This is a genomic window from Lutimaribacter saemankumensis, from assembly GCF_900100005.1.
Classification (GTDB): domain Bacteria; phylum Pseudomonadota; class Alphaproteobacteria; order Rhodobacterales; family Rhodobacteraceae; genus Lutimaribacter; species Lutimaribacter saemankumensis.
The window spans coordinates 1-53183 of record NZ_FNEB01000009.1; the positions used below are offsets into that span (position 1 = coordinate 1).

The following is a 53183-nucleotide window of genomic DNA, read 5'->3' on the forward strand; positions in this document are numbered from 1 at the left end:
TCGCTCCGATCGCCATGGAAGACGGTCTGCGCTTCGCCATCCGCGAAGGCGGCCGCACCGTCGGCGCCGGCGTCGTCTCGAAAATCATCGAGTAAGAAAAACCTCCGGGTTCGACGAGGGCCGGCGGATGAGCCGCCGGTCCTCCTATCAACTCCAATGCCGCGAAAGGCTAAAACATGCAAAGCCAGAACATTCGCATTCGGCTGAAGGCTTTTGACTACCGCGTTCTGGATGCCAGCACGCAGGAAATCGTCAACACGGCCAAACGGACCGGCGCGCAAGTGCGTGGGCCCATCCCCCTGCCGAACAAGATCGAGAAGTTCACGGTTCTCCGTGGTCCTCACGTCGACAAGAAATCCCGCGATCAGTTCGAGATCCGCACGCACAAGCGTCTGCTCGACATCGTTGATCCGACCCCGCAGACGGTGGACGCGCTGATGAAGCTCGACCTCGCCGCCGGCGTGGATGTCGAAATCAAGCTGCAGTCGTAAGGAGGGCAAGGAACATGTTGCGCTCTGGTGTTATCGCAAAGAAGATCGGCATGACCCGTATCTTCCAGGAAGACGGCAAGCAGGTGCCCGTGACCGTGCTGCAGCTGGACAAGCTGCAGGTGGTTGCACAGCGCACCGCCGAAAAGGACGGCTACAGCGCCGTTCAGCTGGGTGCCGGCACGGCCAAGGCAAAGCGGACCTCGCAGCCGATGCGCGGCCATTTCGCCGCCGCCAAGGTCGAGCCCAAGCGGAAGCTGGCCGAATTCCGGGTCGATCCCGAGAACCTGATCAATGTCGGTGAAGAAATCACCGCGGACCATTACTTCGAAGGTCAGTTCGTCGACGTGACGGGCACCTCGATCGGTAAGGGTTTCGCCGGTGCCATGAAACGGCACAACTTCGGCGGTCTGCGCGCGTCGCACGGCGTGTCGATCAGCCACCGTTCGCATGGTTCGACCGGTCAGTGTCAGGATCCCGGCAAGGTCTTCAAAGGCAAGAAGATGGCTGGCCACATGGGCGCTGCCCGCGTGACCACGCAGAACCTGCAGGTCGTGAAAACCGATTCCGGCCGTGGCCTGATCATGGTCAAAGGTGCCGTTCCCGGCGCCAAGGGCGGTTGGGTGACGATCAAGGATGCGGTCAAGAAGCCGTTCCCCGAGAACGCCATTCTGCCCGCCGCGCTGAAATCGGCCGCAGACGAGGCAGCCAAGGCTGCTGAAGAAGCTGCACGCCAGGCCGAGGAAGAGGCCAAGGCCGCAGAAGACGCACGTCTCGCCGAAGAGGCCGCACAGCAGGAAGCTGCTCTGAAAGAGGCCGAGTCGGAAATCGAGGCTGAGAAGAAGGAAGGCGAGGAATGAAACTCGACGTGATCAAACTGGACGGCGGCAAGGCCGGGTCCGTGGATCTGTCCGACGACCTGTTCGGACTCGAGCCGCGCGCCGATATCCTTCACCGTGTCGTCCGCTGGCAGCGCAACAAGGCGCAGGCTGGCACTCACAAGGTGAAAACGCGGTCGGAAACCAGCTACTCGACCAAGAAGATCTACCGCCAGAAGGGCACCGGTGGCGCACGCCACGGCGACCGCAACGCGCCGATCTTCCGCAAGGGTGGTATCTACAAGGGCCCGACGCCGCGCAGCCACGGCCACGACCTGCCCAAGAAGTTCCGCAAGCTGGGCCTGCGGCACGCGCTGTCGGCCAAGGCCAAGGCGGGTGAACTGGTCGTGATCGACGCAGCCGAGAGCGATGGCAAGACCGCCGCCCTGGCCAAGCAGGTCAAGAACCTGGGCTGGAAGCGTGCACTGATCATCGATGGTGCGCAGGTGAACGAGGGCTTTGCCCGCGCCGCCCGCAACATCGAAGGTCTGGACGTTCTGCCGTCGATGGGCGCAAACGTTTATGACATCCTCAAGCGTGACACCCTGGTGATCACCAAAGCGGGTGTCGAAGCACTGGAGGCTCGTCTGAAATGAGCGCGAAGGCAGAACATTACGACGTGATCCGCAAGCCGATCATCACCGAGAAGTCGACCATGGCCTCGGAAAACGGCGCGGTTGTGTTCGAAGTGGCGATCGACTCGTCCAAGCCGCAGATCAAGGAAGCCGTCGAGGCGCTCTTTGGTGTGAAGGTCAAGGCGGTCAACACCACGATCACCAAAGGCAAGGCCAAGCGCTTCCGTGGCATCATGGGCAAGCGCAAGGACGTGAAAAAGGCATATGTGACCCTCGAAGAGGGAAACACTATCGACGTGACCACCGGTCTCTGATAGGAAGCCGCGAATCTTCCATGGCCCCGGGGCTTACCGGGGCCATGGTCGTTTGAACCGGGCACCTACGGGGGCCTAAGAACCGGCCACCTTCGGGGGGCTATCAACATAGGCGGGGCAAGCCCTGCCGTTTGCTAACGGAAGACAGAAAGCATGGCACTCAAGTCGTACAAGCCGACGACGCCGGGCCAGCGTGGGCTGGTGCTGATCGACCGTTCGGAGCTGTGGAAAGGACGTCCCGTCAAATCCCTTACCGAGGGTCTGACGAAATCGGGCGGCCGCAACAACACCGGGCGGATTACCTCGCGTCGTCGTGGGGGCGGGGCGAAACGCCTCTACCGGATCGTCGATTTCAAGCGCAACAAATTCGACGTGGCGGCAACCGTCGAACGGATCGAATACGACCCGAACCGGACCGCCTTCATCGCGCTGATCAAGTATGAAGATGGCGAACAGGCCTACATCCTGGCACCGCAGCGTCTGGCTGTGGGTGACAAGGTCGTGGCCGGCGCCAAGGTGGACATCAAGCCGGGCAACGCAATGCCGTTCTCGGGCATGCCGATCGGTACGATTGTCCACAACATCGAGCTGAAACCCGGCAAGGGTGGCCAGATCGCACGCGCCGCGGGCACCTATGCCCAGTTCGTCGGCCGCGATGGCGGTTATGCGCAGATCCGCCTGTCCTCGGGCGAGCTGCGGATGGTGCGCCAGGAGTGCATCGCAACCGTCGGTGCCGTGTCGAACCCCGACAACAGCAACCAGAACTACGGCAAGGCCGGCCGCATGCGCCACAAGGGTATCCGCCCGAGCGTCCGCGGCGTGGTCATGAACCCCATCGACCACCCCCATGGCGGTGGTGAAGGCCGGACTTCGGGTGGTCGTCACCCGGTGACTCCGTGGGGCAAGCCGACCAAGGGTGCACGCACCCGCAACAAGAACAAAGCGTCCTCGAAGCTGATCATCCGCTCGCGGCACGCCAAGAAGAAGGGGCGCTAACATATGTCTCGCTCTGTTTGGAAGGGCCCGTTCGTTGATGCTTACGTCCTGAAAAAGGCCGAAGCAGCACGCGAAAGCGGCCGCAACGAAGTCATCAAGATCTGGTCGCGCCGCTCGACGATCCTGCCCCAGTTCGTGGGCCTGACGTTTGGCGTCTACAACGGCCAAAAGCACGTTCCCGTGAACGTAACCGAAGACATGATCGGCCAGAAGTTCGGTGAATACTCGCCGACGCGGACCTACTATGGTCACGCGGCCGACAAGAAAGCGAAGCGGAAGTAAGTCATGGGCAAGGCAAAAAATCCCCGCCGCGTGGCAGAAAACGAAGCGATGGCCAAAGTCCGCATGCTTCGCACCAGCCCGCAGAAACTGAATCTCGTTGCCGCGATGATCCGTGGCAAGAAGGTCGACAAGGCTCTGAACGACCTGACCTTCTCGAAAAAGCGGATCGCAGTGGACGTGAAGAAATGCCTTCAGTCCGCAATCGCCAACGCCGAGAACAACCACAATCTGGACGTCGATGAACTGATCGTCGCCGAGGCCTATGTGGGCAAGAACCTCGTGATGAAGCGTGGCCGTCCCCGGGCACGTGGCCGTTTCGGCCGCATCATGAAGCCGTTCTCGGAACTCACCATCACGGTGCGTCAAGTTGAGGAGCAAGCCTAATGGGTCATAAAGTTAATCCGATCGGCATGCGCCTTCAGGTCAACCGCACCTGGGACAGCCGCTGGTACGCCGATACCAAGGATTTTGGCGATCTTCTGCTGGAAGACGTGAAAATCCGCGAGTTCATCAAGGAAGAGTGCAAGCAGGCCGGCGTGGCCCGCGTGATCATCGAGCGTCCGCACAAGAAGTGCCGCGTGACGATCCACACTGCACGTCCTGGTGTCATCATCGGCAAGAAAGGCGCCGATATCGAGGTTCTGCGCAAGAAACTGTCGGCCATGACCGACAGCGAACTGCACTTGAACATCGTCGAAGTGCGCAAGCCCGAGCTTGACGCCCAGCTGGTGGCGGAATCGATCGCCCAGCAGCTGGAACGCCGGGTCAGCTTCCGCCGCGCGATGAAACGGTCTGTGCAGAACGCGATGCGCATGGGCGCCCTGGGCATCCGTGTGAACGTTGCCGGCCGTCTGGGCGGTGCAGAAATCGCACGGACCGAGTGGTATCGCGAAGGCCGTGTGCCCCTGCACACCCTGCGCGCCGATATCGACTATGCCCTGGCCGAGGCGTCCACGCCCTACGGCATCATCGGCATCAAGGTCTGGATCTTCAAAGGCGAGATCATGGAGCACGATCCCAGTGCCCGCGATCGCCGTCAGCAGGAGCTCCAGGATGGTCCCGCGCCCCGTGGCGCCGGCGGCCGCCGTTAAGGAGATTAGAAGATGCTTCAACCAAAGCGCACTAAATTCCGCAAGATGTTCAAGGGCCGGATCAAGGGCGAGGCCAAGGGCGGCTCTGATCTGAACTTTGGCACCTATGGCCTCAAGGCTGTCCAGCCCGAACGCATCACCGCGCGTCAGATCGAAGCGGCACGCCGCGCGATGACCCGCCACATGAAGCGCCAGGGCCGCGTCTGGATCCGTATCTTCCCCGATACGCCCGTGACGTCGAAACCCACCGAGGTGCGGATGGGTAAAGGTAAGGGCTCGGTCGATTACTGGGCCTGCAAGGTCAAGCCCGGCCGCGTTATGTTCGAGATCGACGGCGTGAACGAAGAAATCGCCCGCGAGGCCCTGCGCCTGGCCGCGATGAAGCTGCCGATCAAGAGCCGCATCGTGGTTCGCGAAGACTGGTAATCGTGCGGCGGGGTGAACCCCGCCCTACGAAAAGAAAAGCCCCCGTCGAGACATCGGCGGGGGTTTTGCTTTGCGGCGATGCGAATGTGGGGCAGGCGCGGGGCGCGAGCCCGTCACACCCACTTGTAATTGAAGCTTACCGAAATCCGTTCTTCCTCGGCCATGTTCATCGGCACCTCGTGTCGCAGCCAGCTTTCCCATAGAAGCACGTCGCCCACGGCGGGTTTCACGTAGATGAACGGCTGCAAGTCGCGCCTTGCGTCCTTGCGGCGGGTGGGGGCGGCCATCATCCGGGCCGAACGCGGATCTTCCAGCTTCAACGCCGACGCGCCTTCGGGCATCTGAACGTAGGTCGTGCCCGAAATAACCGAATGCGGGTGGATGTGGCTCGAATGTGTGCCGCCCTCGGGCAGGATGTTGATCCACAGGTCTTCGAGCACCAGCGTTCCATCACCCAGATCGAAAGCCAGATCATCGGCGAACGCCGCCACATGCGCATCGAGCGCGGCCACGATGTCCGCGAAGATCGGGAACCGCCAGGGCAGGTCGGTCAGCGATGCATAAGAGGTATAGCCGGGATAGCCGTTCTCTTCGCACCAGTCCTGCCCGGCCTCGTCGTCCTCGGCGATGGAATAGCATGACGCGGCCAGCTCGGCGGGATCGACGCCGGGGCCGTGCTCATTAAGCGGTGCCTGGTACAGGCGGGTGACGAAAAGGGATTCGATCTGTGCCATGCGCGCTTATTATCCTGTCCGGCGGGGCAGGGCGAGAGGGCTTGAAAACCGCGCGGTTCGGGGCCAGAACCGCGCGGACTGCGGATGCCGGCGTTATTTTACGGATAAGGGGTTGCCAGACCCCGGTCGCCCGTGTATTGCGCAGCCTTCACCAGAACTCCACCGGAATCAGGGTGACCATTCGGGCCCTCCGGTGATGTTGAGAAAGGAACAAGGCGATGAACGCCACCGAACTGCGTGACAAGACGCCCGATCAGCTCCGTGACGAGCTGACCAACCTTAAGAAAGAATCGTTCAACCTGCGTTTCCAGCAGGCCACCGGCGCGATGGAAAACACCGCCCGCATGCGTCAGGTTCGCCGCGACATCGCGCGCGTCAAGACCGTGCTGAACGAAAAAGCCCAAGCGGCAGCAGAGTAAGGAGCCTGACAGATGCCCAAACGTATTCTCCAAGGCACCGTGACCGCCAACCAGAACAACCAGACCGTGACCGTTCTGGTGGAACGCCGCTTTACCCACCCGGTTCTGAAAAAGACCATTCGTAAGTCCAAGAAGTACCGGGCTCATGACGAGAACAACCAGTTCAACGTCGGTGACATCGTCCGTATCCAGGAATGTGCACCGAAGTCGAAGACCAAACGCTGGGAGGTAGTCGCAGGCTGATCGCGGCGCCATCCGGCACCACGACCAATCCGGGACATACCTTCCGGTTTGAACGAAACCCTGGGGACATGGCAATGACGCCCCCCAAAGGTCGGGAGAAACCCTATGATCCAGATGCAGACCAATCTGGATGTTGCTGACAACTCCGGCGCACGCCGGGTGCAGTGCATCAAGGTTCTGGGCGGTTCGCACCGCCGCTATGCGTCGGTTGGCGACATCATCGTCGTTTCGGTGAAAGAAGCCATTCCGCGCGGCCGTGTGAAGAAAGGTGACGTGCGTAAGGCCGTCGTCGTTCGCACCGCCAAGGAAGTCCGTCGCGAAGACGGCACAGCAATCCGTTTTGACCGCAACGCCGCGGTGATCCTCAACAACAACGGTGAGCCCGTGGGCACCCGTATCTTCGGCCCGGTCGTTCGCGAACTGCGCGCCAAGAACTTCATGAAGATCATCTCGCTCGCCCCGGAGGTGCTGTAAGATGGCTGCGAAACTGAAATCCGGTGACAAGGTCGTCGTCCTGTCCGGCAAGGACAAGGGCAAGCAAGGCACCATCACGTCGGTCGACCCCAAGGCGGGCAAGGCCGTTGTCGATGGTATCAACATGGCCATCCGTCACACCCGCCAGAGCCAGACCAGCCAGGGCGGCCGCCTGCCCAAGGCGATGCCGATCGAGCTGTCGAACCTGGCAATCGTCGACAAGAACGGCAAACCGACCCGCGTTGGCTTCAAGATGGAAGGCGACAAGAAGGTCCGTTACGCCAAGACCACGGGGGACGTGATCGATGCTTGATACGGCAACCTACACCCCGCGCCTCAAAGCGCTTTACAAGGATCAGATCCGCGCCGCTCTGAAAGAAGAGTTCGGCTACAAGAACGACATGCAGATCCCGCGTCTGGACAAGATCGTTCTGAACATCGGCTGTGGCGCCGAAGCGGTGAAGGACTCGAAGAAAGCCAAGTCGGCACAGGAAGACCTGTCGATGATCGCCGGCCAGAAGGCCCTGATCACCACGGCAAAGAACTCGATCGCCGGTTTCCGCGTTCGCGAAGGCATGCCCATGGGCGCCAAAGTGACCCTGCGCGGCGACCGCATGTACGAATTCCTCGATCGCCTGATCAGCATCGCGATGCCGCGTATCCGCGACTTCCGCGGCGTGCCCGGCAAATCCTTCGACGGCCGCGGCAACTATGCCATGGGCCTGAAGGAGCACATCGTGTTCCCCGAGATCAACTTCGACAAGGTCGACGAGGTCTGGGGCATGGATATCGTGATCGCCACCACCGCGCCCACGGATGCGGAAGCAAAGGCGCTGTTGAAGCATTTCAACATGCCCTTCAACAGCTAATCGCGGAGAGGATAGAGACATGGCTAAGAAAGCAATGATCGAACGCGAAAAGAAGCGTCAGCGCCTCGTCGCGAAATACGCCGAAAAGCGCGCCGCGCTGAAAGAAATCATCAAGGACGAGAGCAAGCCGATGGAAGAGCGTTTCCGCGCCTCCCTGAAGCTGGCCGGGCTGCCCCGTAACAGCTCGCCCACCCGTCTGCACAACCGCTGCCAGCTGACCGGCCGTCCGCACGCTTACTACCGTAAGCTCAAGGTCAGCCGGATCATGCTGCGGGAGCTTGGCTCGCAAGGCCAGATTCCCGGCATGGTGAAATCGAGCTGGTAAGGGAGAGAGTGATATGAACGATCCTATCGGCGATATGCTCACCCGTATCCGCAACGCGCAAATGCGCGGCAAGTCCATCGTTTCCACGCCGGCCTCGAAGCTGCGCGCCTGGGTTCTGGACGTGCTGGCGGACGAGGGTTACATCCGCGGCTATGAAAAGGGCACGGACGCCAATGGCCATCCGACCCTGGAAATCAGCCTGAAATATTTCGACGGCACCCCCGTCATTCGCGAGCTCAAGCGGGTCTCCAAGCCCGGCCGCCGCGTTTACATGGGTGTCAAGGACATCCCGCAGGTCCGTCAGGGCCTGGGTGTGTCGATTGTCAGCACGCCCAAAGGTGTGATGTCGGATGCAAATGCCCGCGCTGCCAATGTCGGCGGCGAGGTCATCTGCACGGTGTTCTAAGGAGGAGCTTATGTCTCGTATTGGGAAAAAACCGGTCGAGCTGCCCTCGGGTGTCACCGCGACACTGTCCGGCCAGACCATCGAAGTTAAGGGCCCCAAGGCCACGCAAAGCTTCACCGCAACCGATGACGTCACCATCGCCATCGAGGACAATGCCGTCACGGTCACGCCGCGCGGCAAGTCCAAGCGTGCGCGCCAGCAGTGGGGCATGAGCCGCACGATGGTCGCAAACATGGTCAAGGGCGTTACCGACGGCTTCAAGAAAGAGCTTGAGATCAACGGCGTCGGCTACCGTGCGCAGATCCAGGGCAACACCCTGAAGCTGTCGCTGGGCTACAGCCACGATGTCGATTTCGACGTGCCGCAGGGGGTCACCGTGACCTGCCCGAAGCAGACCGAAATCGTGATCGAAGGCGATGATCCGCAACTCGTCGGCCAAGTCGCGGCCAATATCCGCGAATGGCGTGCTCCCGAGCCCTACAAGGGCAAAGGGATCAAGTACAAGGACGAGTACATCTTCCGCAAGGAAGGCAAGAAGAAGTAAGGACGCGACAGATGGCAAACAGCAAACGAATCCTGTTCCAGAAGCGCCGCCTGCGCGTCCGGAACAAATTGCGGAAGGCAAACGCGGGTCGCGTGCGCCTGTCCGTTCACCGCAGCAACAAGAACATCAGCGTGCAGCTGATCGACGACGTTCAGGGCCGCACCCTGGCCTCGGCCTCCTCTCTCGAGAAGGATCTGGGCATCGCGGGCAAGAACAACGTCGAAGCAGCGGCCAAGGTGGGGGCGGCAATCGCCGAACGCGCCAAGAAGGCTGGTGTCGAAGAGTGCTACTTCGATCGTGGCGGCTTCCTGTTTCACGGCAAGGTGAAGGCTCTGGCCGACGCTGCGCGTGAAGGCGGCCTGAAGTTCTAAGGAGACGATAGACATGGCAAGAGAAGACAACCGCCGCGACCGTCGCGAACGCGACGAAGCACCGGAATTCGCCGATCGTCTCGTTGCGATCAACCGCGTGTCCAAGACCGTCAAGGGTGGTAAGCGTTTCGGCTTTGCAGCCCTGGTGGTCGTGGGTGACCAGAAAGGCCGCGTGGGCTTTGGCAAGGGCAAGGCGAAAGAAGTGCCCGAAGCCATTCGCAAGGCAACGGAGCAGGCCAAGCGCCAGATGATCCGTGTGCCGCTGCGCGAAGGCCGAACGCTGCACCACGACATCCAGGGCCGCTGGGGCGCTGGCAAGGTGGTGATGCGCACAGCACCGCAAGGTACCGGTATCATCGCCGGTGGTCCGATGCGCGCCGTGTTCGAGATGCTGGGCATCCAGGACGTGGTCGCCAAGTCGGTCGGTTCGCAGAACCCCTACAACATGATCCGCGCCACGCTGGACGGCCTCAAGAAAGAGCAGTCGCCCCGTTCGGTTGCACAGCGCCGCGGCAAGAAAGTCGCCGACATCCTGCCCAAGCGTGAAGACGCGCCGCAGGAAAGCGCGCAAGTCGCTGAGGAGGCATAAGCCATGGCAAAGACCATTGTTGTAAAGCAGATCGGCAGCCCGATCCGCCGCCCCGCCAAACAGCGTCAGACGCTGGTTGGCCTCGGCCTGAACAAGATGCACAAGACCCGCGAGCTGGAAGACACCCCGGCCATCCGCGGCATGATCGCCAAGATCCCGCATCTGGTCGAGATCGTCGAAGAACGCGGCTGAGCCGGCGGCGGGGTGAACCCCGCCCTACGATATCAGGCGCCCCGGTCGGAAATGGCCGGGGCGTTTGCCTTTGCGGGCCTTGCAATGCGCAGGCGTCCCGTCTATACGCCCCCGGTGGCCGATTGTGCCACGACTCAACAATCAAGAAACGCCGCGTCCGGCCCGTTCGCTTCGGGGTCGGTTCCGGCTTAGGAGAAGCGACATGAAACTTCACGAACTGCGCGACAACGAAGGCGCCACCAAGAAACGCATGCGCGTCGGCCGCGGCCCGGGCTCGGGCAAGGGCAAGATGGGTGGCCGTGGTATCAAGGGTCAGAAATCCCGTTCGGGTGTGGCCATCAAGGGCTACGAAGGCGGCCAGATGCCGCTCTACCAGCGCCTGCCCAAGCGTGGCTTCAATCAGCCCAACCGCAAGAAATTCGCCGTGGTGAACCTGGGCCTGATCCAGAAATTCGTCGATGCGAAAAAGCTCGATGCCGGCAAGATCACCGAAGATGCCCTGATCGAAAGCGGGCTGGTCCGCCGTAAGCTGGACGGTATCCGCGTTCTGGCAAAGGGCGATGTCAGCGCCAAGCTGAACATCGAAGTGACCGGAGCCTCCAAAGCCGCGATCGCTGCGGTCGAAAAGGCCGGCGGCTCGCTGACGGTCACAACCGCGCAGGCAGCCGAATAACGGGTTGTGGGCGGCCACCGGGCCGCTTACATACATCCCAGTTTTCCAAATGACGCCGCCTGACGCCGGAAGACGCGTCGGGCGGCGTTCGCGCTAGAGAGAGACCGAATGGTATCTGCAGCAGAACAAATGGCGGCGAACACCAGCTGGGCCGCCCTTGGCAAAGCGACCGATCTTCGCAATCGCATCCTTTTCACCCTCGGGCTTCTGATCGTTTATCGCCTGGGCACCTTCATTCCGGTGCCGGGTATCGACGGGCAGGCGCTGCGCGACTTCATGGAAGGCGCGGCAGCGGGGCTTGGCGGCATCCTGTCGATGTTCACCGGCGGTGCGCTTGGGCGGATGGGTATCTTTGCCCTCGGGATCATGCCTTACATCTCGGCCTCGATCATCGTGCAGTTGCTGGCCTCGATGGTGCCGGCGCTGGAACAGATGAAGAAAGAGGGTGAGCAGGGCCGCAAGAAGATGAACCAGTACACCCGCTACGGCACGGTGTTCCTGGCAACGCTGCAAGCCTATGGTCTGGCCGTCAGCCTTGAAACGGGCGATCTGGTGACCGATCCGGGCCTGTTCTTCCGCGCCTCCTGCGTGATCACCCTGGTGGGCGGCACGATGTTTCTGATGTGGCTGGGCGAACAGATCACCGCACGCGGCATCGGCAACGGTATTTCGCTGATCATCTTCGTGGGCATCATCGCGGAATTGCCGGCCGCGCTGGCGCAATTCCTCAGTCAGGGCCGTTCAGGCGCTCTTTCGCCCGCGGTGATCGTCGGCGTCATCCTCATGGTGATCGCCGTGATCGCCTTCGTGGTGTTCATGGAGCGAGCGCTGCGAAAGATCCATATCCAGTATCCGCGCCGCCAGGTGGGGATGAAAGTGTATGACGGCGGCTCCAGCCACCTGCCGGTCAAGGTCAACCCGTCGGGCGTGATCCCGGCGATCTTCGCCAGCTCGCTTTTGCTGCTGCCGACGACGATCAGCACGTTCTCGGGCAATCAGACGAACCCGATCATGTCGACGATCCTTGCCTATTTCGGGCCGGGTCAGCCGCTCTACCTTGCGTTCTTTACGCTGATGATCGTGTTCTTCGCCTATTTCTATACGTTCAACGTTGCCTTCAAGCCGGACGAAGTGGCCGACAACCTGAAAAACCAGAACGGTTTCGTGCCTGGCATCCGCCCGGGCAAGAAGACCGCCGAATACCTGGAATATGTGGTCAATCGCATCCTGGTTCTTGGCGCGGCCTATCTTGCGGCAGTCTGTCTGCTGCCGGAAATCCTGCGCAGCCAGTTGTCGATCCCGTTCTACTTCGGCGGCACATCGGTTCTGATCGTGGTGTCGGTGACGATGGACACGATCCAGCAGGTGCAAAGCCATCTGCTTGCCCATCAGTATGAAGGGCTGATCGAGAAATCGCAGCTGCGCGGCAAGGGCGGCAAGAAAAGGAAAAAAGGGACAGCACGCCGATGAATATCATCCTTCTCGGCCCGCCGGGTGCGGGCAAGGGCACACAGGCACGGATTCTGGTGGACGAGCGCGACATGATCCAGCTGTCCACCGGCGACATGCTCCGCGAGGCCAAGGACAGCGGCACCGAGATGGGCAAGATCGTGGCCGACGTCATGGCGCGCGGCGACCTGGTGACCGACGAGATCGTGATCGGGCTGATCCGCGAAAAGCTGCGGGGTGACAAGAAGGGCGGGTTCATCTTCGACGGGTTCCCGCGCACGCTGGCGCAGGCCGACGCCCTGGCCGATCTGCTGGCGGAAACCGGCGAAAAGCTGGACGCCGTGATCGAGATGAAGGTGGACGACGACGCGCTGGTCAGCCGCATCACTGCGCGTTCGACCTGCGGCAATTGCGGTGAGGTCTATAACGACCACACCAAGCCGATCCCGGCAGACGGCGTCTGCACCAGCTGCGGCCAGAAGGCCGAGTTCAAGCGCCGTGCGGACGACAACGAGGAAAGCCTCAAGAACCGTCTGATGGAATACTACAAGAAGACCAGCCCGCTGATCGGCTATTACTATGCCAAGGGCGATCTCAAGACGGTCGACGGCCTGGGCGAGATCGACGCCGTAAAGGCGGATATCGCGGCGGCGCTTGGGTGATCGGACAAAGGGTAACTGCAGGGGCTTGACGCCCCCGCCAATTGCCCCTAGTCAGCCCTATCCCGCGTATGGCGGGTGATTCCCTTTACGGGAATCCCACCACCTCAGAATCAGCTGTGGCCCGCAGGCGATGCCTCGGGCCTCCGTTGTGAAAAAAGGTTCTGGAACTACGGAACCGCAACGAAAGGAAAGATAACGTGGCACGTATTGCCGGCGTAAACATCCCGACCAACAAACGGGTGCCCATCGCACTCACCTATATCCACGGCATCGGCCCGGCAGCGGCCAAGGCAATCTGCGACGCCGTGAACATCGACGCGACCCGCCGTGTGAACGAACTGAGCGATGCCGAAGTGCTTGCCGTTCGTGAGCATATCGACGCCAATTACACCGTCGAAGGCGACCTGCGCCGCGAAGTGCAGATGAACATCAAGCGCCTGATGGACCTTGGCTGCTACCGCGGTCTGCGCCATCGCCGCAACCTCCCTGTGCGCGGTCAGCGCACCCACACCAACGCACGCACGCGTAAGGGCCCTGCAAAGCCCATCGCAGGCAAGAAGAAGTAAGGGAGGTCCGCACCAATGGCACGTGATACCCGTCGTGGGGGCAAGAAAAAGGTCTCCAAGAACATCGCAGCTGGCGTCGCACATGTGAACTCCAGCTTCAACAACACCAAGATCCTGATCTCGGACGTGCAGGGCAACGCGATCGCATGGTCGTCGGCCGGCACAATGGGCTTCAAGGGTTCGCGCAAATCGACCCCCTATGCCGCGCAGCTGGCCGCAGAAGACGCCGGCCGCAAGGCACAGGAACACGGCATGAAGACGCTGGAAGTCGAAGTGCAGGGCCCCGGTTCGGGCCGTGAATCGGCGCTGCGCGCGCTGGCTGCCATCGGCTTCAACATCACGTCGATCCGTGACGTGACGCCGATTGCCCATAACGGCTGCCGCCCGCCGAAGCGTCGTCGGGTCTGATCCAGCATTTTAATGGCTGGGGCTGTGCGAAATGCACGGCCCCAGTCCGTCATTTCAACCTCGGGCGTTTCGGCCTTTTGGACATGGGGACGAAACAGGAATGGAGGGACGCATGATCCACAAGAACTGGCAAGAGCTGATCAAGCCGACGCAGCTGGAAGTCAAGCCGGGCAACGATCCGACCCGTCAGGCCACCGTCATTGCCGAACCGCTTGAGCGCGGCTTTGGTCTGACGCTGGGCAACGCGCTGCGCCGCATCCTGCTGTCGAGCCTTCAGGGCGCGGCCATCACCAGCGTGCAGATCGACAACGTGCTGCACGAATTCTCGTCCGTCGCCGGTGTGCGCGAGGACGTGACCGACATCGTTCTGAACCTCAAGGGCGTTGCCCTGCGCATGGAAGTCGAAGGGCCCAAGCGCCTGTCGATCAATGCCAAGGGTCCGGGCGTCATCACCGCTGGCGATATCAGCGACAGCGCCGGCATCGAAGTTCTGAACAAGGACCACGTGATCTGCCACCTCGACGAGGGCGCGGATGTCTACATGGAACTGACGGTCAACACCGGCAAGGGCTATGTCGCAGCAGACAAGAACAAGCCCGAGGATGCGCCGATCGGCCTGATGCCCATCGACGCGATCTATTCGCCGGTGAAAAAGGTCAGCTACGACGTGCAGCCCACCCGCGAGGGCCAGGTGCTGGACTATGACAAGCTGACGCTGAAGGTGGAAACCGACGGTTCGGTCACCCCCGAAGATGCCGTGGCCTATGCCGCCCGCATCCTGCAGGACCAGCTGTCGATCTTCGTGAACTTCGAAGAACCCGAATCCGCAGGTCGCCAGGACGAAGACGACGGTCTGGAGTTCAACCCGCTTCTTCTCAAGAAAGTGGACGAGCTGGAACTGTCGGTGCGTTCGGCCAACTGCCTCAAGAACGACAACATCGTCTATATCGGCGATCTCATCCAGAAGACCGAAGCAGAAATGCTGCGTACGCCGAACTTTGGCCGCAAGTCGCTGAACGAGATCAAGGAAGTGCTGTCGGGCATGGGTCTGCACCTTGGCATGGATGTCGAGGACTGGCCGCCGGACAACATCGAAGACCTGGCCAAGAAATTCGAAGACCAGTTCTGATATTGGCAGGCCGGGCGGATTGCCCGGCCGGCCGCAAACCCGGGCATGACGCCCCAAGGAGAGCCGGTGACACGCATCGCCGGCCGGACAAAGCAAAACCGCCCGTAGAGGGCACCAAAGGAGTAAGACAATGCGTCACGCAAAAGGCTATCGCCGCCTCAACCGTACCCACGAACACCGCAAGGCCCTGTGGGCCAACATGGCCGGTTCGCTGATCGAACACGAGCAGATCAAGACGACCCTGCCCAAGGCCAAGGAACTGCGTCCGATCGTCGAAAAGATGATCACGCTGGCCAAGCGTGGTGACCTGCACGCCCGCCGTCAGGCCTCGTCGCGCCTCAAGCAAGAGGCTCTGGTGACCAAGCTGTTCGAAGTGCTGGGCCCGCGCTACAAGGATCGTCAGGGCGGCTATGTCCGTATCCTGAAGGCAGGCTTCCGGTATGGCGACATGGCGCCGATGGCGATCATCGAATTCGTCGACCGCGACCTCGACGCCAAGGGCGCTGCCGACAAGGCCCGCGTTGCCTCTGAAGAGGCCGCTGCCGACGAAGAATGATCTTTCGGTTCCGACCGTTGATCAGGCCCTGCCGGACGCGGCGGGGCCTTTTCTTTTGTCCGTCAGCAGGGGGCGGGCGCTTGCAATGGGCGGCGCGGGCGGACATATCGTAACCTGAAATGCCGCAAGGAGGCCCGTCATGTTTCTGCGCAGCCTGCTGATCCTGATCGTGCTGGCCATGCCCGCCGGGGCCGAAACACCCCGCGTGCCGCAATCCCAGGCCGAGATTTCCCTGAGCTTCGCGCCACTGGTGAAACGCGCCACGCCCGCCGTCGTGAACATCTATGCCAAGCGCGTGGTGGCCGAACGCGTAAGCCCGTTTCAGAACGATCCGTTCTTTCGCGACCTGTTCCGCGAATTCGGCCAGGCGCGCCCGCGCGTCCAGAATTCGCTGGGGTCCGGGGTGATCCTGTCGCCCGACGGGTTGGTGGTGTCGAATTTCCATGTCGTGGGGCAGGCGACCGATATACGCGTTGTGCTGTCGGATCGCCGCGAATACTCGGCCCGCGTGATCCTTGGCGATCAGGAAGCCGACCTAGCCATTTTGCAACTCGAAGACGCGCGGGACTTGCCGGTTTTGCCCCTGCGCGACAGCGATGGCGTCGAAGTGGGCGAACTGGTGCTGGCCATCGGCAACCCGTTCGGCGTGGGGCAGACCGTCAGCAGCGGCATTGTATCGGGGCTTGCCCGCTCGGGCGGGGCGCGGGGCAATGCGCGCGGCTATTTCATCCAGACCGATGCGGCGATCAACCCGGGCAATTCCGGCGGCGCGCTGATCGACGCGGCTGGGCGGCTCATTGGGGTGAATACCTCGATCCTGACGCGCTCGGGCGGGTCGAACGGGATCGGCTTTGCGATTCCTGCCAATCTGGTGGCCGAATTCGTGCGTCAGGCACAGGCCGGTGCGACGCGATTTGAAAAACCCTGGGCCGGTATCAGCGGCCAGCCGGTCGATGCAGATATCGCGGCGTCGCTCGGTCTTCAGGTTCCTGAAGGGATCGTCATTTCCGCGCTGCACGCGGCCAGCCCGTTCCGCGAGGCAGGATTCCAGCCGGGCGACATCGTGACCGCGGTCGACGGAGAGCCGGTGAACTCTGCCCCCGAAATGGTGTTCCGTATGGCGGTTGCGGGCCTTGGCAGTCAGGCAAAGGTCACGCGCCTGCGCGACGGTGACGAGGAAACGGTTGCCGTTGCGATGATCGCGGCACCGGACGTTCCGCCCCGCGACCAGCGCACGCTTGACGAAGGCACCGTTCTGCCCGGCTTGGTCATCAGCAACATGAACCCCGCTGTTATCGGGGAATACGGCCTGCCATTGACGGCCGAAGGCGTGCTGGTCGATGATCCAGGGCCTTATGGCGCGCGTGTCGGCTTGCGCCCGGGCGACATCGTCCGCGCCATCAATGGTGACGAGGTTGCCAGCACAGCCGACGCGAACCGCGCGCTTTCGGCCCGAATGCGCGCGCTGTCCCTGGACGTGCAGCGCGGTCTGCAGCGCATCGTCATGCGCGCGCGGCTCTGAGCGATGGGCGATCTGTTCGACACGGTGCCCGACACGGGCGGCGGCGGGGCGAAAGGCCCCCGCCCGCTGGCGGATCGCTTGCGCCCGCAAAGCCTGGCGGACGTGATCGGCCAGGACCAGGTGCTTGGCCCCGAGGCCCCTTTGGGCGTGATGCTGTCCTCGGGTGCGCTGTCGTCGATCATTTTCTGGGGGCCGCCGGGCGTCGGTAAGACGACGATTGCACGGCTTCTGGCGCGGGAAACCGATCTTCATTTCGTGCAGATCAGCGCGATCTTCACCGGTGTGGCGGACCTCAAGAAGGTGTTCGAGGCCGCCCGCCACCGGCACGCAAACGGGCAGGGCACGCTTTTGTTCGTGGACGAGATCCACCGCTTCAACAAGGCCCAGCAGGACGGGTTCCTGCCGCATATGGAGGATGGCACGATCCTGCTGGTCGGCGCGACCACGGAAAACCCCAGTTTCGAACTGAATGCCGCGCTGTTGTCGCGCGCGCAGGTGCTGGTTCTCAAGCGGTTGGAGCTGTCCGACCTGGAGCTGTTGGCACAACGCGCCGAACGCGAGTTGGGAAAAACCCTGCCGCTGGATGGCCCCGCGCGCGAGGCGTTGCTGGAAATGGCCGATGGCGATGGGCGCGCGCTTTTGAATCTGATCGAGCAGGTGGCCGCATGGAAGGTCGACGGCAAGCTGACGACCGACCAGTTGACCACGCGCCTGATGCGGCGTGCGGCCAAGTACGACAAGTCGGGCGATGAACATTACAACCTGATCTCGGCGCTGCACAAATCGGTTCGGGGATCGGACCCGGACGCCGCACTTTACTGGTTTGGGCGGATGCTGGAGGGCGGCGAAGACCCGCGTTTCCTGGCGCGGCGCATCACCCGCATGGCGGTCGAGGATATCGGGCTGGCCGATCCGCAGGCCCAGACGGTATGCCTGCATGCCTGGGAAACCTATGAGCGGCTCGGCAGCCCCGAAGGTGAGCTGGCGCTGGCGCAGGCGGTAATCTACCTGGCTTTGGCGCCGAAATCGAACGCCGGCTATGTCGCCTACAAGGCCGCGCGCGCACAGGCAAAGAAATCGGGCAGCGCGCCACCGCCCAAACACATCCTGAACGCCCCGACACAGTTGATGAAGGACGAGGGCTACGGCAGCGGGTATGCCTATGATCATGACGCAGCGGACGGATTCTCCGGCCAGAACTATTTCCCCGAAGAAATGAAGCGCCCGGTTTTCTATCAGCCGGTAGAACGCGGGTTCGAACGAGAGCTGAAAAAGCGGGTGGACTGGTTTGCGAACCTGCGCGCCAAGCGCGGCGGCTGAGCCCCGCAGGGCTTGACTTTCGCGCGACCAGCGCACAGGAGACGCGCATGATCCACACGCTTTGGCAGGTTGCACTTGGGGGCGCGCTTGGCGCCTCGGCACGGTATTTGACCGGGGTCGCAGCGATGCGCCTGATAGGGCCGGGGTTTCCTTGGGGTACGCTGGCGGTGAATGTCGTGGGATCGTTCCTGATGGGGGTTCTTGTCGTCGTGCTGGCGCACAAGGATGCAACGCGGCTTGCCCCGCTGTTGATGACTGGCGTTTTGGGCGGGTTCACCACGTTTTCGGCCTTTTCGCTCGACACGATCGCGATGGTCGAAAGGGGGCAGGGGGCGCTGGCCTTTTTCTATGTCGCGGCGTCCGTGATGTTGTCGCTCGGGGCGATTGTCCTGGCGATGTTCCTGACGCGGGGGATGTTCCAATGAGCGGTGTGCAAACCGTCACAGTCGCCGAAGGCGATGCCGACCAGCGGCTTGATCGCTGGATCAAGCGCCTGTTCCCGCAGGTGACGCAGGGCATGGTCGAAAAGATGTGCCGCAAGGGCGAATTGCGCGTGGATGGCGGCCGGGTCAAGGCGAACACCCGTGTGCAGGCCGGCCAGCAGGTGCGCATCCCGCCATTGCCCGATCCCGGCACAAAACCCGCGCCGCAATCCAGTGGCCGTGTGTCCGAGGCCGATGCCCGCATGATCCGCGATTGCGTGATCTACATGGATGACCACATCATCGCGCTGAACAAGCCGCCGGGGCTGCCCACGCAAGGCGGAAGCAAGCAGACAAAGCATGTCGATGGCCTGTCCGAGGCGCTGCAATACGATTACGAGGAAAAGCCACGCCTCGTGCACCGGCTGGACAAGGATACATCGGGCGTTTTGCTGCTGGCGCGCACACGCGCGGTGGCGCAGGCGTTGACGGCGGCGATGAGGCACAAGGAAACCCGCAAGATTTACTGGGCGCTCGTCGCCGGGGTGCCGACGCCTTATCTGGGCGAAATCCGCTTTGGCCTGGTCAAGGCCAAGGGGCACGGCAAGGGCGGCGAGGGTGAAAAGATGCTCTGCGTCCACCCCCGCGACATGGACAAGACCCCGGGCGCGAAACGCGCGCACACGCTTTATGCCACGCTTTACCGCGTGGCCAGCCGTGCCTCCTGGGTCGCGCTCGAACCGATCACGGGCCGGACACACCAGTTGCGCGCGCATATGGCCGAGATCGGGCACCCGATCATCGGCGACGGGAAATATGGTGGGTCCGGGCAGGAAAATCTTGGCGATGGCTGGGGCGCGCAATTGGGCGGGATCATTTCCAAGAAGCTGCACCTGCATGCGCGGATGATGCGGTTCGAGCATCCCGTCACGCGCAAGGAAATCACCGTGACGGCGCCCTTGCCCGAGCACATGAAGCAAAGCTGGGACACGTTGGGCTGGGCCGAGGATATCGCCGCCGAAGACCCGTTCGAGCAGATCCGATGACACGCCCCCTGCGCCTGATCCTGTTCGATGTCGACGGCACGCTGGTCGACAGTCAGGCCGATATCGTGGCGTCGATGCAGGCGGCCTTTGATGCGGTCGGCCATCCCTTTCCGGCGCGCGAAACGGTGTTGGGCATCGTCGGGCTTTCGCTCGACGTGGCGATGACGCGATTGGCGCCGGGGTTGGCGGTGCGCGACCACGACCAGATGGTCGCCGCCTACAAGGACAGCTATGTGCGGCTGCGCGCCGAAAAGGGCGCGGCGTCTTCGCCGCTGTTTCCCGGTGCGCGCGCCGTTCTGGATGCGCTTGGGGTGCAGGAGGATTACCTGTTGGGTGTGGCCACCGGCAAATCCCGGCGCGGGTTGGATGCTTTGTTCGACAGCCACGATCTGCGCGATGTTTTCGTGACCGAGCAGGTCGCCGATCATCATCCGTCGAAACCGCACCCATCGATGGTGATGGCGGCCATGGCGGAAACCGGGGTCGATCCGCAGAACACCGTTGTGATAGGCGATACGGTGTTCGACATGCAGATGGCCCGCGCGGCCGGCGCGCATGGTATCGGTGTCGGTTGGGGGTATCATCCGGCAGAGGACTTGCGCAGCCATGCCCGCCATGTGATTGACGGGTTCGATCAGCTGCCCGGGTGTCTTGACGAACTATGGGAGAGCATGACGTGAGCGAATGGAAGGCCAAGAGGTTCTGGAAAGAGGCCACCGTGACCGAGCAGGACGGCGGTTTCGGCGTTGCGCTTGACGGCCGTCCCGTGCGAACGCCCGCCAAGGCCCCCCTGGTCGTGCCGGGCCGGTCGATGGCCGGGGAAATCGCCGCCGAATGGGATGCCCAGCAAGGCGAGATCGATCCCAACACCATGCCGTTTACCCGCTCGGCCAATGCCGCGATCGACAAGGTGCGCGTCCAGCATTCCGAAGTGGCGGACATGATCGCGGATTACGGCGACAGCGACTTGCTGTGCTATCGGGCCGACGCGCCAGGCGAACTGGTCGCGCGCCAGGCCGCCGCGTGGGATCCGTTGCTGGACTGGGCCGCGCAAGAGCTGAATGCCCGCCTGATCGTCGCGCAGGGCGTCATGCACGTGCCGCAACCTGCCGATGCGATTGCCCGCCTTCGCGGTGAAGTGCACAAACTCGATGCATTCCGGCTGACGGCGTTTCACGATTTGGTGAGCCTTTCGGGTTCGCTTATTATCGGTTTTGCCAGTGCACGCGGGCATCTGGACGCACAAGAGGCGTGGGAGTTGTCGCGCATCGACGAAGCTTGGCAGATCGAACAGTGGGGCGAAGATGAAGAAGCCGCCGCGCAAGCCGGGATAAAGCGCCAGGCCTTTCTGCATGCCAAGCGTTTCTTTGACGAAAGCGCCGCCTGATAAGGCAACACGTCAAATTGCCCTTAAGTCAGCCTGCCCGTTTCATCACTTCTGGGGATAGTTTACTTGACCTTTGGTGATGAATCCTTCCAAAGTTAGGCCGCTGACATGGGGGGAACACCCTCTACAGTTTCGTGTGCGGCCTTGGTAAACATGGCTGTGCTAACCGCCCTGTAAGAAGTCGGGCGGAAAATCAGGAAGAGGTAAACATGAAAAAATCCGTATTTCTTGGCGCGCTGACGGTTGCTGGCCTGACGGCTGGCGCAGCGGCGGCCGCGACGCTGGACGATGTCAAAGCGCGGGGCAAGCTGAACTGTGGCGTGACGACTGGCCTGGTGGGCTTTGCCGCACCCGATGCCAACGGCAACTGGGAAGGGTTTGACGTGGGGGTGTGCCGCGCTGTTGCAGCGGCCGTTCTGGGCGATCCGATGGCAGTGGAATTCGTCCCCACCACCGGCAAGACCCGCTTTACCGCTCTGGCATCGGGCGAAATCGACATGCTGGCGCGTAACACCACCTGGACGTTCTCGCGCGATGTCGATCTGAAGTTCGAATTCGTCGGGATCAACTATTACGACGGTCAGGGGTTCATGGTGCCCAAGGCACTGGGCGTGAGCTCGGCCAAGGAACTCGACGGTGCGACCGTCTGCATCCAGACCGGCACCACGACCGAGCTGAACCTGGCGGATTTCTTCCGCACCAACAACATCAGCTACGAGCCGGTTCCGATCGAAACCAACGCCGAAGCGCAGCCGCTGTACCTGGAAGGTGCATGTGACGTGTACACCACCGACGCTTCGGGCCTGGCCGCAACGCGCGCCGCGTTCGAAAACCCCGGTGATCACATCATCCTGCCGGAAATCATCTCGAAAGAGCCGCTGGGCCCGCTGGTCCGCCACGGTGACAACGAGTGGGGCGATGTCGTCCGCTGGTCGCTCAACGCGCTGATCGCAGCAGAAGAGCTGGGCGTGACCTCGGCCAATGTCGACGAACTGGCTCAGGGCACCAACAACCCCGAGATCAACCGTCTTCTGGGCACCGAAGGCACGCTGGGCGAAATGCTCGGCCTCGACGCCGATTGGGCCGCACGCGCCATCAAGGCCGTGGGCAACTACGGCGAAGTGTTCGAAAAGAACATCGGCGAGAACACCCCGATTGGTCTGGCGCGCGGCCTGAACGCGCAGTGGACCGATGGCGGCCTGCTCTACAGCCCGCCCTTCCGCTGATCTGCCTGATGAAAGGGCGCGGGTAACCCGCGCCCTTTCTTTATCCTGAATAATCATACGTTCCGTCCCTGCCATTCGAACAAGACGCGAAAATCGCGCGGGCAGGACCAAGACGGACAATCCAGGGAACACAGATATGGCGACATACTCCGATCCGCCGGCCGGGTCGTTCCAGCTTTCGCAGCTGATCAACGACACCCGTTACCGATCCTACACATTCCAGATTATCGCGCTGATTGCCCTGTTCGGGGCGATGGCCTACCTGGTCAGCAACCTGTTGGCCAACCTGCAGGCCGCCGGTCTGAATATCAGTTACGAGTTCCTGGGTGAGCCTGCAGGCTATGACATCAACCAGACCCTCGTAGATTACAACAGCCAGTCCACGCATCTGCGCGCCGCTATCGTGGGCGTCCTGAACACGCTGCTCGTGGCGTTTCTGGGCTGTCTCATGGCCACCGTGATCGGTGTGGTCGTGGGGGTTCTGCGCCTCAGCCCGAACTGGCTGATCCGCAAGTTGATGGCCGTTTACGTGGAGATCTTCCGCAACGTGCCCGTGCTGATCTGGATCCTCATCATCATGGCGATCTTTGTCGCGGTCCTGCCGCAGCCACGGGATTTCCGGGGCGACAACGCCGAGGCGTCGATGCTGTGGGGCATGTTCGCCTTTACCGGGCGGGGATTCTATTTCCCGATGCCGGTTTTCGGCGCTGGATCGGGCGTTGTCGGCGCTGTCTTCGTCGCGTCGATCGTCGGTATTTTCGGGTATCGCCGTTACGCCAAGAAAAAGCTATTTGACGAGGGCAAGCTGCTGCCGGTCTTCTGGCCGTCCGTTGCGCTGTTTTTCGTTCCCGCGATACTGGCGTATCTCGTTATGGGCCGACCGATCGGGATGGAATATCCCGCGCTCAAGGGCTTCAACTTTCAGGGTGGCATCTTCGCGCGCAACTCGCTCATTTCGCTTTGGTTCGCGTTGTCGATCTACACGGCGGCGTTCATTGCCGAAAACGTCCGTGCGGGGATCCTTGCGATTTCCAAGGGGCAGACCGAAGCGGCGGCAAGCCTGGGCCTGCGTCCCAACCGGATCATGAACCTCGTGATCCTGCCGCAGGCGTTGCGGGTGATCATTCCGCCGCTGATCTCGCAGTATCTGAACCTGACCAAGAACAGCTCGCTTGCGATTGCGGTGGGCTACATGGACCTGACCGGTACTCTGGGCGGCATCACGCTGAACCAGACGGGCCGGGCGATCGAGTGCGTTCTGCTGCTGATGCTGTTCTATCTGACGATCAGCCTTGCCATCTCGGCGATCATGAACGCGTACAACAACGCCGTGAAGCTGAAGGAGCGCTGAGATGAGCGATACGCACGCACAATCCGTCGCTTTCGTCCGCGACACGATGCTGCCCGAACAGGCGCCGCCCGCATCCGAGGCCGGCGTGGTCAAGTGGATGCGGGAAAACCTGTTTCCCGGCCCCGTCAACACGATCCTGACGCTGCTGGCGATCTATTTCATCTACAAGATCGTCGCCGGGTCGCTGCCCTGGTTCTGGAACGGGATCTGGACGACGTCGTCGCTGGCGGAATGCCGCGAAATCCTGCAAGGGGCGACGGGCGGCTGTTTCTCGGTTCTGACCGAACGCTGGAACCAGTTGCTTTTCGGGTTCAAGTATCCGTCCGATCAATATTGGCGCCCCCTTGTGGCTTTCATCCTGCTGGCGGTGGCAGTGGCGCCCGTGCTGTTCGCACATCTGCCGCGCAAGATGCTGCTTTTCACGGGGATCTACCCCTTCCTGGCCTTCTGGCTGATCTGGGGCGGAACGATCCTGTCGCCGCTTATGGTGCTGATTGGCGTCTTGGCTGGTCTTGCCGCTTTCCGCCGGATCGAAGCCTCGGGTTTCGCCATGGCGGCGCTGGCCGGGCTGGTGACAGCGGTGGTGATCTGGTGGCTGGGCGGGTTCCTCGCTTCGGCCGCATCGGGCGTTCTTGCACTGGAGGCCGTGCCGTCGCGTGACATGGGCGGCTTCATGCTGAACATGATCCTGGGCACGGTCTGCGTTTCGCTGTCGCTGCCGATCGGCATCCTGCTGGCGCTGGGCAGACAAAGCCACATGCCGATCATCAAGTGGATCTGCGTGGTGTTCATCGAGTTCATTCGCGGTGTGCCGCTGATCACGCTGTTGTTCGTGGCAAACGTGGTGCTGTCCTATTTCTTTCCGCCGGAAACCAATCTCGACCTGATCATCCGCGTGATCATCATGATCACCGCCTTCGCCTCGGCCTATATCGCCGAGGTGGTTCGGGGTGGCCTGGCGGCGTTGCCGCGGGGGCAGTACGAGGCGGCAGACAGTCTCGGGCTGGATTACGCGCAGTCGATGCGCCTGATCATCCTGCCGCAGGCGCTGAAGATTTCGATCCCCGGCATCGTGAACGTGGCGGTGGGGCTGTTCAAGGACACCACGCTTGTCTCGGTCATTTCGATGTTCGACCTGGTCGGCATGATCCGGGGGCCGATCCTGGCCTCGACGGAATGGAACGGCGTCTACTGGGAACTGTGGGGCTTTGCGGTCCTGACGTTCTTTGTCGTCTGCTATGGCATCTCGCAATATTCGCAATGGCTGGAGCGTCAGCTTCAGCGCGATCATCGTTAAGGAAAGGTCTGTCCAATGGCTGAACAGGCACAAATGACTGTCTCGGACGAGGTGGCGATCACCATCGAGAACATGAACAAGTGGTACGGCAGCTTTCATGTGCTGCGCGACATCAACCTGACCGTGAATCGCGGCGAACGCATCGTCATCGCGGGGCCGTCGGGGTCGGGGAAATCCACGCTCATCCGCTGCATCAACGCGCTGGAGGAACACCAGAAGGGCAAGATCGTGGTGGATGGCACGCTGCTGTCCTCGGATCTCAAGAACATCGACAAGATCCGGTCGGAAGTCGGCATGGTGTTCCAGCACTTCAACCTGTTTCCGCACCTGACGATCCTGGAAAACTGCACCCTCGCGCCGATCTGGGTCCGCAAGATTCCCAAGAAGCAGGCCGAAGAAACGGCGATGCATTTCCTGGAAAAGGTGAAGATCCCCGAACAGGCCGACAAGTATCCCGGCCAGTTGTCCGGCGGTCAGCAGCAGCGCGTGGCAATCGCGCGGTCGCTGTGCATGCGTCCGCGGATCATGCTGTTCGACGAACCGACCTCGGCGCTCGACCCGGAAATGATCAAGGAAGTGCTCGACACCATGGTGAGCCTTGCCGAAGAAGGCATGACCATGCTGTGCGTGACCCACGAAATGGGCTTTGCCCGCCAGGTGGCAAACCGGGTGATCTTCATGGACCAGGGCCAGATCGTGGAACAGAACGAACCCGAAGAGTTCTTCAACAACCCACAAAGCGACCGGACAAAGCTGTTCCTCAGCCAGATCCTGGGACACTGATCCACGCTTATCAAGCCTGCCGGCTTTCTTCGCGACGAGGCCCGGCAGGACCGATGAGCGGCTAGACCCAAACGCGCCGCCGGGCCTGCAGAACCTGCACCCGGCGGCGCAATTCGTCTGACACGGGGCCGTCGTGGGCGGGGTCGCGCAGCGTATCGACCAGGCGGTCTGGCCGTTCGCCGCCCCGCCGCCGCCAGCTAAGCCCGGCCAGCACGGCGCGCGCCTGTTCGGGAAGGCGGTCGGGGATTTCATGCCCGTTCAGCGTGGCCCAGACCCCGGTCCAGAGCCGCCCGACCGTCCAGGGATTGTAGCCGCCCCCGCCCAGCACCAGCAGGCGGGGCGCCATCGTGCGCAGCGCGGCCACGCAGGCCCAATGCGCGTTGTTCGACATTTCCAGCCGGGAAAGCGGGTCTTCGGTCACCGCATCGGCACCACATTGCAAAACGACCGCCTCGGGCCGCATATCGGCCACGGCAGGTAGTATGACCTCGTGCAGGGCCAGGGCAAAGCCGCTGTCATTGGTCCCGCGCGGCAGTGGCAGGTTGATCGCCTGCGCGCCGGCCCGGTCCTCCAGCCCGCCGGTAAAGGGCCAGCGCCGTTCCTCGTGGGTGGAAACCATCAGAATGCGCGGGTCGCCGTGGAATGCCGCCGCCACGCCATCGCAATGATGCGCATCGATATCGACATAGGCGATGCGCGTCAGCCCCTGCGCCAGAAGCGCCTTGATCGCCAGCACCGGATCGTTGAGATAACAGAACCCGCCCGCGTGATCGGGCATGCCATGATGCGTGCCGCCGCCGGGGTTGTAGACGACACCGCCCCGCGCGATCAGGTCCGCCGCAAGCAGCGATCCGCCGGCCGATGTTGCGGGTCTGCGGAAAATCTCGGGGAAGACCGGGTTTGACAGCGTTCCGATCTGGTGGCGGGCGCGTGTGGCCGGATCGACCGCGCCCGTCCTTTCGGCGTCTTGCAATGCGGCGATATAGTCGGATGTGTGAAAGGTCTGCAAGGCGGCGGGCTTGGCCCTCGGGCTTGTCCGGTACTGCGCGCGCGGCAGCCATCCCAAGGCGCGTGACAGGTCAATCACCGTCGGCACCCTCGGGATCGCCAGCGGATGCAGTGTGCCATAGCTCGATCCGCGATAGATCTCGGACCCTATGAAAACGGGCGTCATCATACCGGCGAGGTTAGACCAGCCCGGCACGGGGAAAAGCCCGGAATGCCACCAGGGGAAAATTTTTTGCACCGGTGAAACTTTTCTCGCGTTCCTGCGTGTCTGGTTGTGAGCCCGGGAGAACTCCGGGCACACAACCTTAGAAAAGGGAGACACTTTCATGCGTTTCATTCTTGCCGCTACTGCATTCACCGCCCTGGGCAGCATCGCGATTGCCGGGGGACATGGCATGGCACCCGCCGTCAAGGCGATGGATCAGTCGGTCGCCAATGGCGTCGTATCCGCCGAAACAGTCACCGCCGAAAAGAACGGCTGGCTGGTCGTCCACCGCACCGATGCCGCGATGAAGCCGGGCCCGGTTGTGGGCCACGCGCCGCTGCGTGCCGGTGAAAACGCCGATGTCGCTGCAATCCTGACCGAAGCGGTCGCGCCCGGTGACATGCTGATGCTGATGGTGCATGGCGAAGATGGCGGCATGCAGACCGGCATCTTCGAATACACCCTCGGCGCCAAGGAAGATGGTCCGGTGCGTGTTGACGGAAATCTTGTGATGACCGTGATCACCGCGCAGTAACGCAAACTGCCGCGCGGGTCACTCCAACTCGCGCGGCACCACGAAATCCACCGGGTTGCCGCCACCGGGGTTAACCTGCGTCCAGTCCGCGGTGTCGAAATCCGCAACCAGCGTTGCGCAGGTCGGATAGTCGAAAAACCGCGGATGATGGGGCGGCGTTCTGACAAGCATCTCGGCCAGTTCAGCGATGCCGGGATTGTGCCCGATCATCAGGACCGTATTGCCGGCAGCGCCCCGCAAGACGCGCAGCATGGTGTCGGGCGACGCGTGATACAGTGCCTTTTCATACGACACAGGCGCGTCGATCTGCAGCCCGGCCAGTGTTTCGCGGGTGCGGGTCGCGGTCGAGCAAAGGGTTCGGTCCGGCAGATACCCATGGCTGCGCATCCAGTCGCCCATCGCACGGGCCGAGCGCGCGCCGCGTGCATTGAGCGGGCGGTCATGGTCGCGGGTGGCAAAGCTTGACCAGTCGGACTTGGCGTGGCGCATCAGGATCAGGCGCATCCGTTCATCCTTTCAGAAAGGCGGCCATGTGCAGCGCGGACTGTGCAGGGTCGCGGTCAAATTCTTGCGATACCGGGCAGGCGCGGCGCACGAGACAGCCATTTTGCAGACAATCCGCTCCTTCGGGGCTGGCAATATGGGCCTTGCAGGCCGCCACATCGTAAGGCGCGCCTTCGCGCAGTGCTCCGACCGGGCAGGCATCGGCACAGGGGCGCGCGCAGGGCGGGCAGGGCGATGGGGCAGGGGCGGGCAGCGCGATACGGCCCGGCAGGATCAGGGCCCCGCGAAACGAGATCATCATGCCCGCACGGACATGCACAAGCATGCCGACCGGGCTTTGGTAACTTTGTCCGCTGTCCAGGGCCCATTGCAGGAACGGCTGGTAGGGCGGGCCGCCAAAGGGAAACGTGGCCTCGGCGGCAAATTCTTGCGCCAGCGTGCCCAGAACCCGCGTCGACCAGCGATCGACCGGATCGGGCGCCCCATCGGCATATTCGGGCGATGCAGTGAAGACCGGCCAGAAATCCGGCCCGGCGCCGATTAGGATCAGGCTGCGGGCCGGCGCATCCAGCGCCACACCCCCCATCTGGATCAATCCGAACGGGGCAATCGCTGCCTCGATCTGCGCCAGCGTGGTCACTTGCGCGGCGGCAGGTTGCGCGGCTTGATGAGAGAGCCCGACCCGTGTTCGGTGAACAGTTCCAGAAGACATGCATTGGGCACACGGCCATCGATGATCACGACGCCGCGCACACCCTCGGCAATCGCGGAAAGCGCGGTCTGTGTCTTGGGGATCATGCCGCCGGCGATCACGCCTTCTTCGGTCATGGCGGTGACGTCTTCGGGGGTCAGTTCGGTCACGACCTCTCCGGCGGCGTTCTTGACGCCCGGCACGTCCGTCAGCAGCAGCAGACGGTCGGCTTTCAGCGCGCCGGCAATCGCGCCCGCAGCCGTGTCGCCGTTGACGTTGAATGTCTCGTTCTCTCCGAACCCGGTGCCAAGCGGCGCCACCACCGGGATGATGCCGGCCGCGAACAGATCATGCAGCACCTGCGGATTCATCTTGGTAGGCCGGCCGACAAAGCCGAGTTCGGGATCGTCGGGTTCGCAGATCATCAGGTTGGCGTCCTTGCCGCTCAGCCCGACGCCACGGCCGCCCTGCTGGTTGATCGCCTGAACGATGCGCTTGTTCACAAGCCCGGTCAGCACCATTTCGACCACTTCGACCGTGGCCTTGTCGGTCACGCGCTTGCCGCGCACGAATTCCGACTCGATGCCCAGACGTCCCAGCATGTCGTTGATCATCGGCCCGCCGCCATGCACGACCACCGGGTTCAATCCGACCTGCCGCATCAGGACGATGTCGCGGGCGAATTCGTCCATTGCCTCGTCGTCGCCCATGGCGTTGCCGCCGAATTTCACGACGACGATCGCGCCGGTGTAGCGTTGCAGATAGGGCAGCGCCTCGGAGAGCGTGCGCGCGGTGGCGATCCAGTCGCGGTTCATCGTCTGTTTTCTCATCCCTTGCGTCCCTCTTGGCAGCCTGTGTTAGCCTTTGGCGCGGCCCGTGCCAAGTCCGCGTTGCAAGTACCCGGCGCGGTGCTAGGTTGACCGCACAGAGGCAAAGGAGCGAAAGCCCATGAGCGAGCGGCAAAAGACACTATTGTTGACAGGCGCAAGCCGGGGCATCGGCCACGCGACCGTGCGGCGTTTCAACCGCGAGGGCTGGCGGGTGATCACCTGCTCGCGCCAACCCTTCCCCGAGGAATGTCCCTGGGGCGGTGGTGCCGAAAACCATGTGCAAATCGACCTTGCGAACCCTTCGGATGTTATCGAAAAGGTCGAAATGATCCGCGACAGGCTGGACGGCAAACTGGATGCGCTGGTCAACAATGCGGGTATTTCGCCGAAAGGGCCCGATGGCGCGCGGCTCAACACGATCGACACCGACCTCAAGACATGGGGGCATGTGTTCCACGTCAATTTCTTTTCGTCGGTCGTTCTTGCGCGCGGATTGAAAGAGGAACTTGCCGCCGCAAAGGGGGCGGTTGTCAACGTGACGTCCATCGCCGGGAACGAGGTACACCCGTTTGCAGGTGCGGCCTATGCCACGTCCAAGGCCGCCCTCAAGGCGCTGACGCGGGAAATGGCGCATGATTTCGGCCCATTGGGCGTGCGGGTCAATGCCATCGCGCCGGGTGAGATCGAAACCGCGATCCTCAGCCCCGGAACCGAGAAGCTGGCCGAGAAACTGCCCTTGCGGCGGCTTGGCCAGCCCGAGGAAGTGGCCGCCACGATCTTTTTCCTCTGTTCCTCGGAAAGCTCCTACATTTCCGGGACCGAGATCGAGATCAATGGCGGCCAGCACGTCTGAGAAGCCTCAGGCCACGCGCGCATCCTGCTGCTCTGCCGCGTCCAAGGGGCGCCATGAGCCGCCTTCGTAGCGGTCGACGATCTGCCCGGCATCGTCCATGCGCAGCAGCGCAAGCCAGCCGTTGTCGAACAGCGCCCGCAGCCCGTCGTGCCTGTCAAGCACAACCTTGATCGCCTGGCGCGGCGCGGCCATGACGACGCTCAGCCGTTCGGGCGTGTGGCGCAGCGCGTCACCGTCATGGACGGATTGCAGGGGCAGGCCCACGCGCAGCATCCCGCCGTTACCTTCGACCACACCGATGCCGCCGGTGACGTTGTGCAGCAGCTTGTTGCCGGCGCCGAATGCCTCGGGCGCGACGGACGAGCCGTAATATTGCAGCGAAATCCAGCTCGCCACCACGACCGGGGCCGTCATGATCAGTTCCAGCGTGGCAAAGTTGCGGTCGGCCTTCCAATCATAGTCGTGCAGGAAGACGCGCCCGCCCAGGTCGCTACCGGCCGTGCTGTGCCGGGGGGCGGCGATGAAGGCGTTGCAGCCGGCCAGCCCCCATTCCGGGCGCAGCTCGGACCAGTCCGCACCGCGCCGCGCCAGGTCGGCCCCGTTGCCACCGCGCGGCAAACGTGCCGCCCGTTCGCCGCGTGCGGCCTGGCCCGCGACGGCCAAAGCGCTGCGCAACCGGGCGATGTCGGCGCCGTGCGCGTGGCTGGGCGCATCGCCGAAGATCGTGACCTCGTCAGACACCGTGTCGTGCAACCCGGCAAGGAACAGCGTGTCTTCCGGGATTTCGAGCCCTTCGGCGACAAGGCCCGCCCGCACTTCGGCATCGTTCAGAAGCGCGGCGAGCAACCGTGCGTTCACGTCGCCCGCATGCCCGCCACAGGCCCCGCATTGCAGGGCGCTGGCATGGGGCGCGTTCGTCACGTGGGCGCCGTGCCCGGCGATCAGGACCAACCGTGCAAACCCATCCGTCAGCGACATCGCACGGAGGATCTGCGCCGCCGCGGCGATCCGGTCGGCCAATGGCAGGTCGAGCGTCGGCGCCGGATCGGAGCCAACCGCCTTGTGGCCCGTAAGCGAGTCCTTCAGCAGCTTTCCGATATACAAGGGGCCCGCCGCCTCGACGAAGGCAAAGGCCGACACGGCAGCCATCTTGAATCGTCCCCAGGCCCGCACGCCCCGCCTGCGGATGCGCTCGGCGGTTTCACCCGCTGCATCCGCCGACGCGGTCACAATCGCGGGTTTCAGCAGCACCGGCGCGCGCGCTTCGACGACGTCCGACGCATGGCCGCGATGGGCCGTTGCAAGCCCGAAAAATCCCGCAAAGCCGATCGTGCGGATGCCACTATCCGCCCGTTCCAGCGCGCGCCGCAACACTTCGGAGCGCACGTCGATGCAGAACGCGGCCTGGATCGCCGGACGATCCGTTTCGTCCGACGCGGCGGGTGTCACCTTTGCCGCCAAAGCGCGTTCTGCGGCGCGGTCCGATGCGTCCTGCAATGCAGCGTCTGTCAGGTCGTCGTCGCTTGCGGTCAGCGGCCTTGCGTAGTCGGACAGCGCGGCCTCCCAGTCTGCGGCGACCTGCGCCTTGAACTGATCGAAAAGCGCCACTTCCCATGCCAGACGTATCACCAGCATCTCGAACAGCGTGTTGTCCTGTCCGCCGTCGCGTTCCGCCAGCCAGCCAAGGTGCCGGGCGTACTGGCCCCAGCCTTCGAGCGTCGCCAGAAGCCGGTGGAAATAAAGCGGCGCCGCCTCGGCCGAAACCCCAAGCGCATCACAGCACCGCAGAAAGGCCAGGCGCGGTTCGTCCGGCAGGGCGGCGACCCGTGCGGCAAAGCCGGGAACGCCGGCGATACCGGGCGTCAGGTCGCGGCTGGCAAAGGCTTTCCACGCCGTGTAGGCGCCGCTGTCGGGCGCGGGCCAGAACGCCTGCCCCTTGTCGAAATGCACGGCAGCCCAGGCCCCGATACGGTCGGCGACGAACTCGGCCCAACCGATACCGGTGGCATCCTGTGCAAGATCGACCACATTCGGCAGGGCGCGCGCCGGAGGTGCCTCGCGATAGGCGCCGGAACGCAGCGCCGCCGGGCTCAGCCCGTGGGATGCGGCGGCGGCGTCCAGGTCGGCTTCGGTGATCCCGCCGGTGTTGATCCGCTTGGCGATTGCCGTGCGGTCGGGGAAAATCCGCAGCCCGGCCACTTTGGCCATGCGCGCGGCGGTCAGCGCGCGGTGCTCGCCGGCCTGGCCCAGGAACGGGTTGACCGCGACAGTGGCTTCGAGAGCGAAAGCCGGGGGGATTTGCGCTGCGGCATCCTGCGCGGCGGCGAACAGTTCGAGCGAAGGCCCGGAAAAGTGAAAGGTCGGTGCAGTCATTGTCTTATCCTTTCGTTGCGCGCCAATGGCCGGTCAGCCGATCGGTCAAAGCGTTGAAATAGAGCCCGTTCATCAGGTGAACGCGCAGCCCCGCGGCTGCGGGATGCCCGGCCCAAAGGGGAAAGGTGGCTTGTGCGACAGCTGCCAGCGCAAAGCTGGAAACCGCCAGCACGATCGCTGCCCAGATCAGCCCGTCGGGCTGCGGCGGGTTGGGCAGGGTGTCTGCCGACAACGCAACCGCGCCGGTCTGCAGCGTGAAATAGGCCAGCGTGGCCGCGCCCGACATCGCCGCCGTCCGCCATGTCAGCGGCCAGGGCGCCAGATCGGCCAGGCCCTGCGCGATCAGGTAGGCCACACCGAAAATCAGGATCGCGCCCAGGGCGACCATCTGCGGCGGCTTGTCCCAGAACCCGAACCCGGCGCCGACCAGCACGTAGATGCCGATGGCGATGGCAAAGGCCCGGCCGACCGCGCGCAGGTCGGGCACCGCCACTGGACCAGGCCGCCGGATCGCAGCCACCTGTTCGACCGCCCCGCCCGAAGACAGGAACGCATGTGCCTTGTAAAGCGAATGCGCCACGATATGCAGCAGCGCCAGGGGGAACAGCGCCAGCCCGCATTGCAGCACCATGAAGCCCATCTGCGCACAGGTCGACCATGCCAGGGCCGTTTTCACCGCCGGTTGCGTCAGCGCGACCGCTGCCCCTACCAATGCGCTGAACCCGCCGATCAGCGCCAGCAACGCCAGCACACCGGGGGCCGCCAGAAGGACATCGGCGAACCGGATCAGAAGGAAACCACCGGCATTCACCACGCCCGCATGCAGCAGCGCCGACACCGGGGTGGGGGCCTCCATAACCTCGGTCAACCAGCCATGGGTGGGGATCAGGGCGGATTTGAACACGGCCGCCACCGCCAGAAGGATCGCGACGATCCAGACAGTGCCGGGCACGTCACCCATCCGCGCCATCTCGGCGATCGTGGCGATATCGGCCGTGCCGAACCCTGCGATCATCAGGCCCGCGGCCCCCAGAAGCGCGCCGCTGCCGATGATCCCGCTGACGGTTTTCTTGCGCGCCGCCCGCTGGGCGCGGGGACGGTCGGGGTAGAACAGCAGCAACCGGTGCAGGCCGACGCCCACGGCGACCCATGCCAGGGCAAGCTGGACAAGGTTACCCGCGCTGACCAGCAGCAGCACATAGGCGAGCGTTGCCGTAAGAACCGACATGAACCGGCCCTGCCGTGCCTCGCCGTCCAGCGCGGTGCGCGAAAACCGCAACACGATCCAGCCGACGAACGACACGGTCAGGATCATCGCAACGGATACGATGTCGGTCCGCGCCGACAGGCCGATCCCGGCAATGCCGAGAACCGGGCTGGTGGACGGTCCCTGCAATGCCAGCAGGATGGCCGATCCGACCGATGTCGCGACGGCGAAAAGCGCGGCGATCTCCGGCAGGCGCAGGCGGCTGTGGGCGCGCGGAACCGCGCGCAGGCCAAGATCCAGCGCGACCAGCAGCAGGATTAACGGGACGATCAGGGGCAGCAAGCTCATCTATATCTCCACAATTGCGATTTCCGTGGGATGTAGCTGCACTGCGGCATGAATAAAAATACATTGTTTTTGCAATAACGTTCTGTTTTATGGATGCATGATTGGCATCAACTACCACCATCTCCGCTATTTCCACGAGGTCGCGCATGAGGGAAACCTGACCCGCGCGGCCGGAAACCTGAACCTGTCGCAATCCGCTTTGTCCACGCAAATCAAGCAGTTGGAGGCGCGGCTCGGGCATGACCTGTTCACCCGAAAGGGCCGCCAGCTCGAATTGACCGAGGCCGGTCGGATCGCTCTCGACCATGCCGACCGGATATTCAGCGCGGGCGACGAACTGCTTGCCACGTTGCAGCAAACCGGGGGCGGCCATCAGCCTCTTCGCGTGGGGGCGCTTTCGACGCTGTCACGGAACTTTCAGCTGCAATTCCTGCGTCCCGCCCTGGCCGATCCGTCCATCAACATCGTGCTCAGCTCGGGCAGCAGCGGGCTTTTGCTGCAGGCGTTGACCTCACTGGCGCTGGATGTGGTGCTGACGACGGAACCGCCGCACCGCGACAGCTTTTCCGACCTCGTGGCCCACCGCCTAGATGAACAGCCCGTGGGGCTTTATGGTGTGCCCGAGCGGCTGAACCACCCCAGCCTTGCGGATACGCTGGCGGCCGAGCCAGTGATCCTGCCCACCGAAAGCTCGATCAGAACCGGGTTCGATGGCCTTGTTGCGCGGCTGGGCGTCGCCCCGCGCGTCGTGGCCGAGGTCGACGACATGGCCATGGTCCGCCTGCTTGCCCGCGAGGGTCTGGGCCTTGCGATCACGCCCGCCGTGGTTCTGGCCGACGAACTGGCGGCAGGCGTTCTTCGTCCGGCGCCGTTCGATCTGGACATCCAGGAAAGTTTCTACGCCGTCACGTTGCCCCGCAAGTTTCCGCATCCGGCATTGGCGCGCCTGTTACCGGGCGCGTCTATTCCAGTCCCGCGATGATGGCGCGCAGCGTGGCGATGCCGTCGCCTTTTTCCGACGAGGTCAGGACCAGTTCGGGGTAGGCGGCAGGGTGTTTCGACAGTTTGTCCCGCACCTGCGCCAGCACCTTTTCGCGGTCCTTTTCCTTGACCTTGTCGGTCTTGGTCAGAACCACCTGAAACGTCACCGCAGAACTGTCCAGCAGGGACATGATCTCTTCATCGACGGCTTTGACACCATGGCGCGCGTCAATCAGCACGAAAGCGCGGCGCAGGGTCTGCCGGCCCGACAAATACTGCTTGAGCAGCTTTTGCCATTTCTCGACCACCGGCAGCGGCGCGTTCGCATAGCCATAGCCGGGCAGGTCGACCAGGTAATGGGCATCGCCGATCGTGAAAAAGTTGATTTCCTGCGTACGCCCCGGCGTGTTCGACGCGCGCGCCAGGCCCTTGCGGCCGGTCAGCGCGTTGATCAGTGTCGATTTGCCGACATTGGATCGCCCGGCAAAGCACACTTCGATCCTGTCGGCAGGCGGAAGCCCCGACATCGCGACCACGCCTTTCAGGAAATCGGACTGCGCGGCAAACAATTTTCGGCCCGACTCGATCAATGCGGGATCGTCGATTTCCGTCAGGGGAAAAGGGAGCTGCATCACATCACCTCAATCGTTGCGCCGACATGGACGTCGCCGCCGGATACCACACGCGCATAGACGCCGAAATCCTGATGACCCCAACCAGCGTTCAGCATCTGCAGGGTCGCGGCGTCACGTTGGCCGGTTTCGGGGTTGGCCTCGGTCGCGCGGCAACGGGTGATCCGCTCTTCGACGTGCAGGCGCGCGGTGCCGATCGCAATCTCACGCCCCACCATGTCGAATTCCTCCCAGGGGGCAAGCCCGTCCAGCCACAGGTTGCCGCGGAACCGCCGCTGATCCAGGTCCTGCCCCAGACGTTGTGACAAGGCCCGCAGCGATGCAGCATTCAGGATCGAAACCGATGGGAACGGCGCATCCGACATGCCCGCATCCGGCGCGCGCACCACGCGCGACGGGGCCGGGCGTTCGGCAGGCCACAGGGGCGCAATCCAGTCCAGCAGGCTTTGCGGCATCATGCCGGGATCGACGGTAAGATCGTCTTGATCGGGATGGTGCAACGTGATGGCGCCATCGGGCCCGGTACTGGCCGTCACGGCCATCAGCTTCGGTCCGCCGGCGCCGCGCAGAAACTCGGAACAGGGCCGCCAGCCGGTCGTGCCCATGGGGGCGCCCGCATGATGCACAGCCCACGCGCGGTCCCCCGGAAATGGCCGGTCCGGTGTCAACGTGACGGCGTTCAGGGCCTCGGTCCCGATCCCCTTGATCGGGTGACGCCAGAGCGCCGTCACACGCGCCGTCATTTTCCTTTACCGGATCCACCGCGGGCAAAGCTGGCGCGGATATTGCCGAACACGTCCGGCTTGTAGCCGTGCGAGCGCATGATCAGGTATTGCTGGGTGAACGTGATCGTGTTGTTCGCGATCCAGTAGACGACAAGCCCGCTTGCGAAGCCGCCCAGCATGAACATGAACACCCAGGGCATCCACGCAAAGATCATCTTTTGCGTCGGATCGGTGGGGGCGGGGTTCAGCTTTTGCTGAAGGAACATCGAAATGCCCAGCAGGATCGGCAGCACGCCAATAAAGATCAGCGCCAGGACGGATTGCGGATCGGGCGCGTCCCACGGCATCAGCCCGAACAGGTTGAACAGAGACGACGGGTCCGGTGCGCTCAGGTCGCGGATCCAGCCGATGAAGGGGGCATGCCGCAATTCAAGCGTGACGAAAATCACCTTGTAGAGCGAAAAGAAGATCGGGATCTGGATCAGGATCGGCAGACAGCCAGAGGCCGGGTTGACCTTTTCCTTCTTATAAAGCGCCATCATCTCTTGCTGCAGCTTCTGGCGGTCATCGCCGGCGCGTTCCTTCAGCTCTTCCATCTTGGGCTGAAGTTCCTTCATCTTCGCCATGCTGGCATACGACTTGTAGGCCAGCGGGAACACTAGTGCCTTGATGATGATCGTCAGCGCGATGATGGCCCAGCCCATGTTTCCGATGATCGCGTGCAGCTCGTGCAGCATGAAGAAGATCGGCTTGGTCAGGAAAAAGAACCAGCCCCAGTCGATCGAGTCGAGAAAGCCGTCGATCCCGGCGGGCAGGGCCGATTTCATGCCCAGCCCGTACATCAGCGAGTCCCCGAAGCTTTCCAGCTTTTCGCCCGCTTCGTAGTTGCGAATGGTTTCCCATTCCTTCGGACCGGCAAACAGTTGCGAGGTGACGGTCACGCTGGAGCCCGGCGCGAGGGTCTGGGTGCCCTGGCGCATCGTGGTCTGGTAGATGTCACGCCCGCTGTCGTGGAACGCGCTGAACCGCACCGGGGTGCCTTCGCCCGGCACCATGGTCGACATCCAGTAATGATCGGTGAACCCGATCCAGCCCGACTGTTCGACCGAGATCTCGCGGTAATCCGTGGCGGGGTCCAGGTCGTCGTACTTGGTTTCCGTCAACTCGCCGTCGGCCATCGCGATCATGCCTTCGTGCAGGATGAAGAAATTCTTCAGCCCCTGCGGCTCGCCATGGCGGGCAAGAATCCCGTAAGGTGCCAGCGCGGCGGGCGTATCGCCGGTGTTTTCGACCGATTGCGTGACGGTGAACATGTAGTTTTCGTCGATCGCGATCTGTCGCGTGAAAACAAGGCCCTGCCCATTGTCCCAGCTCAGCGTGACGGGCGCGCCGGGGGCCAGCGGCTGTTCGGTTTCGGCCTGCCACAGCGTATTGGGGCCCGGCACCTGATCGGCAGTCAGCCCGCCGCCCGGCGCCCAGCCATAGAGCGCGTAATAGGCGTTATCGCTGCCAACCGGCTGCAGCATCGACACGATATCGGATCCTGGATCCAGCGATTGGCGGTAATTCTTCAGCGCAAGCTGGTCGATCCGTCCGCCAAGCAGCGAGATCGAGCCGGTCACGGTGCCGGTCTCGATGGCAAGACGCGGCGCATCGGCCACCTCGGTATCGGCCGATTGCTCCGTCGCGGTCGCGGCGGGTGCATTCGTGGCGGCCTGCGGGGTTGCCGCGGTTTCGTTGCCGCTTTCGTCAACCGTGCTTTGCGCGACCGCTGGCGCATTCGGGTCTTCGACCGGTTCGGGGGGCGGGAACAGGATAAACCAGACCATGATGACCGCAAAGCTGAGTGCGGTGGCCAGAATGAGGTTCTTGTTCTGATCGTCCATGTCGGGTTGTACCTGTCCTGATCGTGTCAGGGCGGTTCAACAGAGTAGCGCCCCAAAGGTCAAGGGGGATATGGGAAAACCTGCGCGATCAGGGCAGCGTGTCGCGCCCGTTTTCAGCCGGCGCCACGGCCGATGCGCGGCGGGTCGGCAAGCTTTGCGCCATGCGCGCGCAGCCAGTCCGCCGTTTGATCGCGCGGCATCGGGCGGGCAATGCCGAAGCCTTGCACATGGCCGCAGCCCAACTGGGCCAGCATCGTGTGCTCCCCCGCGCTTTCGACGCCTTCCGCCAGCACGTCTAGGCCAAGCCGTTCAGCCATCGTGAGAATCGCGGCGACCATGCGCTGTTGTTCGGGGTCGCGGTCGACGCGCGTCACGAAAGACCGGTCGATCTTCAATCTGGTGACGGAAAACCGCCGGATCGAACTGATCGACGCATGACCCGTGCCGAAATCATCCAGGTCGATGCTGCAGCCAAGCTGCGCCAGGCCGTTGATGTTGCGCGCGATCACGTCATCGGGCGAGGCCGCGACAACAGTTTCCAGCACCTCGACGCCCAGTCTGCCGGCGCAAAGATCGAATCGGTCCAGCTCCCAGCGGATCTTTTCGACCAGCTTGGGATTGCGCAGCTCGTCGCCCGAGAAATTCACCGCCACCAGCGGCACATCGAAACCCTGTTCGTCCCAATCCCGCAACGCGGCCAGCGCATGGTAGAGGATCACCTCGCCCAGGCGCGCCAGTTGACCCGACCGTTCGAGAACCGGCAGGAAATCGGCAGGCGGTATCAACCCGCGGTCGGGGTGGTGCCAGCGCGCCAGCGCCTCGAAGCCGGACACGCGGCCGGTATCGGTGCAGATCTGCGGCTGGAACCACGGGGCGATCTGCCCGTTTTCAAGCGCCTGTGCCAGCTCGTCGGCCAGGATGTCCGGCGTGTCGGGGCCCTGCGCCATATCCTGGGAATACCCGCGGATTGCTGACGGGGCATGGGCGCGGGCCACTTCGAGCGCGCGGTTCGCCGCGGCCAGCATTTCCTCGGCGGTGCAGGCGCGCAACTGGGTGTCGAGGACAAACCCGACCGAACAGGAGAGATAGACCGCTTGTGCGTCGATTGACACGGGCTCTTCCATCCGGGCCTGCAAACGGCCGGCCATCTGGATCGCGACTTCGAGGTCGAGATGGCGCATCGGGGCTAGAATGATCGCAAAACGCCCCGGTTGCAGCGGCGCGACATGGTCGCCGTCGCGCGTGGCGCTTTGCAACCTTTCACGCATACGGGCCAGCACATTGGCCGCACCGGCACTGCCGAGCCGGTCGCGCTGCAGATCGTATTCGTCGATTTCCACCAAAAGGCACGCGGTGCGCCGCCCCGTTCGCGATGCCACATGCAGCGCACGTTCCGCCGCCTCGGGCACGCTGGGTTGCGGGGGCGTCGTGCCCTGCGCCGTGCCGCCGAAAAGCCCCAGCAGCGAGAAGAGAACCGGCAGACCCAGCGCCAGGGACACAAGCCAGCCTTCGCCACCCAGCCAGAATGCGGCCAGTATCGCCGCAGGCATGAACGCCAGTGCCGGCGGACCGGACAACACGGTGCGGGCAAGGTTGCGCAACGCCGTCAGGCGCCAGATCATGCCGGTCATGGGCTCTGTCCCTTCTGCAATCTGATTGCAGGCTAAGGGCGGCCCCTGAACGCGGATTTAACGTAAAACGGGAATCCCCTCCGAATCCCCATCATTTTTATCCAAATCGCGGGAAAGACCGGCGAAATTGAACAGCGAGGGGTCCAGCATGTGTGACGGCCGGATATTGCCGAGGGCCCGGAACATCTTTTGCCGCCGGCCGGGATGATTCTTTTCCCACTGGTCCAGCAGCGCCTTGACCTGCATCCGCTGCAAGCCGTCCTGGCTGCCGCACAGATCGCAGGGGATGATCGGATAGTTCATCGCGCGGGCGAATTTCTCGCAATCGTCCTCGGCCACATGGGCCAGCGGGCGATAGACGAACAGATCGCCCTCTTCATTGACCAGCTTGGGTGGCATCGTGGCCAGCCGCGAGCCATGAAAGAGGTTCATGAAGAATGTCTCGAGGATGTCGTCACGGTGATGGCCCAGCACGACCGCGGAACATCCCTCTTCGCGGGCGATCCGGTAAAGGTTGCCGCGCCTCAGCCGCGAACACAGCGCGCAATAGGTGCGCCCCTGCGGAACCTTGTCGACCACGATGGAATAGGTGTCCTGGTACTCGATCCGGTGCGGAACCCCCATCCGTTCCAGAAACTCCGGCAGCACCGTCGCCGGAAAGCCGGGTTGTCCCTGATCGAGGTTGCAGGCCAGCAGGTCGACCGGCAGCAGGCCGCGCCATTTCAGCTCGTGCAGCACAGCCAGCAGGGTATAGCTGTCCTTGCCGCCCGACAGGCACACCAGCCAGCGTGCGCCCGGTTCGATCATGCCATAGTGCTCGATCGCCTCGCGCGTGTTCTGCACGATGCGTTTGCGCAGTTTCTTGAACTCGGTGCTCTTGGGGGCACCGTGGAACAGCGGATGGATATCGTCGGTTTCATCAAGCATGGCAGGCTCCGGCCGGTTGAAGCGCTGTCTATCGCGGGTGGCCCCAAACGAAAAGGGGGAAGCGTCACCGCGAAATCGTACCATTCCAAGACCGAAACCGCCGCATTTGCGGGATTCAATATGGGCGTCAAAGGTTTGGAGTTCACGATCATGCGTCGGTTTCTGTTCGGTCTGGTGTCGCTTTGCGGATTGGTCATGGTGCTTGGGGCCGGGTTCCTGATCATCGAAAAATCCATCGGCCAGACCACGCGGGATTCCACCCGCGCTGCGATCGAAACCCGGCTCGACCAGATCGAAGAGTCACAGACCGGCGGGCGTGCCGGCCGGAGTTTGCGCCGCGCTGTCGAAGCGGCGCGCGCGCTGGGCCGCGGCATGTTCTACAAAACCGGGATCGACCTTGTCGCTGTGCTGCCCGATCCCGCCGAAGGTTGGGCCGCCCGTGCTTATGACGGTGCCGATGCGGAACGCATCACGGGGCATGGATACAAGGCATCCGCACTGACGCAGAACGCCACGCAGAGCGTTCTGCGCCGGTTCGAGGCCGCGCGCGATGGCGGCAAGTCCGCCTTGATCCGTGTGTTCGAAGGGGATGGCGGGCTGGTCGCCATTCGGTTGGGGCTGAGCAAGAAGGACTTGCGCGAACTTGAGCGCGCAAGCGGCGATCAGGTCGCGGGCCTGCTTTTGCCGCGACCGGTCGATCGCGCCGGGTCTGTCGTCCTGATCGTCGACGGCGTGGCCTTGCGTGAACAGCCGCGCACAACGGAAACGGCGACAGGCGAAATCCACGTGGCGCAATACAGCCACCTGCGCTTTGCGGTCGGTCGCGTGGCCGATGGGGAAATCATTTCGAACCTGGAACCAGAGCAGCTTTTGCCGCTTCTGCGCGATTTGAACATGAAAGCTATCGTCAATGCGCTTCCGATTGCGGATGACGTCCGACTTGCCCTGCGCATGGGCGATGCCGCGTACAATTCCGGCGCGTCCCGACGCTAGGACGTCAGTCGGTTTTGTGCGTCGCCTCGGTGTCAGGCACCGGATCATAGCCGCTCTTGCCCCAGGGGTGGCACCGCCCGACACGCCGGATCGCCAGCCATGTCCCCTTGATCGCACCGTGTTTTTCCAGCGCCTCGAGCGCATAGGCGCTGCAGGTCGGCTGATAGCGGCAGTTATGCCCGACCCAGGGCGACCACAGCAGCCTGTAGGCCCGGACGGGCAGGGCGACGATGCGGGCCAGCGGGCTCATGTCTCACCATGCAGTTTGTGCAGGGCAAAGATAAGGTCGGCTTTCAGCGCCTCAAAGGGGCGCGCGGCCGTTTCATTCGCGCGCCCGATCAGCACGTAATCCCAGCCAGGGCGGCCATGTGAGGGAAGGATGGCGCGCGCGGCCTCGCGCATGCGGCGCTTGGCGCGGTTGCGCGCCACGGCGTTGCCCACCTTTTTCGAACAGGTGAAACCGACGCGGATCGCATCGGTGCCGTCGCGGCGGTCGCGTGCCTGCACCATCATCGACCCGACCCCCTGCTTTCGGGCGCGGGCGGCCCTGAGGAAATCGGCGCGGGTCTTGATGATCTGCAGCCCGCTTTTCTGCGCGCAAACGGACGCCGCCGGGGGCGTATTCCCTCGGGGCGTTTCCGCGTCCCTCGGGGCCTCCGGCGGCGTCATCGTTCCAGTCTGATCGCGGTGGATCAGGCGCTCAGGCTCTTGCGGCCCCGCGCACGGCGCGCGTTCAGGATCTTGCGGCCGGCCTTGGAGGCCATGCGCGCACGAAAGCCGTGGCGGCGCTTGCGAACCAGGTTCGAGGGTTGGTAGGTGCGTTTCATCGCTGCCGTCTCCGAATAAGCGACCCCGCCGCGCGGATTCGCGCAGGGCCAGTGATCTGAAGCCCGGTCTATAGGGGGGGCTTTCGGATAAGTCAAACCGCGATGCAGGGGTTTGAAACAAAAAATGCCTTCCACCTGTGCCGGATTGTTACAACCGCGCGGTTTAAGGGGAAAATCGCGCGGTTTCGTGTCACCACCGATCAAGCGCCCGTGAGGGGGCTGTCAAAAAAGCGCCCATGCCCGCATCTTGTCTGGAAAGCCAGCGCCGAGGTGCACCCAAATGAACGAGCGGACATCCGAAAAACCCGCGCAGAAATCCGCGCTGATGCGGAACCTGCCGCTGATCGTCATTCTTTCGGTCGCGGCAATTGGCGCATTTACCCTGCGCGACGTGCTGAATTTCGAAACCCTGCGTGACAATCGCGAAGCGCTGCTGGCGTTCCGCGATGCCAACTTCGTGGCCACGGCGCTGGGCTTCATGGCGGTCTATGTGCTGATCGTCGCGTTCTCGCTGCCTGGGGCTACGCTGGCAACGCTGACCGGCGGGTTCCTTTTCGGAACGTGGATCGGCGCCGCGCTCAACGTGACCTCGGCGACGATCGGCGCCATTGCCATCTTCCTGGCCGCGCGGATGGGGCTGGGCGAACGCCTGGCCGCCCGGATGGAGACTGGCACCGGCACGATCAAGCGCATCAAGGACGGGATCGACGAAAACCAGTGGTCGATGCTGTTTCTCATCCGACTTGTGCCGGCGGTTCCGTTCTTTGTCGCGAACATCCTGCCCGCGCTGGTGGGCGTCAGCCTGTTTCGCTTTGCGGTGTCCACGTTTCTTGGAATCATTCCCGGCGGCGTCGTGTATACCTCGGTCGGTGCCGGTCTGGGCGATGTGTTCGAACGCGGCGAAACCCCCGATCTGGGCATCCTTTTCGAACCTTATGTTCTGGGGCCGATCCTTGGCCTGTGCGCCCTTGCGCTGCTGCCCATCGTTCTGAAAGCCGTGCGCGGCAGGAAAGGCATCTGAGACATGGAAAAGATCAAGACCGATCTGCTGGTCATCGGGGCCGGTTCCGGCGGGCTGAGCGTCGCGGCCGGGGCCGTGCAGATGGGCGCCCGCGTGGTGCTGTTGGAAGGGCACAAGATGGGCGGCGACTGCCTGAATTACGGCTGCGTGCCGTCCAAGGCGCTGTTGGCGGCGGGGCATGCGGCCCATGCGATGCAGGCCGGCGGCGCGATGGGCGTGACGCCGGTCGCGCCGGATGTCGATTTCGCTGCGGCCAAGGATCATGTCGCCGCGGTGATCGACACGATCAAACCGGTTGACAGTCAGGAACGGTTCGAAGGTCTGGGCGTGCGGGTGATCCGTGAATACGGGGTCTTCACCGGCCCGCAGACCGTGCAGGCGGGCGAGCATGAGATTACCGCCCGCCGGATCGTGATCGCCACCGGATCTTCGCCCTTCGTGCCACCCATTCCCGGCCTTGACGGTGTGCCTTTTTACACCAACGAAACCATCTTCGATCTGCGCGACCGGCCCGACCATCTGTTGATCATCGGCGGCGGCCCCATCGGCATGGAAATGGCGCAGGCGCATCGCCGCCTCGGATGCGAAGTGACGGTGATCGAGGGCGCAAAGGCCTTGGGCAAAGACGACCCCGAAATGGCGGCCATCTTGCTGGACCGCCTGCGCGCCGAAGATATCGCCATCGAAGAAGACGCAACCGCCGCCGAAATCCGCGGGAAGGCCGGCGCGATCGAGGTCGAGGTCAAGGACGGTCGCGTTTTCAAAGGCTCGCACCTGCTGGTCGCGGTCGGGCGCAAACCCAATATCGACCGGCTGAACCTGGATGCCGCAGGCATCGAAACGACGAAAACGGGCATCAAGGTCGACGATCGCCTGCGCAGCACCAACCGCAAGGTCTATGCCATCGGGGATGTGGCGGGCGGGATGCAGTTCACCCATGTCGCGGGCTACCATGCCGGGCTGATCATCCGCGAGGCGCTGTTCGGCCTTCCGGCAAAGGCGAAAACCGCCCATATCCCCTGGGCCACCTACACCAGCCCGGAACTGGCGCAGGTCGGCCCGACCGAGGCCGAAGCCCGCAGGAACCATGGCGACAAGCTTGAAGTCGCGCGGTTCGATTACCACCACAACGACCGGGCCATCGCCACGGGCCACATGACCGGTGCAATCAAGGTCATGGTGGTCAGGGGGCGGCCCGTCGGCGCCACCATCGTCGGCCACCAGGCGGGTGAATTGATCGCGCTCTGGTCGCTCGCCATCGCCAACAACCTGAAAATGTCGGCCGTCGCCGGCATGGTCGCGCCATACCCGACCATCGCGGAAATAAACAAGCGCGCCGCAGGGGCCTATTTCTCGCCCCGGCTCTTTGATAATCCTACCGTCAAACGCGTGGTAAGGGCGGTGCAACGCTGGCTGCCCTGACGCGGATCTAGAGGTTTCGATGCTGCGCACCCTGTCTGGACGATTTCTGATCCTGACCATCATCTTCGTGATGCTGGCCGAGGTTCTGATCTTTGTCCCGTCGATTGCGCGCTTTCGCGAAGATTACCTGCTCAGCCGATTGGAACGTGCGCAGATCGCCTCGCTTGCGCTTTTGGCCGATGACATGATTTCACCCGACCTCGAAGAAGAGCTGCTGCGCAACGCCGAGGTTTATAACGTCGTGTTGCGCCGCAACGAAGCCCGGCAACTGATCCTGCAATCCCCGGTGCCGCAGCCCATTCATGCCACTTTCGATCTGCGCGATCCGCCCGCGATGGAACTGATCGGTGACGCGATGGCGCGGCTGTGGGATCGGGAGGCGCGTGTGATCCGTGTCATCGGCAACCCGGTGCGCGAGGCCGGTCTGCTGATCGAGGTGACCATGGAAACCTCCGGCCTGCGCCTTGCCATGATCGACTATGGTCTGCGCATCCTGGCGCTGTCGGCCGTCATCTCGATCTTCACGGCGTCCCTGTTGTTCTTTTCCGTGCGGGCCCTGCTGGTCAAGCCGATCAAGGGCGTGGTCAGGGCAATGCAAAGCTATGCCGCCAACCCGGAAGACGCCCGCCGCATCCTGCAACCCAGCGCCCGCGTCACCGAACTGCGCGAGGCCGAAGAGGCGCTTGCAAAGATGGAAACCGAGCTGACCGGCGCGCTGAAACAGAAAGAGCGGCTGGCCCAGCTTGGCGGGGCGGTCGCCAAGATCAGCCACGACTTGCGCAACATCCTGACCTCGGCGCAGCTATTCGTCGATCGCATCGAGATGAGCGAAGATCCCGGCGTGCGCCGGATGGCGCCTAAGCTGGTCAACTCCATCACCCGCGCGGTGAACCTGACCGAATCCACCCTGGCATTCGGCAAGGCAGAGGAACCCCCGCCCAAGCTGACGCGGGTGGTGCTTGCCGATATCGTCGAGGACGTGCTGGACAGCGAACGGCTGGCCATCGGGGACGATGTCGACATCTCGATGTCCGAAGACGTGCCCACCGGGATGATCGTCCGCGCCGACGCCGAGCAGCTTTATCGCGTTCTGTCGAACCTTGTGCGCAACGCGCGCCAGGCCATCGCGCAATCGGGCGAGGGCGGGGAAATCAGCGTCGCTGCCCATGAAGAGGACGGTGCCTGGGTGATCGAGGTGGCGGATACCGGACCCGGACTGCCCAAGAAGGCGCAGGAAAACCTGTTCACGCCGTTCCAGGGCGGCGCACGAAAAGGGGGCGCCGGGCTGGGGCTGGCGATCGCGGCCGAGCTGATCCGCGGACATGGCGGCATGGTAACGCTGGAGCGTACCGGCCCTGAGGGCACGGTTTTCCGCATCCGCCTGCCCATGGGCGAGGCGGCCTGAGCCTGCAACAGCCTGTTTCGATGCAGTGATTCACCACTTTCGTGCCATATTTGCGCCCCGAGTTGGCCTTTGTCCCCGGCAATATCGGGGTGCCCAGTTTGCGAGGAGGTCAATATGATCCTGGTACAAGCCCTGAGTCGCGGAATTATCGCATTTTTCGTCATCATGTCCCTTGGCATTGCCGGCATGATGGTACGCGATGGCGTGAACTTCGGGTCGATCGACGAGATCACGGCCTATCTGCCGGACCAGGACATCGAAGGCGCTGTGGACTCGTTCAAGGGCATGCTCCAGCGCCGGCTCAACGATCTGATGTAAGCCGCAAGCCGGGAATTGCCGTCCTGCCCAAGGGTTTTTCGGCCAACGGCAAAAAAACCGGAATTCGCCCTTGCAATGCCCCGCCGGGGGGGCTAAATCCCGCCTCCACGGACTGGTAGCTCAGTTGGATAGAGTACTTGACTACGAATCAAGGGGTCGGGGGTTCGAATCCTCCCCAGTCCGCCATTTAATCCCAGTAAATATTTGTAAATAAAAAGAAAAATTGAAACATGGCGTGTCGTGTCCCCCGGGGTGTCCCCCATTAGGGCTCGTTCCCGCGTTACAGAGTGCACTTTTGTTCAAGACGCCAAGCTAATTGCATCAGCTGATAAGTCCCTCGACTTCCTTCCCTTCGCGCACGAGCTCGTTGATGGCCTTTCGCATCTCGACGAGCTCCTGTGAGCGCAGGCCATGCTTATAGGCCGGGTTCTTTTTACCTGATCCATGGCCACCTCTAGCGCCGTGCATACGGCAGACAGCCCAACCAAACACAGCAGGAGCTTTGCAGCGCTGTCCGCTGCGCTTGGATTTCGCCCTGCATCTGGGCGCCATGTGAGCCCTGTGCATAGGGTTGGTGTCAGCTTTCACCCTCGACCCTCCCCCCGTGCTGAACGTTTCCCACTATTGCTTGCCCACCGTCTTCCACATTGACGTGTTGGACGGTGACCGTCTGCCTGCCGCCGTTGCGGTACTTCCGGAGCGCCTCCACCTGGGCGGCATAGGTGCGCGCCAGTTTGTTGTAGCCGGTGTAGTGGGCCTGTACCTGTGGAAGTGTCTCTGTGCCTGCCAGCCACCGGGCCGAGCGGATCATCGCCACATGCGTTGCGGCCATCTGGACGACCAGCATTCGCTCCACGGCATCGCGTGGCTCAAGATCCTTGATGATCGACAGCATAAACTGTCGCTCGTCTTCGCCCGGATGCTCATCACTGGCTTCTCGGTTCTTCAGCGTCTTCAGGCAGTGCCTCGTCAATGCCTCTGCCTGCTTATCGTCGGATGTGTTGAAGATTTCCATCAGCGCGGCCTCATGTGGCACCACGACCTTCTGTCCACCTTCTGGTGTGCCATTGAAGGTCACACCTGCTTTCGTGTTGGCTTTTTCGGGTGGCTTGCTCATGGCCTCTAGTCCTGCCTGATTGGGGTAAAATAATACCACAAAAGACTGGAGCGCCAAAGTAAGAGTCTCCGCGCCTGCAAACTGTGCAGGTAACCACGGAGGTCTGCTTTGAAGACAGATCCGGTCATCCGAGCGATTTGGTCTGATGACTGTTGCGGCCCTAGAGTTGACGTTCGGCATCCGCCGTCTTCGAGGGCCACAGTTTTCGCGTCAGCCGCGGCCATTCAGTAAAAAAACCTCTTGATACGACCATCTTGTCAGGTATCTCTGACTTCAAAGTGCAGGCCACTTCAGGAATGTCGGCTAGACTTGTTTAGTCGAAGCGCAGAGCACAGTGTCTTGCAGGCACGAGCAGTTTCTTTGTGCAAACCCCATGGAGTAAACGTTAAAATGGTGCCGCAATTAAAAGTCTTTAGTAGTTACATGGTAACGTTTGTAGTTATTGCGTGTGCTTTTTGGATGGCCTCTTTTGGATTTTTTTTCGATTTTTTTCGAGTCGAAGACGCCAATGTACTATTCAATAGGTCGAACTACACCGATCTGCCGCCGTTTTTCTATTATCAAGGCTACGCATCGATTCCGGCGCAGCTCGTGGCGCACATTGTGGCCGGAACACTTCCTGTATTTCAGTCTTTTATCTACATATTTTCGGCTTTAGTCATTTTTTGCTACATGAGCGTTTTATTGCTCCGGGCAACGGGATTTAGCCCTTTCGCTCTGCTATCGATTGGTGTTGTTTTCCTTTTTGGCAGGACCTTCGTTTATAATCTTACCTACAGCTTGTGGCCAAGCGCGATGGTATTGAGTCTTTTCGGATACCTCGCGCTGCGGGAGGATCGAGGACTTAAGTCGAACGAAGCAACCATTGCCTGCTTTCTGTCGCTTGCATCGCCTCTTTCACTGTTTTCAGCCATTCCCATATACGTCGTCGCTCTGAAATCGAGAACGGTGCCATCCATACTTGCCGCATTGGCGTCTGTATTGGCCTATCCAATCCTTATAGAACACGGGGGAAGAGGTGGGGCTGAACAACTCATCTCGACATTAAGCTCGAACTTCCAGATCATATCGCAGTCACCGAGCTTAATTTTTCCGGTTTTGCTCGACGGGTTTGCTGTGGAGAGATCGTTTTGGGCTATATTATTTGGTGCAACGCAATCCTTCGCCTTGATCTCAACGATCCTGATACCTCTACTTTACATTGCTGGGTTTCGATGCAAGCCAATAGAGGACTTAGTTCCTTTTGCGGTGGGATGTTTATGTATATTTGTTCTCGCTATAGCGTCAAGAAACCTTGGAGACAGGCCACCAGCGTTTCGGTACTACTTTCCGAGCGTTATTTTCTTTGGCGCAGTGCTGGCTCAAGTGAAGATCAATTTTCCACAATCTATTCTTCGTCTCTGTGGTTCGGTAGTCTTGGTATTTTGGACTTTTGAAACGACCTCTATGATGGCTGATCGGGGACTCGATAATTTTTTCGCATTAACTGAGTTTAAATACAATAAATCAAAATTATTTGGCGAAGGTACTGCTTTTTTCACGATAAACAACTACAATAGGCCACGGTCCCAATTCTACATTGCTCTCGGTAACGGTACCTTTTCAGGAGACTATTGCACACAATATGGGCGAGGTTTGGAATTTGACTTCCAAATATTCTGCAGTGGCTCAAATGTTATTTTATTCTCATTGGATGGCGGCATCGTCAATGTCCTTCGTCCCTAGGTTTGGCAAATGTTAAAGCACACTTTTCTTTTTGATGCACTTAACCAAATACGGCCAAGAACGAATAAGGAATCGGACGATCGTTCCATATGTGCTTAGAATGAAGCAGCCGTCTTAGTTCTCCAAGCCAAACGGAGAAATAAGAAAATAGTAGATAAGGACGAGCACCAAATAGAGAAATGAAAGCACAATTCCTTATGTTCATGTAAGCGGTAAGGGTCTCATATCTTCATCCTCTTGAAAATGCTCTCCGGAATGTTTCTAATGAACAGCATGATCATTCGCCAGACTGGGCGCGCGTAAATCACGTCCTTTTTTCGTTCGACTGCACGTGCAATGGTGTCTGCCACCTCGCGCGGATCAGCGGTCAACTTGGCTGGCAAGTCCATTCCTTCAGTCATCTGTGTTGCTACGAAGCCAGGGAGCACAGTCACGACATGAACGCCGCGCTTAGATAGCCGGTTGCGCAAGCCAGAGAGGAAGGCCGTGAAGCCTGCCTTTGCCGATCCGTAGACATAGTTCGTGGCACGCCCACGTTCGCCGGCAACTGAACTGACACCAACAAGGGTTCCGTTACCGCGTTCTTCGAAGCTGTTGGCGAGAACTGCCATAATGCTGGCCGGTCCTTCATAATTGCTCCGCATCACGCGCACGGCGGCTGCGATATCACGTTCGTTCACTGCTTGTTGGCCCATCAGGCCAACTGCGCAAACCGCAACCATCGGCAGTTTAGGAAGACCCATAACAAAGGCTTCATGCGTTTCTGTCGCCAAAGCATCGAACTCATGAAGTGTGACTGGTACTGCATATCGCAACTCTATGTCGGCCTTGTCAGGGTCAAGGGTAGAGGCGTTGCGAGCGGCCAACTGCACCGCGTAACCAAGCGATGCAAACTTGTGGGCCACGGCCTTACCGATATCGGATCGCGCACCAAGGATGAGCACCAAGGGTTTTGTCATAGGTCCAGCCTTTCTGATTGCGCCGATTGGAAGAGGGTTGCGAGCCCTTGGCTCTTGCGTTGGGCTTTGAAACCATCGACCCGAGGATCCGAAGCACGCAGCGTGGCAGCAGTCATTCGACTGTCCTTGGCAAGATAAAAGCGGCCGCCATGGTCGACCGTGATCTTGTCGAGACGTTCAAGCAAGGCGAGGGATTTAGCATTAACTGGAAAGTCTAGCGCCAACGTATAGCCTTCCATCGGGAATGAGAAGGCACTGTTCTGTTTGCCAAACCGCTTGAGCACCGCAAGGAACGAGCCAGCCCCAGCCTTGGACGTCTCAGTGAGGAGCGCGGTCAGCCCAGCCTCGGCTTGCTGCAACGGCAATGCGCACTGGAACTGCGCGAAGCCTTTGCGACCGTAAATACGGTTCCAGCCTAAGATCGCGTCGAGCGGATAGAAATAGCTGTCCCAGTCGACCAGTTGCTCACCCTTTTTTCGAGCTCCGGCCCAGTAGTAGAGACTGTTAAAGACGCGCACGATTAAGCCATTCAGAGTGAATGCTGGGAAGTCGAGCGGAATGGATAGCTTTCGCTTGGACTTGATATTGAAAGATGCGCACGCTTGCACCGATGGTAGATCACTGCACTCTGCATGCTCACCGAGCATTACAAGAGAGCGTCCAAGGTTGCCGCCCGCCCCAAGACAATCAATCCAAGCCACCGAATAAGTCGCATCCTGCGCCGCCTCAAAGGCCGCCATTGCCGACTGGAGATTTGGCGCTGCGATCGTTGTTTGCCGGATCCAAGCCGTTTCGACGGGGCGTAGTCGGATGGCCGCGCGCAGGATGATGCCAGTGAGCCCCATACCGCCCAATGTATGATCGAAGAGAGTAGCATCTTCTTCCCGGGAGCATCGGCGTATTTCACCATCGGCCCCCATGATATCGATCCAGTCGACGCAAGCGCGGAAACTGCCATCTTTGTGATGGTTCTTGCCATGGACGTCAGCTGCAATGGCGCCGCCAATCGTTACAAACTTCGTACCTGGCGTGACCCTCGGGAACCAGCCGCGAGGCAGGAAGGCTGCAATGATATCGCCGAGAAGAACACCCGCCTCAGCCACCAGTTGACCGGTGTCTGGGTCGAAGGCGATCATGCGGTTAAAGTGCTGCGTCTCTATGGTGGCCGACGTGTTAATGGCGCTGTCGCCATAGGCACGGCCATTGCCGCGGGCGACAAGGTGCGGCTCGGAGAGGACCAGGTCCCGCAGCGCGTCCACGCTGCGCGGCCGATATGTCCGTGCGTCCAGCACTGGATATCGGCCCCAGCCCGAGAGCTTCATGAGGACGCCCCCAATTGCCGGTCTGTAAATACGAAGCGCCGATCGAGGTTGTACTTTATGACATAGCCGACCGAGAGCCCGAGGATCGCTCCCAACTCGCGCATCATATCCGTCTGCCAAATAAGCCATAAGGCAGTTTCGGTACCCCAGAAGATCGCTGTCGTGACAAGCCCCATGGCTGTGTAGAGCGAGAACTTTCGGCTGTGGTTTTTCACGCCGGCCTCTACGTCGTAAAATATCCAACGTTTATCGAGCGCATACTTTATGACGAGCCCGACAACGGTTCCTGCACCAACCGCTAAGGCAAAGTGGAAGCCAGTTTCCCCAAACCGCAATATGGCCCGCTGGGTCGCAAGATTCACGATCATCGCAACCACTGCAAAGGCCGCATAGCGCAGAATAAGCATCTGGAGCGTCATGCCAACGCTCCTGCCAAAGTAAAGCCCAGAATGATCAGCATGCATATTTGGCTGATGCGGTCCTTTGCTGCGTACACCACTGGATCGTCATGCATATCGCCACGGTGGGTCACCATCACGGTGTGTGTGATCCAGTAAAGCAAGACTGCGCAGACGCCCCATAGCGCTTGTGGATATCTATAGAGTTCCACCACGGCAGGGGAGTTGACGTAGAGTATCATAACCAGCACCGAAACGTAGCCTGCACCGATCGCTATCATAGAGATGATCGGGAGGTCTTCCACGTGGTATCCGCGCCCACTGGCC

General features: G+C 62.0%; 67 protein-coding genes and 1 tRNA gene (1 of these 68 running past the window's edge). 48 read left to right on the top strand and 20 right to left on the bottom strand.

What is annotated here, in order from left to right; genetic code table 11:
- The 10 genes from BLT50_RS15225 to rplP form a co-directional block, all read left to right on the top strand.
- Nucleotides 1-95, top strand: a 95-nt coding sequence (locus BLT50_RS15225) for an EF-Tu C-terminal domain-related protein (RefSeq protein WP_207545791.1), incomplete at its 5' end; no start/stop codon positions are given.
- Nucleotides 96-176: 81 nt separating this feature from the next.
- Nucleotides 177-491 (top strand): 30S ribosomal protein S10, encoded by a 315-nt coding sequence (rpsJ, locus tag BLT50_RS15230; RefSeq protein WP_005621947.1) that lies wholly within the window; start codon nt 177-179, stop codon nt 489-491.
- Nucleotides 492-505: 14 nt separating this feature from the next.
- Nucleotides 506-1348, top strand: coding sequence for a 50S ribosomal protein L3 (gene rplC / locus BLT50_RS15235; RefSeq protein ID WP_090029578.1), 843 nt, complete (start codon nt 506-508; stop codon nt 1346-1348).
- Nucleotides 1345-1962, top strand: coding sequence for a 50S ribosomal protein L4 (gene rplD, locus BLT50_RS15240; protein WP_090029579.1), 618 nt, complete (start codon nt 1345-1347; stop codon nt 1960-1962). Before rplC ends, rplD begins: the two co-directional genes overlap by 4 nt.
- Nucleotides 1959-2255, top strand: a complete 297-nt coding sequence (locus tag BLT50_RS15245) for a 50S ribosomal protein L23 (RefSeq protein ID WP_090029580.1) — start codon at nt 1959-1961, stop codon at nt 2253-2255. The genes rplD and BLT50_RS15245 overlap by 4 nt, the downstream gene beginning before the upstream one ends.
- Nucleotides 2256-2408: 153 nt before the next feature.
- Nucleotides 2409-3251, top strand: a complete 843-nt coding sequence (gene rplB, locus BLT50_RS15250; protein WP_090029581.1) for a 50S ribosomal protein L2 — start codon at nt 2409-2411, stop codon at nt 3249-3251.
- A gap of 3 nt (nt 3252-3254) precedes the next feature.
- Entirely contained in the window at nt 3255-3533 is a 279-nt protein-coding gene (gene rpsS / locus BLT50_RS15255) for a 30S ribosomal protein S19 (RefSeq protein WP_090029582.1), read from the top strand.
- Nucleotides 3534-3536: 3 nt separating this feature from the next.
- Complete coding sequence (gene rplV, locus BLT50_RS15260) at nt 3537-3917, top strand: 50S ribosomal protein L22 (RefSeq protein ID WP_090029583.1); 381 nt, start codon at nt 3537-3539, stop codon at nt 3915-3917.
- Nucleotides 3917-4624 carry a 30S ribosomal protein S3 gene (rpsC, locus tag BLT50_RS15265; RefSeq protein ID WP_090029584.1) on the top strand — a complete coding sequence of 236 codons (708 nt, stop codon included), beginning with the start codon at nt 3917-3919 and terminating at the stop codon, nt 4622-4624. Before rplV ends, rpsC begins: the two co-directional genes overlap by 1 nt.
- Before the next feature lie 12 nt (nt 4625-4636).
- Complete coding sequence (gene rplP / locus BLT50_RS15270) at nt 4637-5050, top strand: 50S ribosomal protein L16 (RefSeq protein ID WP_090029585.1); 414 nt, start codon at nt 4637-4639, stop codon at nt 5048-5050.
- A gap of 113 nt (nt 5051-5163) precedes the next feature.
- Here the strand turns inward: rplP and BLT50_RS15275 are convergent, their stop codons facing one another.
- Nucleotides 5164-5784 carry a 2OG-Fe(II) oxygenase family protein gene (locus BLT50_RS15275; RefSeq protein ID WP_090029586.1) on the bottom strand — a complete coding sequence of 207 codons (621 nt, stop codon included), beginning with the start codon at nt 5782-5784 and terminating at the stop codon, nt 5164-5166.
- Nucleotides 5785-6002: 218 nt separating this feature from the next.
- Between BLT50_RS15275 and rpmC the strand changes: the two genes are divergently transcribed.
- The 28 genes from rpmC (at nt 6003) to BLT50_RS15415 (ending at nt 26013) form a co-directional block, all read left to right on the top strand.
- Complete coding sequence (gene rpmC / locus BLT50_RS15280; RefSeq protein ID WP_090029587.1) at nt 6003-6203, top strand: 50S ribosomal protein L29; 201 nt, start codon at nt 6003-6005, stop codon at nt 6201-6203.
- A gap of 12 nt (nt 6204-6215) precedes the next feature.
- Nucleotides 6216-6446, top strand: a complete 231-nt coding sequence (gene rpsQ / locus BLT50_RS15285; RefSeq protein WP_090029588.1) for a 30S ribosomal protein S17 — start codon at nt 6216-6218, stop codon at nt 6444-6446.
- A gap of 105 nt (nt 6447-6551) precedes the next feature.
- Nucleotides 6552-6920, top strand: a complete 369-nt coding sequence (gene rplN / locus BLT50_RS15290) for a 50S ribosomal protein L14 (RefSeq protein WP_067550492.1) — start codon at nt 6552-6554, stop codon at nt 6918-6920.
- 1 nt (nt 6921) lies between these two features.
- Entirely contained in the window at nt 6922-7233 is a 312-nt protein-coding gene (rplX, locus tag BLT50_RS15295; protein WP_090029589.1) for a 50S ribosomal protein L24, read from the top strand.
- A complete protein-coding gene (gene rplE, locus BLT50_RS15300) occupies nt 7226-7789 on the top strand; it encodes a 50S ribosomal protein L5 (RefSeq protein WP_090029590.1) in 564 nt (187 codons plus the stop codon). Before rplX ends, rplE begins: the two co-directional genes overlap by 8 nt.
- 19 nt (nt 7790-7808) lie before the next feature.
- A complete protein-coding gene (gene rpsN, locus BLT50_RS15305) occupies nt 7809-8114 on the top strand; it encodes a 30S ribosomal protein S14 (RefSeq protein ID WP_090029591.1) in 306 nt (101 codons plus the stop codon).
- A gap of 13 nt (nt 8115-8127) precedes the next feature.
- Nucleotides 8128-8520 (top strand): 30S ribosomal protein S8, encoded by a 393-nt coding sequence (gene rpsH / locus BLT50_RS15310; RefSeq protein ID WP_090029592.1) that lies wholly within the window; start codon nt 8128-8130, stop codon nt 8518-8520.
- A gap of 10 nt (nt 8521-8530) precedes the next feature.
- The gene (gene rplF, locus BLT50_RS15315; protein WP_090029593.1) at nt 8531-9064 is read left to right on the top strand and encodes a 50S ribosomal protein L6; all 534 of its coding nucleotides are present in this window, start codon (nt 8531-8533) and stop codon (nt 9062-9064) included.
- 11 nt (nt 9065-9075) lie between these two features.
- Complete coding sequence (rplR, locus tag BLT50_RS15320; protein ID WP_090029594.1) at nt 9076-9435, top strand: 50S ribosomal protein L18; 360 nt, start codon at nt 9076-9078, stop codon at nt 9433-9435.
- A gap of 13 nt (nt 9436-9448) precedes the next feature.
- Nucleotides 9449-10024 (top strand): 30S ribosomal protein S5, encoded by a 576-nt coding sequence (gene rpsE, locus BLT50_RS15325; protein WP_090029595.1) that lies wholly within the window; start codon nt 9449-9451, stop codon nt 10022-10024.
- A 3-nt stretch (nt 10025-10027) separates the two neighbouring features.
- Nucleotides 10028-10216 (top strand): 50S ribosomal protein L30, encoded by a 189-nt coding sequence (gene rpmD / locus BLT50_RS15330; protein ID WP_090029596.1) that lies wholly within the window; start codon nt 10028-10030, stop codon nt 10214-10216.
- Between the two features lie 202 nt (nt 10217-10418).
- Nucleotides 10419-10889: a 50S ribosomal protein L15 gene (rplO, locus tag BLT50_RS15335; RefSeq protein WP_090029597.1), complete on the top strand. Its 471-nt coding sequence runs from the start codon at nt 10419-10421 to the stop codon at nt 10887-10889.
- A 108-nt stretch (nt 10890-10997) separates the two neighbouring features.
- Nucleotides 10998-12359, top strand: coding sequence for a preprotein translocase subunit SecY (gene secY / locus BLT50_RS15340; RefSeq protein WP_090029598.1), 1362 nt, complete (start codon nt 10998-11000; stop codon nt 12357-12359).
- Nucleotides 12356-13000 carry an adenylate kinase gene (locus BLT50_RS15345; RefSeq protein WP_090029599.1) on the top strand — a complete coding sequence of 215 codons (645 nt, stop codon included), beginning with the start codon at nt 12356-12358 and terminating at the stop codon, nt 12998-13000. The genes secY and BLT50_RS15345 overlap by 4 nt, the downstream gene beginning before the upstream one ends.
- Nucleotides 13001-13197: 197 nt before the next feature.
- Nucleotides 13198-13566 carry a 30S ribosomal protein S13 gene (gene rpsM, locus BLT50_RS15350; protein WP_090029600.1) on the top strand — a complete coding sequence of 123 codons (369 nt, stop codon included), beginning with the start codon at nt 13198-13200 and terminating at the stop codon, nt 13564-13566.
- A 15-nt stretch (nt 13567-13581) separates the two neighbouring features.
- Nucleotides 13582-13974, top strand: coding sequence for a 30S ribosomal protein S11 (gene rpsK / locus BLT50_RS15355; protein WP_090029601.1), 393 nt, complete (start codon nt 13582-13584; stop codon nt 13972-13974).
- Nucleotides 13975-14086: 112 nt separating this feature from the next.
- On the top strand, nt 14087-15103 hold the full coding sequence (locus BLT50_RS15360; protein ID WP_090029828.1) for a DNA-directed RNA polymerase subunit alpha: 1017 nt from the start codon (nt 14087-14089) through the stop codon (nt 15101-15103).
- A gap of 130 nt (nt 15104-15233) precedes the next feature.
- A complete protein-coding gene (gene rplQ / locus BLT50_RS15365) occupies nt 15234-15659 on the top strand; it encodes a 50S ribosomal protein L17 (protein ID WP_090029602.1) in 426 nt (141 codons plus the stop codon).
- Between the two features lie 139 nt (nt 15660-15798).
- On the top strand, nt 15799-17181 hold the full coding sequence (locus BLT50_RS15370) for a trypsin-like peptidase domain-containing protein (protein ID WP_090029603.1): 1383 nt from the start codon (nt 15799-15801) through the stop codon (nt 17179-17181).
- Nucleotides 17182-17184: 3 nt separating this feature from the next.
- Nucleotides 17185-18501, top strand: a complete 1317-nt coding sequence (locus tag BLT50_RS15375) for a replication-associated recombination protein A (RefSeq protein WP_090029604.1) — start codon at nt 17185-17187, stop codon at nt 18499-18501.
- Between the two features lie 47 nt (nt 18502-18548).
- Nucleotides 18549-18926 (top strand): fluoride efflux transporter CrcB, encoded by a 378-nt coding sequence (gene crcB / locus BLT50_RS15380; protein WP_090029605.1) that lies wholly within the window; start codon nt 18549-18551, stop codon nt 18924-18926.
- The gene (locus tag BLT50_RS15385) at nt 18923-19969 is read left to right on the top strand and encodes an RluA family pseudouridine synthase (protein ID WP_090029606.1); all 1047 of its coding nucleotides are present in this window, start codon (nt 18923-18925) and stop codon (nt 19967-19969) included. The genes crcB and BLT50_RS15385 overlap by 4 nt, the downstream gene beginning before the upstream one ends.
- On the top strand, nt 19966-20649 hold the full coding sequence (locus BLT50_RS15390; RefSeq protein ID WP_090029607.1) for an HAD-IA family hydrolase: 684 nt from the start codon (nt 19966-19968) through the stop codon (nt 20647-20649). Before BLT50_RS15385 ends, BLT50_RS15390 begins: the two co-directional genes overlap by 4 nt.
- Nucleotides 20646-21356, top strand: a complete 711-nt coding sequence (locus tag BLT50_RS15395) for an ATP12 family chaperone protein (protein ID WP_090029608.1) — start codon at nt 20646-20648, stop codon at nt 21354-21356. Before BLT50_RS15390 ends, BLT50_RS15395 begins: the two co-directional genes overlap by 4 nt.
- 209 nt (nt 21357-21565) lie before the next feature.
- Nucleotides 21566-22582 carry an amino acid ABC transporter substrate-binding protein gene (locus BLT50_RS15400; RefSeq protein WP_090029609.1) on the top strand — a complete coding sequence of 339 codons (1017 nt, stop codon included), beginning with the start codon at nt 21566-21568 and terminating at the stop codon, nt 22580-22582.
- A 136-nt stretch (nt 22583-22718) separates the two neighbouring features.
- The gene (locus tag BLT50_RS15405; protein WP_090029610.1) at nt 22719-23933 is read left to right on the top strand and encodes an amino acid ABC transporter permease; all 1215 of its coding nucleotides are present in this window, start codon (nt 22719-22721) and stop codon (nt 23931-23933) included.
- Between the two features lies 1 nt (nt 23934).
- Nucleotides 23935-25230: an amino acid ABC transporter permease gene (locus tag BLT50_RS15410; RefSeq protein WP_090029611.1), complete on the top strand. Its 1296-nt coding sequence runs from the start codon at nt 23935-23937 to the stop codon at nt 25228-25230.
- Nucleotides 25231-25245: 15 nt separating this feature from the next.
- Nucleotides 25246-26013: an amino acid ABC transporter ATP-binding protein gene (locus tag BLT50_RS15415; RefSeq protein WP_090029612.1), complete on the top strand. Its 768-nt coding sequence runs from the start codon at nt 25246-25248 to the stop codon at nt 26011-26013.
- A gap of 61 nt (nt 26014-26074) precedes the next feature.
- On the opposite strand, the gene BLT50_RS15420 is transcribed toward BLT50_RS15415, so the two are convergent.
- The gene (locus BLT50_RS15420) at nt 26075-27190 is read right to left on the bottom strand and encodes an acetoin utilization protein AcuC (RefSeq protein ID WP_090029613.1); all 1116 of its coding nucleotides are present in this window, start codon (nt 27188-27190) and stop codon (nt 26075-26077) included.
- A 157-nt stretch (nt 27191-27347) separates the two neighbouring features.
- On the opposite strand from BLT50_RS15420, the gene BLT50_RS15425 reads away from it, so the two are divergent.
- Nucleotides 27348-27761 (top strand): DUF7282 domain-containing protein, encoded by a 414-nt coding sequence (locus BLT50_RS15425; protein ID WP_090029614.1) that lies wholly within the window; start codon nt 27348-27350, stop codon nt 27759-27761.
- 18 nt (nt 27762-27779) lie between these two features.
- On the opposite strand, the gene BLT50_RS15430 is transcribed toward BLT50_RS15425, so the two are convergent.
- From BLT50_RS15430 to argB, 3 genes are read right to left on the bottom strand one after another with little or no spacing between them, the layout of a single operon-like run.
- Nucleotides 27780-28265, bottom strand: a complete 486-nt coding sequence (locus BLT50_RS15430; protein WP_245723409.1) for a SixA phosphatase family protein — start codon at nt 28263-28265, stop codon at nt 27780-27782.
- Nucleotides 28266-28269: 4 nt separating this feature from the next.
- The gene (locus BLT50_RS15435) at nt 28270-28905 is read right to left on the bottom strand and encodes a ferredoxin (RefSeq protein WP_090029615.1); all 636 of its coding nucleotides are present in this window, start codon (nt 28903-28905) and stop codon (nt 28270-28272) included.
- Nucleotides 28902-29786: an acetylglutamate kinase gene (gene argB / locus BLT50_RS15440; RefSeq protein ID WP_090029616.1), complete on the bottom strand. Its 885-nt coding sequence runs from the start codon at nt 29784-29786 to the stop codon at nt 28902-28904. The genes BLT50_RS15435 and argB overlap by 4 nt, the downstream gene beginning before the upstream one ends.
- 118 nt (nt 29787-29904) lie before the next feature.
- On the opposite strand from argB, the gene BLT50_RS15445 reads away from it, so the two are divergent.
- Nucleotides 29905-30639, top strand: a complete 735-nt coding sequence (locus BLT50_RS15445; protein ID WP_090029617.1) for an SDR family NAD(P)-dependent oxidoreductase — start codon at nt 29905-29907, stop codon at nt 30637-30639.
- A 6-nt stretch (nt 30640-30645) separates the two neighbouring features.
- On the opposite strand, the gene BLT50_RS15450 is transcribed toward BLT50_RS15445, so the two are convergent.
- Both BLT50_RS15450 and BLT50_RS15455 read right to left on the bottom strand, forming a co-directional pair.
- Nucleotides 30646-33012, bottom strand: a complete 2367-nt coding sequence (locus BLT50_RS15450) for a YbcC family protein (protein WP_090029618.1) — start codon at nt 33010-33012, stop codon at nt 30646-30648.
- A 4-nt stretch (nt 33013-33016) separates the two neighbouring features.
- Nucleotides 33017-34567, bottom strand: coding sequence for a proton-conducting transporter transmembrane domain-containing protein (locus BLT50_RS15455; protein WP_090029619.1), 1551 nt, complete (start codon nt 34565-34567; stop codon nt 33017-33019).
- Between the two features lie 97 nt (nt 34568-34664).
- On the opposite strand from BLT50_RS15455, the gene BLT50_RS15460 reads away from it, so the two are divergent.
- Nucleotides 34665-35549 carry a LysR family transcriptional regulator gene (locus BLT50_RS15460; protein ID WP_090029620.1) on the top strand — a complete coding sequence of 295 codons (885 nt, stop codon included), beginning with the start codon at nt 34665-34667 and terminating at the stop codon, nt 35547-35549.
- On the opposite strand, the gene yihA is transcribed toward BLT50_RS15460, so the two are convergent.
- From yihA to ttcA, 5 genes are all read right to left on the bottom strand, one after another.
- Entirely contained in the window at nt 35530-36180 is a 651-nt protein-coding gene (yihA, locus tag BLT50_RS15465; protein ID WP_090029621.1) for a ribosome biogenesis GTP-binding protein YihA/YsxC, read from the bottom strand. The genes BLT50_RS15460 and yihA overlap by 20 nt on opposite strands.
- Nucleotides 36180-36923 (bottom strand): MOSC domain-containing protein, encoded by a 744-nt coding sequence (locus tag BLT50_RS15470; protein ID WP_090029622.1) that lies wholly within the window; start codon nt 36921-36923, stop codon nt 36180-36182. The genes yihA and BLT50_RS15470 overlap by 1 nt, the downstream gene beginning before the upstream one ends.
- Nucleotides 36920-38791, bottom strand: a complete 1872-nt coding sequence (yidC, locus tag BLT50_RS15475) for a membrane protein insertase YidC (protein ID WP_090029623.1) — start codon at nt 38789-38791, stop codon at nt 36920-36922. The genes BLT50_RS15470 and yidC overlap by 4 nt, the downstream gene beginning before the upstream one ends.
- 113 nt (nt 38792-38904) lie before the next feature.
- Entirely contained in the window at nt 38905-40422 is a 1518-nt protein-coding gene (locus BLT50_RS15480; protein WP_090029624.1) for a putative bifunctional diguanylate cyclase/phosphodiesterase, read from the bottom strand.
- 57 nt (nt 40423-40479) lie between these two features.
- The gene (ttcA, locus tag BLT50_RS15485; protein WP_090029625.1) at nt 40480-41349 is read right to left on the bottom strand and encodes a tRNA 2-thiocytidine(32) synthetase TtcA; all 870 of its coding nucleotides are present in this window, start codon (nt 41347-41349) and stop codon (nt 40480-40482) included.
- Nucleotides 41350-41499: 150 nt separating this feature from the next.
- Between ttcA and BLT50_RS15490 the strand changes: the two genes are divergently transcribed.
- Nucleotides 41500-42342: a hypothetical protein gene (locus BLT50_RS15490; protein WP_139170541.1), complete on the top strand. Its 843-nt coding sequence runs from the start codon at nt 41500-41502 to the stop codon at nt 42340-42342.
- Between the two features lie 4 nt (nt 42343-42346).
- Here BLT50_RS15490 and yidD read toward each other — a convergent pair whose 3' ends face one another.
- The 3 genes from yidD to rpmH are packed head-to-tail and all read right to left on the bottom strand — an operon-like array spanning nt 42347 to nt 43169.
- Nucleotides 42347-42592 carry a membrane protein insertion efficiency factor YidD gene (gene yidD / locus BLT50_RS15495; protein ID WP_090029627.1) on the bottom strand — a complete coding sequence of 82 codons (246 nt, stop codon included), beginning with the start codon at nt 42590-42592 and terminating at the stop codon, nt 42347-42349.
- A complete protein-coding gene (gene rnpA, locus BLT50_RS15500; RefSeq protein ID WP_090029628.1) occupies nt 42589-43011 on the bottom strand; it encodes a ribonuclease P protein component in 423 nt (140 codons plus the stop codon). The genes yidD and rnpA overlap by 4 nt, the downstream gene beginning before the upstream one ends.
- Nucleotides 43012-43034: 23 nt before the next feature.
- Nucleotides 43035-43169 carry a 50S ribosomal protein L34 gene (gene rpmH, locus BLT50_RS15505; protein ID WP_043752316.1) on the bottom strand — a complete coding sequence of 45 codons (135 nt, stop codon included), beginning with the start codon at nt 43167-43169 and terminating at the stop codon, nt 43035-43037.
- Between the two features lie 280 nt (nt 43170-43449).
- Between rpmH and BLT50_RS15510 the strand changes: the two genes are divergently transcribed.
- The 5 genes from BLT50_RS15510 to BLT50_RS15530 all read left to right on the top strand — a co-directional run bounded on the left by BLT50_RS15510 (nt 43450) and on the right by BLT50_RS15530 (nt 47521).
- On the top strand, nt 43450-44190 hold the full coding sequence (locus BLT50_RS15510) for a TVP38/TMEM64 family protein (protein WP_090029629.1): 741 nt from the start codon (nt 43450-43452) through the stop codon (nt 44188-44190).
- Nucleotides 44191-44193: 3 nt separating this feature from the next.
- Complete coding sequence (locus BLT50_RS15515; protein ID WP_090029630.1) at nt 44194-45612, top strand: dihydrolipoyl dehydrogenase family protein; 1419 nt, start codon at nt 44194-44196, stop codon at nt 45610-45612.
- A gap of 19 nt (nt 45613-45631) precedes the next feature.
- Nucleotides 45632-47017: a sensor histidine kinase gene (locus BLT50_RS15520; RefSeq protein ID WP_090029631.1), complete on the top strand. Its 1386-nt coding sequence runs from the start codon at nt 45632-45634 to the stop codon at nt 47015-47017.
- A 114-nt stretch (nt 47018-47131) separates the two neighbouring features.
- Nucleotides 47132-47335, top strand: coding sequence for a hypothetical protein (locus BLT50_RS15525; protein WP_090029632.1), 204 nt, complete (start codon nt 47132-47134; stop codon nt 47333-47335).
- 109 nt (nt 47336-47444) lie between these two features.
- Nucleotides 47445-47521, top strand: a tRNA-Arg gene (locus BLT50_RS15530).
- Nucleotides 47522-47912: 391 nt separating this feature from the next.
- Here BLT50_RS15530 and BLT50_RS15535 read toward each other — a convergent pair.
- Nucleotides 47913-48452, bottom strand: a complete 540-nt coding sequence (locus BLT50_RS15535; RefSeq protein ID WP_090029633.1) for a hypothetical protein — start codon at nt 48450-48452, stop codon at nt 47913-47915.
- Between the two features lie 390 nt (nt 48453-48842).
- On the opposite strand from BLT50_RS15535, the gene BLT50_RS19060 reads away from it, so the two are divergent.
- Nucleotides 48843-50177 (top strand): hypothetical protein, encoded by a 1335-nt coding sequence (locus BLT50_RS19060; RefSeq protein WP_139170542.1) that lies wholly within the window; start codon nt 48843-48845, stop codon nt 50175-50177.
- 221 nt (nt 50178-50398) lie between these two features.
- On the opposite strand, the gene BLT50_RS15540 is transcribed toward BLT50_RS19060, so the two are convergent.
- The 4 genes in view from BLT50_RS15540 to BLT50_RS15555 are tightly spaced (at most 59 nt apart) and all read right to left on the bottom strand, a layout consistent with a single transcriptional unit that may run on beyond the window.
- On the bottom strand, nt 50399-51136 hold the full coding sequence (locus BLT50_RS15540; protein ID WP_090029634.1) for an SDR family oxidoreductase: 738 nt from the start codon (nt 51134-51136) through the stop codon (nt 50399-50401).
- On the bottom strand, nt 51133-52395 hold the full coding sequence (locus BLT50_RS15545) for an FAD-binding oxidoreductase (protein ID WP_245723410.1): 1263 nt from the start codon (nt 52393-52395) through the stop codon (nt 51133-51135). The genes BLT50_RS15540 and BLT50_RS15545 overlap by 4 nt, the downstream gene beginning before the upstream one ends.
- 59 nt (nt 52396-52454) lie before the next feature.
- Nucleotides 52455-52877: a GtrA family protein gene (locus BLT50_RS15550; RefSeq protein ID WP_090029636.1), complete on the bottom strand. Its 423-nt coding sequence runs from the start codon at nt 52875-52877 to the stop codon at nt 52455-52457.
- Nucleotides 52874-53183, bottom strand: the final stretch of a protein-coding gene (locus tag BLT50_RS15555) for a UbiA family prenyltransferase (protein ID WP_090029637.1). Its footprint extends 1121 nt past the window's final position; the window shows 310 of its 1431 coding nt (coding positions 1122-1431); the start codon falls outside the window, past its right edge; its stop codon occupies nt 52874-52876. The genes BLT50_RS15550 and BLT50_RS15555 overlap by 4 nt, the downstream gene beginning before the upstream one ends.

What these genes read in the sequence shown, in the direction of transcription:
- rpsJ (WP_005621947.1), top strand. Translation starts at nt 177, where the DNA reads ATGCAAAGCCAGAACATTCGCATTCGGCTGAAGGCTTTTGACTACCGC.
- rplC (WP_090029578.1), top strand. Translation starts at nt 506, where the DNA reads ATGTTGCGCTCTGGTGTTATCGCAAAGAAGATCGGCATGACCCGTATC.
- rplD (WP_090029579.1), top strand. Translation starts at nt 1,345, where the DNA reads ATGAAACTCGACGTGATCAAACTGGACGGCGGCAAGGCCGGGTCCGTG.
- BLT50_RS15245 (WP_090029580.1), top strand. Translation starts at nt 1,959, where the DNA reads ATGAGCGCGAAGGCAGAACATTACGACGTGATCCGCAAGCCGATCATC.
- rplB (WP_090029581.1), top strand. Translation starts at nt 2,409, where the DNA reads ATGGCACTCAAGTCGTACAAGCCGACGACGCCGGGCCAGCGTGGGCTG.
- rpsS (WP_090029582.1), top strand. Translation starts at nt 3,255, where the DNA reads ATGTCTCGCTCTGTTTGGAAGGGCCCGTTCGTTGATGCTTACGTCCTG.
- rplV (WP_090029583.1), top strand. Translation starts at nt 3,537, where the DNA reads ATGGGCAAGGCAAAAAATCCCCGCCGCGTGGCAGAAAACGAAGCGATG.
- rpsC (WP_090029584.1), top strand. Translation starts at nt 3,917, where the DNA reads ATGGGTCATAAAGTTAATCCGATCGGCATGCGCCTTCAGGTCAACCGC.
- rplP (WP_090029585.1), top strand. Translation starts at nt 4,637, where the DNA reads ATGCTTCAACCAAAGCGCACTAAATTCCGCAAGATGTTCAAGGGCCGG.
- BLT50_RS15275 (WP_090029586.1), bottom strand. Translation starts at nt 5,784, where the DNA reads ATGGCACAGATCGAATCCCTTTTCGTCACCCGCCTGTACCAGGCACCG.
- rpmC (WP_090029587.1), top strand. Translation starts at nt 6,003, where the DNA reads ATGAACGCCACCGAACTGCGTGACAAGACGCCCGATCAGCTCCGTGAC.
- rpsQ (WP_090029588.1), top strand. Translation starts at nt 6,216, where the DNA reads ATGCCCAAACGTATTCTCCAAGGCACCGTGACCGCCAACCAGAACAAC.
- rplN (WP_067550492.1), top strand. Translation starts at nt 6,552, where the DNA reads ATGATCCAGATGCAGACCAATCTGGATGTTGCTGACAACTCCGGCGCA.
- rplX (WP_090029589.1), top strand. Translation starts at nt 6,922, where the DNA reads ATGGCTGCGAAACTGAAATCCGGTGACAAGGTCGTCGTCCTGTCCGGC.
- rplE (WP_090029590.1), top strand. Translation starts at nt 7,226, where the DNA reads ATGCTTGATACGGCAACCTACACCCCGCGCCTCAAAGCGCTTTACAAG.
- rpsN (WP_090029591.1), top strand. Translation starts at nt 7,809, where the DNA reads ATGGCTAAGAAAGCAATGATCGAACGCGAAAAGAAGCGTCAGCGCCTC.
- rpsH (WP_090029592.1), top strand. Translation starts at nt 8,128, where the DNA reads ATGAACGATCCTATCGGCGATATGCTCACCCGTATCCGCAACGCGCAA.
- rplF (WP_090029593.1), top strand. Translation starts at nt 8,531, where the DNA reads ATGTCTCGTATTGGGAAAAAACCGGTCGAGCTGCCCTCGGGTGTCACC.
- rplR (WP_090029594.1), top strand. Translation starts at nt 9,076, where the DNA reads ATGGCAAACAGCAAACGAATCCTGTTCCAGAAGCGCCGCCTGCGCGTC.
- rpsE (WP_090029595.1), top strand. Translation starts at nt 9,449, where the DNA reads ATGGCAAGAGAAGACAACCGCCGCGACCGTCGCGAACGCGACGAAGCA.
- rpmD (WP_090029596.1), top strand. Translation starts at nt 10,028, where the DNA reads ATGGCAAAGACCATTGTTGTAAAGCAGATCGGCAGCCCGATCCGCCGC.
- rplO (WP_090029597.1), top strand. Translation starts at nt 10,419, where the DNA reads ATGAAACTTCACGAACTGCGCGACAACGAAGGCGCCACCAAGAAACGC.
- secY (WP_090029598.1), top strand. Translation starts at nt 10,998, where the DNA reads ATGGTATCTGCAGCAGAACAAATGGCGGCGAACACCAGCTGGGCCGCC.
- BLT50_RS15345 (WP_090029599.1), top strand. Translation starts at nt 12,356, where the DNA reads ATGAATATCATCCTTCTCGGCCCGCCGGGTGCGGGCAAGGGCACACAG.
- rpsK (WP_090029601.1), top strand. Translation starts at nt 13,582, where the DNA reads ATGGCACGTGATACCCGTCGTGGGGGCAAGAAAAAGGTCTCCAAGAAC.
- BLT50_RS15360 (WP_090029828.1), top strand. Translation starts at nt 14,087, where the DNA reads ATGATCCACAAGAACTGGCAAGAGCTGATCAAGCCGACGCAGCTGGAA.
- rplQ (WP_090029602.1), top strand. Translation starts at nt 15,234, where the DNA reads ATGCGTCACGCAAAAGGCTATCGCCGCCTCAACCGTACCCACGAACAC.
- BLT50_RS15370 (WP_090029603.1), top strand. Translation starts at nt 15,799, where the DNA reads ATGTTTCTGCGCAGCCTGCTGATCCTGATCGTGCTGGCCATGCCCGCC.
- BLT50_RS15375 (WP_090029604.1), top strand. Translation starts at nt 17,185, where the DNA reads ATGGGCGATCTGTTCGACACGGTGCCCGACACGGGCGGCGGCGGGGCG.
- crcB (WP_090029605.1), top strand. Translation starts at nt 18,549, where the DNA reads ATGATCCACACGCTTTGGCAGGTTGCACTTGGGGGCGCGCTTGGCGCC.
- BLT50_RS15385 (WP_090029606.1), top strand. Translation starts at nt 18,923, where the DNA reads ATGAGCGGTGTGCAAACCGTCACAGTCGCCGAAGGCGATGCCGACCAG.
- BLT50_RS15390 (WP_090029607.1), top strand. Translation starts at nt 19,966, where the DNA reads ATGACACGCCCCCTGCGCCTGATCCTGTTCGATGTCGACGGCACGCTG.
- BLT50_RS15400 (WP_090029609.1), top strand. Translation starts at nt 21,566, where the DNA reads ATGAAAAAATCCGTATTTCTTGGCGCGCTGACGGTTGCTGGCCTGACG.
- BLT50_RS15405 (WP_090029610.1), top strand. Translation starts at nt 22,719, where the DNA reads ATGGCGACATACTCCGATCCGCCGGCCGGGTCGTTCCAGCTTTCGCAG.
- BLT50_RS15410 (WP_090029611.1), top strand. Translation starts at nt 23,935, where the DNA reads ATGAGCGATACGCACGCACAATCCGTCGCTTTCGTCCGCGACACGATG.
- BLT50_RS15415 (WP_090029612.1), top strand. Translation starts at nt 25,246, where the DNA reads ATGGCTGAACAGGCACAAATGACTGTCTCGGACGAGGTGGCGATCACC.
- BLT50_RS15420 (WP_090029613.1), bottom strand. Translation starts at nt 27,190, where the DNA reads ATGATGACGCCCGTTTTCATAGGGTCCGAGATCTATCGCGGATCGAGC.
- BLT50_RS15425 (WP_090029614.1), top strand. Translation starts at nt 27,348, where the DNA reads ATGCGTTTCATTCTTGCCGCTACTGCATTCACCGCCCTGGGCAGCATC.
- BLT50_RS15430 (WP_245723409.1), bottom strand. Translation starts at nt 28,265, where the DNA reads ATGCGCCTGATCCTGATGCGCCACGCCAAGTCCGACTGGTCAAGCTTT.
- argB (WP_090029616.1), bottom strand. Translation starts at nt 29,786, where the DNA reads ATGAGAAAACAGACGATGAACCGCGACTGGATCGCCACCGCGCGCACG.
- BLT50_RS15445 (WP_090029617.1), top strand. Translation starts at nt 29,905, where the DNA reads ATGAGCGAGCGGCAAAAGACACTATTGTTGACAGGCGCAAGCCGGGGC.
- BLT50_RS15450 (WP_090029618.1), bottom strand. Translation starts at nt 33,012, where the DNA reads ATGACTGCACCGACCTTTCACTTTTCCGGGCCTTCGCTCGAACTGTTC.
- BLT50_RS15455 (WP_090029619.1), bottom strand. Translation starts at nt 34,567, where the DNA reads ATGAGCTTGCTGCCCCTGATCGTCCCGTTAATCCTGCTGCTGGTCGCG.
- BLT50_RS15460 (WP_090029620.1), top strand. Translation starts at nt 34,665, where the DNA reads ATGATTGGCATCAACTACCACCATCTCCGCTATTTCCACGAGGTCGCG.
- yihA (WP_090029621.1), bottom strand. Translation starts at nt 36,180, where the DNA reads ATGCAGCTCCCTTTTCCCCTGACGGAAATCGACGATCCCGCATTGATC.
- BLT50_RS15470 (WP_090029622.1), bottom strand. Translation starts at nt 36,923, where the DNA reads ATGACGGCGCGTGTGACGGCGCTCTGGCGTCACCCGATCAAGGGGATC.
- yidC (WP_090029623.1), bottom strand. Translation starts at nt 38,791, where the DNA reads ATGGACGATCAGAACAAGAACCTCATTCTGGCCACCGCACTCAGCTTT.
- BLT50_RS15480 (WP_090029624.1), bottom strand. Translation starts at nt 40,422, where the DNA reads ATGACCGGCATGATCTGGCGCCTGACGGCGTTGCGCAACCTTGCCCGC.
- ttcA (WP_090029625.1), bottom strand. Translation starts at nt 41,349, where the DNA reads ATGCTTGATGAAACCGACGATATCCATCCGCTGTTCCACGGTGCCCCC.
- BLT50_RS15490 (WP_139170541.1), top strand. Translation starts at nt 41,500, where the DNA reads ATGCGTCGGTTTCTGTTCGGTCTGGTGTCGCTTTGCGGATTGGTCATG.
- yidD (WP_090029627.1), bottom strand. Translation starts at nt 42,592, where the DNA reads ATGAGCCCGCTGGCCCGCATCGTCGCCCTGCCCGTCCGGGCCTACAGG.
- rnpA (WP_090029628.1), bottom strand. Translation starts at nt 43,011, where the DNA reads ATGACGCCGCCGGAGGCCCCGAGGGACGCGGAAACGCCCCGAGGGAAT.
- rpmH (WP_043752316.1), bottom strand. Translation starts at nt 43,169, where the DNA reads ATGAAACGCACCTACCAACCCTCGAACCTGGTTCGCAAGCGCCGCCAC.
- BLT50_RS15510 (WP_090029629.1), top strand. Translation starts at nt 43,450, where the DNA reads ATGAACGAGCGGACATCCGAAAAACCCGCGCAGAAATCCGCGCTGATG.
- BLT50_RS15515 (WP_090029630.1), top strand. Translation starts at nt 44,194, where the DNA reads ATGGAAAAGATCAAGACCGATCTGCTGGTCATCGGGGCCGGTTCCGGC.
- BLT50_RS15520 (WP_090029631.1), top strand. Translation starts at nt 45,632, where the DNA reads ATGCTGCGCACCCTGTCTGGACGATTTCTGATCCTGACCATCATCTTC.
- BLT50_RS15525 (WP_090029632.1), top strand. Translation starts at nt 47,132, where the DNA reads ATGATCCTGGTACAAGCCCTGAGTCGCGGAATTATCGCATTTTTCGTC.
- BLT50_RS15535 (WP_090029633.1), bottom strand. Translation starts at nt 48,452, where the DNA reads ATGAGCAAGCCACCCGAAAAAGCCAACACGAAAGCAGGTGTGACCTTC.
- BLT50_RS19060 (WP_139170542.1), top strand. Translation starts at nt 48,843, where the DNA reads ATGGTGCCGCAATTAAAAGTCTTTAGTAGTTACATGGTAACGTTTGTA.
- BLT50_RS15540 (WP_090029634.1), bottom strand. Translation starts at nt 51,136, where the DNA reads ATGACAAAACCCTTGGTGCTCATCCTTGGTGCGCGATCCGATATCGGT.
- BLT50_RS15550 (WP_090029636.1), bottom strand. Translation starts at nt 52,877, where the DNA reads ATGACGCTCCAGATGCTTATTCTGCGCTATGCGGCCTTTGCAGTGGTT.